The 56,784-nt window shown below is 68.6% G+C and carries 50 protein-coding genes; 29 read left to right on the top strand and 21 right to left on the bottom strand.

Annotation, left to right across the window (positions count from 1 at the left end; genetic code table 11):
- Window positions 1-36: 36 nt before the first annotated feature.
- Window positions 37-2,085: a thioredoxin domain-containing protein gene (locus tag QMK28_RS12765; protein WP_326437223.1), complete on the top strand. Its 2,049-nt coding sequence runs from the start codon at window positions 37-39 to the stop codon at window positions 2,083-2,085.
- A 139-nt stretch (window positions 2,086-2,224) separates the two neighbouring features.
- Here the strand turns inward: QMK28_RS12765 and QMK28_RS12760 are convergent, their stop codons facing one another.
- Window positions 2,225-2,851, bottom strand: coding sequence for a TetR/AcrR family transcriptional regulator (locus QMK28_RS12760; protein ID WP_326437222.1), 627 nt, complete (start codon window positions 2,849-2,851; stop codon window positions 2,225-2,227).
- Between the two features lie 149 nt (window positions 2,852-3,000).
- Entirely contained in the window at window positions 3,001-3,648 is a 648-nt protein-coding gene (gene trhA / locus QMK28_RS12755; RefSeq protein WP_326437239.1) for a PAQR family membrane homeostasis protein TrhA, read from the bottom strand.
- A 587-nt stretch (window positions 3,649-4,235) separates the two neighbouring features.
- On the opposite strand from trhA, the gene QMK28_RS12750 reads away from it, so the two are divergent.
- Window positions 4,236-6,089: a phosphoenolpyruvate carboxykinase (GTP) gene (locus tag QMK28_RS12750; RefSeq protein ID WP_326437221.1), complete on the top strand. Its 1,854-nt coding sequence runs from the start codon at window positions 4,236-4,238 to the stop codon at window positions 6,087-6,089.
- A gap of 192 nt (window positions 6,090-6,281) precedes the next feature.
- Here the strand turns inward: QMK28_RS12750 and QMK28_RS12745 are convergent, their stop codons facing one another.
- From QMK28_RS12745 to QMK28_RS12735, 3 genes are all read right to left on the bottom strand, one after another.
- Window positions 6,282-6,692, bottom strand: coding sequence for an SCO4983 family protein (locus QMK28_RS12745; RefSeq protein WP_326437220.1), 411 nt, complete (start codon window positions 6,690-6,692; stop codon window positions 6,282-6,284).
- Window positions 6,693-6,912: 220 nt separating this feature from the next.
- Window positions 6,913-8,124 carry a pyridoxal phosphate-dependent aminotransferase gene (locus QMK28_RS12740; protein ID WP_326437219.1) on the bottom strand — a complete coding sequence of 404 codons (1,212 nt, stop codon included), beginning with the start codon at window positions 8,122-8,124 and terminating at the stop codon, window positions 6,913-6,915.
- 10 nt (window positions 8,125-8,134) lie between these two features.
- Window positions 8,135-8,446 carry a hypothetical protein gene (locus tag QMK28_RS12735; protein WP_326437218.1) on the bottom strand — a complete coding sequence of 104 codons (312 nt, stop codon included), beginning with the start codon at window positions 8,444-8,446 and terminating at the stop codon, window positions 8,135-8,137.
- Window positions 8,447-8,516: 70 nt separating this feature from the next.
- On the opposite strand from QMK28_RS12735, the gene QMK28_RS12730 reads away from it, so the two are divergent.
- From QMK28_RS12730 to QMK28_RS12700, 5 genes are all read left to right on the top strand, one after another.
- The gene (locus QMK28_RS12730) at window positions 8,517-8,873 is read left to right on the top strand and encodes a hypothetical protein (RefSeq protein WP_326437217.1); all 357 of its coding nucleotides are present in this window, start codon (window positions 8,517-8,519) and stop codon (window positions 8,871-8,873) included.
- 22 nt (window positions 8,874-8,895) lie between these two features.
- On the top strand, window positions 8,896-9,087 hold the full coding sequence (locus QMK28_RS12725; RefSeq protein ID WP_326437216.1) for a hypothetical protein: 192 nt from the start codon (window positions 8,896-8,898) through the stop codon (window positions 9,085-9,087).
- A gap of 981 nt (window positions 9,088-10,068) precedes the next feature.
- Window positions 10,069-12,396, top strand: a complete 2,328-nt coding sequence (locus tag QMK28_RS12720; RefSeq protein ID WP_443050710.1) for a DUF6531 domain-containing protein — start codon at window positions 10,069-10,071, stop codon at window positions 12,394-12,396.
- 178 nt (window positions 12,397-12,574) lie between these two features.
- On the top strand, window positions 12,575-14,800 hold the full coding sequence (locus QMK28_RS12705) for an RHS repeat-associated core domain-containing protein (protein WP_443050712.1): 2,226 nt from the start codon (window positions 12,575-12,577) through the stop codon (window positions 14,798-14,800).
- 18 nt (window positions 14,801-14,818) lie between these two features.
- A complete protein-coding gene (locus QMK28_RS12700) occupies window positions 14,819-15,313 on the top strand; it encodes a hypothetical protein (RefSeq protein WP_326437215.1) in 495 nt (164 codons plus the stop codon).
- A 173-nt stretch (window positions 15,314-15,486) separates the two neighbouring features.
- On the opposite strand, the gene QMK28_RS12695 is transcribed toward QMK28_RS12700, so the two are convergent.
- Window positions 15,487-17,103 (bottom strand): N-acyl-D-amino-acid deacylase family protein, encoded by a 1,617-nt coding sequence (locus tag QMK28_RS12695; protein WP_326437214.1) that lies wholly within the window; start codon window positions 17,101-17,103, stop codon window positions 15,487-15,489.
- Between the two features lie 118 nt (window positions 17,104-17,221).
- Entirely contained in the window at window positions 17,222-18,580 is a 1,359-nt protein-coding gene (locus QMK28_RS12690; protein WP_326437213.1) for an amino acid deaminase, read from the bottom strand.
- Between the two features lie 267 nt (window positions 18,581-18,847).
- On the opposite strand from QMK28_RS12690, the gene QMK28_RS12685 reads away from it, so the two are divergent.
- The 4 genes from QMK28_RS12685 to QMK28_RS12670 all read left to right on the top strand — a co-directional run bounded on the left by QMK28_RS12685 (window position 18,848) and on the right by QMK28_RS12670 (window position 23,291).
- Window positions 18,848-20,212, top strand: coding sequence for a sugar kinase (locus QMK28_RS12685; RefSeq protein WP_326437212.1), 1,365 nt, complete (start codon window positions 18,848-18,850; stop codon window positions 20,210-20,212).
- A complete protein-coding gene (locus tag QMK28_RS12680) occupies window positions 20,209-20,973 on the top strand; it encodes an IclR family transcriptional regulator (RefSeq protein WP_326437211.1) in 765 nt (254 codons plus the stop codon). Before QMK28_RS12685 ends, QMK28_RS12680 begins: the two co-directional genes overlap by 4 nt.
- The gene (locus QMK28_RS12675) at window positions 20,970-21,383 is read left to right on the top strand and encodes a RidA family protein (RefSeq protein ID WP_326437210.1); all 414 of its coding nucleotides are present in this window, start codon (window positions 20,970-20,972) and stop codon (window positions 21,381-21,383) included. The genes QMK28_RS12680 and QMK28_RS12675 overlap by 4 nt, the downstream gene beginning before the upstream one ends.
- Window positions 21,384-21,809: 426 nt before the next feature.
- On the top strand, window positions 21,810-23,291 hold the full coding sequence (locus tag QMK28_RS12670) for a GntP family permease (RefSeq protein WP_326437209.1): 1,482 nt from the start codon (window positions 21,810-21,812) through the stop codon (window positions 23,289-23,291).
- Window positions 23,292-23,383: 92 nt separating this feature from the next.
- Here the strand turns inward: QMK28_RS12670 and mycP (QMK28_RS12665) are convergent, their stop codons facing one another.
- From mycP (QMK28_RS12665) to QMK28_RS12635, 7 genes are all read right to left on the bottom strand, one after another.
- A complete protein-coding gene (gene mycP / locus QMK28_RS12665; RefSeq protein ID WP_326437208.1) occupies window positions 23,384-24,724 on the bottom strand; it encodes a type VII secretion-associated serine protease mycosin in 1,341 nt (446 codons plus the stop codon).
- A 28-nt stretch (window positions 24,725-24,752) separates the two neighbouring features.
- Complete coding sequence (locus tag QMK28_RS12660) at window positions 24,753-26,363, bottom strand: hypothetical protein (RefSeq protein WP_326437207.1); 1,611 nt, start codon at window positions 26,361-26,363, stop codon at window positions 24,753-24,755.
- A gap of 120 nt (window positions 26,364-26,483) precedes the next feature.
- On the bottom strand, window positions 26,484-27,059 hold the full coding sequence (locus tag QMK28_RS12655) for a hypothetical protein (protein WP_326437206.1): 576 nt from the start codon (window positions 27,057-27,059) through the stop codon (window positions 26,484-26,486).
- Window positions 27,056-27,250 carry a hypothetical protein gene (locus QMK28_RS12650; protein WP_326437205.1) on the bottom strand — a complete coding sequence of 65 codons (195 nt, stop codon included), beginning with the start codon at window positions 27,248-27,250 and terminating at the stop codon, window positions 27,056-27,058. The genes QMK28_RS12655 and QMK28_RS12650 overlap by 4 nt, the downstream gene beginning before the upstream one ends.
- A 122-nt stretch (window positions 27,251-27,372) precedes the next feature.
- Window positions 27,373-28,728, bottom strand: coding sequence for a type VII secretion-associated serine protease mycosin (gene mycP / locus QMK28_RS12645; RefSeq protein WP_326437204.1), 1,356 nt, complete (start codon window positions 28,726-28,728; stop codon window positions 27,373-27,375).
- Between the two features lie 27 nt (window positions 28,729-28,755).
- Window positions 28,756-30,354, bottom strand: coding sequence for a WXG100 family type VII secretion target (locus QMK28_RS12640; protein WP_326437203.1), 1,599 nt, complete (start codon window positions 30,352-30,354; stop codon window positions 28,756-28,758).
- Between the two features lie 36 nt (window positions 30,355-30,390).
- The gene (locus QMK28_RS12635) at window positions 30,391-30,834 is read right to left on the bottom strand and encodes a hypothetical protein (RefSeq protein ID WP_326437202.1); all 444 of its coding nucleotides are present in this window, start codon (window positions 30,832-30,834) and stop codon (window positions 30,391-30,393) included.
- 362 nt (window positions 30,835-31,196) lie between these two features.
- Between QMK28_RS12635 and QMK28_RS12630 the strand changes: the two genes are divergently transcribed.
- From QMK28_RS12630 to QMK28_RS12620, 3 genes are all read left to right on the top strand, one after another.
- Entirely contained in the window at window positions 31,197-31,736 is a 540-nt protein-coding gene (locus QMK28_RS12630) for a hypothetical protein (protein ID WP_326437201.1), read from the top strand.
- A gap of 7 nt (window positions 31,737-31,743) precedes the next feature.
- On the top strand, window positions 31,744-33,543 hold the full coding sequence (locus tag QMK28_RS12625) for an alpha/beta hydrolase (protein ID WP_326437200.1): 1,800 nt from the start codon (window positions 31,744-31,746) through the stop codon (window positions 33,541-33,543).
- Window positions 33,544-33,631: 88 nt separating this feature from the next.
- Window positions 33,632-34,138: a hypothetical protein gene (locus QMK28_RS12620; RefSeq protein WP_326437199.1), complete on the top strand. Its 507-nt coding sequence runs from the start codon at window positions 33,632-33,634 to the stop codon at window positions 34,136-34,138.
- Window positions 34,139-34,414: 276 nt separating this feature from the next.
- Here QMK28_RS12620 and QMK28_RS12615 read toward each other — a convergent pair whose 3' ends face one another.
- On the bottom strand, window positions 34,415-35,542 hold the full coding sequence (locus QMK28_RS12615; protein ID WP_326437198.1) for an IS4 family transposase: 1,128 nt from the start codon (window positions 35,540-35,542) through the stop codon (window positions 34,415-34,417).
- A 117-nt stretch (window positions 35,543-35,659) separates the two neighbouring features.
- Between QMK28_RS12615 and QMK28_RS12610 the strand changes: the two genes are divergently transcribed.
- The 3 genes from QMK28_RS12610 (at window position 35,660) to QMK28_RS12600 (ending at window position 37,526) form a co-directional block, all read left to right on the top strand.
- On the top strand, window positions 35,660-36,172 hold the full coding sequence (locus tag QMK28_RS12610) for a hypothetical protein (RefSeq protein ID WP_326437197.1): 513 nt from the start codon (window positions 35,660-35,662) through the stop codon (window positions 36,170-36,172).
- Window positions 36,173-36,199: 27 nt separating this feature from the next.
- Window positions 36,200-36,781, top strand: coding sequence for a hypothetical protein (locus QMK28_RS12605; protein WP_326437196.1), 582 nt, complete (start codon window positions 36,200-36,202; stop codon window positions 36,779-36,781).
- Window positions 36,782-36,854: 73 nt separating this feature from the next.
- Window positions 36,855-37,526, top strand: coding sequence for a hypothetical protein (locus QMK28_RS12600; protein ID WP_326437195.1), 672 nt, complete (start codon window positions 36,855-36,857; stop codon window positions 37,524-37,526).
- A gap of 71 nt (window positions 37,527-37,597) precedes the next feature.
- Here the strand turns inward: QMK28_RS12600 and QMK28_RS12595 are convergent, their stop codons facing one another.
- Window positions 37,598-37,885, bottom strand: a complete 288-nt coding sequence (locus QMK28_RS12595; RefSeq protein ID WP_326437194.1) for a hypothetical protein — start codon at window positions 37,883-37,885, stop codon at window positions 37,598-37,600.
- A gap of 47 nt (window positions 37,886-37,932) precedes the next feature.
- The gene (locus tag QMK28_RS12590) at window positions 37,933-38,433 is read right to left on the bottom strand and encodes an ATP-binding protein (RefSeq protein ID WP_326437193.1); all 501 of its coding nucleotides are present in this window, start codon (window positions 38,431-38,433) and stop codon (window positions 37,933-37,935) included.
- A 188-nt stretch (window positions 38,434-38,621) separates the two neighbouring features.
- Between QMK28_RS12590 and QMK28_RS12585 the strand changes: the two genes are divergently transcribed.
- The 4 genes from QMK28_RS12585 to QMK28_RS12570 all read left to right on the top strand — a co-directional run bounded on the left by QMK28_RS12585 (window position 38,622) and on the right by QMK28_RS12570 (window position 42,705).
- The gene (locus tag QMK28_RS12585) at window positions 38,622-39,476 is read left to right on the top strand and encodes a helix-turn-helix domain-containing protein (protein WP_326437192.1); all 855 of its coding nucleotides are present in this window, start codon (window positions 38,622-38,624) and stop codon (window positions 39,474-39,476) included.
- A gap of 26 nt (window positions 39,477-39,502) precedes the next feature.
- Window positions 39,503-39,709, top strand: coding sequence for a DUF397 domain-containing protein (locus QMK28_RS12580; protein ID WP_326437191.1), 207 nt, complete (start codon window positions 39,503-39,505; stop codon window positions 39,707-39,709).
- A gap of 141 nt (window positions 39,710-39,850) precedes the next feature.
- Window positions 39,851-40,864 (top strand): S1 family peptidase, encoded by a 1,014-nt coding sequence (locus QMK28_RS12575; protein WP_326437190.1) that lies wholly within the window; start codon window positions 39,851-39,853, stop codon window positions 40,862-40,864.
- Between the two features lie 431 nt (window positions 40,865-41,295).
- Window positions 41,296-42,705 carry an Nramp family divalent metal transporter gene (locus QMK28_RS12570; RefSeq protein WP_326437189.1) on the top strand — a complete coding sequence of 470 codons (1,410 nt, stop codon included), beginning with the start codon at window positions 41,296-41,298 and terminating at the stop codon, window positions 42,703-42,705.
- A gap of 84 nt (window positions 42,706-42,789) precedes the next feature.
- On the opposite strand, the gene QMK28_RS12565 is transcribed toward QMK28_RS12570, so the two are convergent.
- The 4 genes from QMK28_RS12565 to QMK28_RS12550 all read right to left on the bottom strand — a co-directional run bounded on the left by QMK28_RS12565 (window position 42,790) and on the right by QMK28_RS12550 (window position 47,531).
- Window positions 42,790-44,499, bottom strand: coding sequence for a chitinase (locus tag QMK28_RS12565; RefSeq protein WP_443050703.1), 1,710 nt, complete (start codon window positions 44,497-44,499; stop codon window positions 42,790-42,792).
- A gap of 208 nt (window positions 44,500-44,707) precedes the next feature.
- On the bottom strand, window positions 44,708-45,154 hold the full coding sequence (locus QMK28_RS12560; protein WP_326437188.1) for a hypothetical protein: 447 nt from the start codon (window positions 45,152-45,154) through the stop codon (window positions 44,708-44,710).
- Between the two features lie 94 nt (window positions 45,155-45,248).
- Window positions 45,249-45,845, bottom strand: coding sequence for a hypothetical protein (locus tag QMK28_RS12555; protein WP_326437187.1), 597 nt, complete (start codon window positions 45,843-45,845; stop codon window positions 45,249-45,251).
- 93 nt (window positions 45,846-45,938) lie between these two features.
- Window positions 45,939-47,531 carry a hypothetical protein gene (locus QMK28_RS12550; RefSeq protein WP_326437186.1) on the bottom strand — a complete coding sequence of 531 codons (1,593 nt, stop codon included), beginning with the start codon at window positions 47,529-47,531 and terminating at the stop codon, window positions 45,939-45,941.
- A gap of 547 nt (window positions 47,532-48,078) precedes the next feature.
- On the opposite strand from QMK28_RS12550, the gene QMK28_RS12545 reads away from it, so the two are divergent.
- From QMK28_RS12545 to QMK28_RS12510, 8 genes are all read left to right on the top strand, one after another.
- Window positions 48,079-48,963 carry a hypothetical protein gene (locus QMK28_RS12545; protein WP_326437185.1) on the top strand — a complete coding sequence of 295 codons (885 nt, stop codon included), beginning with the start codon at window positions 48,079-48,081 and terminating at the stop codon, window positions 48,961-48,963.
- 252 nt (window positions 48,964-49,215) lie between these two features.
- Window positions 49,216-49,923 (top strand): Flp pilus assembly protein CpaB, encoded by a 708-nt coding sequence (gene cpaB / locus QMK28_RS12540; RefSeq protein WP_326437184.1) that lies wholly within the window; start codon window positions 49,216-49,218, stop codon window positions 49,921-49,923.
- Between the two features lie 8 nt (window positions 49,924-49,931).
- Window positions 49,932-51,548, top strand: coding sequence for an AAA family ATPase (locus tag QMK28_RS12535; protein ID WP_326437183.1), 1,617 nt, complete (start codon window positions 49,932-49,934; stop codon window positions 51,546-51,548).
- 3 nt (window positions 51,549-51,551) lie between these two features.
- Window positions 51,552-51,938: a TadE/TadG family type IV pilus assembly protein gene (locus tag QMK28_RS12530; protein ID WP_326437182.1), complete on the top strand. Its 387-nt coding sequence runs from the start codon at window positions 51,552-51,554 to the stop codon at window positions 51,936-51,938.
- A gap of 108 nt (window positions 51,939-52,046) precedes the next feature.
- On the top strand, window positions 52,047-53,384 hold the full coding sequence (locus QMK28_RS12525; protein ID WP_326437181.1) for a CpaF family protein: 1,338 nt from the start codon (window positions 52,047-52,049) through the stop codon (window positions 53,382-53,384).
- 10 nt (window positions 53,385-53,394) lie between these two features.
- Window positions 53,395-54,336: a type II secretion system F family protein gene (locus QMK28_RS12520; RefSeq protein WP_326437180.1), complete on the top strand. Its 942-nt coding sequence runs from the start codon at window positions 53,395-53,397 to the stop codon at window positions 54,334-54,336.
- Between the two features lie 99 nt (window positions 54,337-54,435).
- Window positions 54,436-55,323, top strand: a complete 888-nt coding sequence (locus QMK28_RS12515; RefSeq protein ID WP_326437179.1) for a DUF5936 domain-containing protein — start codon at window positions 54,436-54,438, stop codon at window positions 55,321-55,323.
- A 6-nt stretch (window positions 55,324-55,329) separates the two neighbouring features.
- Window positions 55,330-56,751: a sensor histidine kinase gene (locus QMK28_RS12510; RefSeq protein ID WP_326437178.1), complete on the top strand. Its 1,422-nt coding sequence runs from the start codon at window positions 55,330-55,332 to the stop codon at window positions 56,749-56,751.
- Window positions 56,752-56,784 lie beyond the last annotated feature (33 nt).

Raw genomic sequence — 56,784 nt, 5'->3', positions numbered from 1 at the left:
ACTCGCCGGGAGGCTCAGGTGCGAGAGGATGGGGCCATGTCGAACCGCCTGGCCCACGAGACCTCCCCGTATCTGCTCCAGCACGCCGACAACCCCGTCGACTGGCAGCCCTGGTCCGACGAGGCGTTCGCCGAGGCGCGCCGCCGGGGGGTGCCCGTGCTGCTGAGCGTCGGGTACAGCAGTTGTCACTGGTGCCACGTCATGGCTCACGAGAGCTTCGAGGACGAGGCGACGGCGGCGCTGCTCAACGAGCACTTCGTGTCGGTGAAGGTGGACCGCGAGGAGCGGCCGGACGTCGACGCCGTCTACATGGAAGCCGTGCAGGCGGCGACCGGCCAGGGCGGCTGGCCGATGACCGTCTTCCTGACGCCCGACGCCGAGCCCTTCTACTTCGGCACCTACTTCCCGCCCGAGCCCCGGCACGGCATGCCCGCCTTCCGCCAGGTGCTGGAAGGCGTCAGGACCGCCTGGACCGACCGGCGGGACGAGGTCGCCGAAGTCGCCGGGAAGATCGTCAAGGACCTCGCCTCGCGCTCGCTGGCGTTCGACGCGCCCGCCCCGCCCGACGAGCAGGACCTGCACGCGGCCCTGATGGGGCTGACCCGTGAATTCGACTCCGTGCGCGGCGGATTCGGCGGCGCGCCCAAGTTCCCGCAGTCCATGGCGCTGGAGTTCCTGCTGCGCCATCACGCCCGCACGGGCTCCGAGGCCGCGCTCCAGATGGCCGCCGCGACCTGCGAGGCGATGGCCCGCGGTGGGATGTACGACCAGCTCGGCGGCGGTTTCGCGCGCTACGCGGTGGATGCGGAGTGGGTTGTTCCGCACTTCGAGAAGATGCTCTACGACAACGCGCTGCTCTGCCGCACCTACGCGCACCTGTGGCGGTCCACGGGCTCGGACCTCGCCCGCCGGGTGGCGCTGGAGACCGCCGACTTCATGGTCCGTGAACTCCGCACCGAGCAGGGCGGCTTCGCCTCCGCGCTCGACGCGGACAGCGACGACGGCAGCGGCAAGCACGTCGAGGGCGCGTACTACGCCTGGACCCCGGAGCAGCTGCGCGAGGTGCTCGGCGAGGACGACGCGGCGCTGGCGGCCGACTGCTTCGGGGTGACCGAGGAGGGCACCTTCGAGGAGGGCGCCTCGGTGCTGCAACTCCCGGACCGGGGTGAGCCGGTGGACGCCGAGCGCATCGCGTCCGTACGCCGGCGGCTGCTGGCCGCGCGGGAGCAGCGTCCGCGCCCCGGCCGCGACGACAAGATCGTCGCCGCGTGGAACGGGCTGGCCATCGCCGCGCTCGCCGAGACGGGCGCCTACTTCGACCGTCCCGACCTCGTCGAAGCCGCCACCGAGGCCGCCGACCTGCTGGTGCGGCTGCATCTGACGGAGACCTCCACCGGCGCGCAGGGCCGGCTCACCCGCACCTCGCGGGACGGTCGCGCGGGCTCCAACGACGGAGTGCTGGAGGACTACGCCGACGTCGCGGAGGGCTTCCTCACGCTCTGCGCGGTGACCGGCGAGGGCGTGTGGGTGGAGTTCACCGGCCTGCTGCTCGACACCGTGCTGCGGCACTTCGCGGCGGACAACGGCGCGCTGTTCGACACCGCCGACGACGGCGAGACGCTCATCCGCCGCCCGCAGGACCCGACCGACAACGCGACCCCCTCGGGCTGGTCGGCGGCGGCCGGCGCGCTGCTGACGTACGCCGCCTACACGGGTTCGGTCCCGCACCGCGAGGCGGCGGAGCGCGCTCTGGGCGTGGTGAAGGCGCTCGGCGGCCGGGCGCCCCGGTTCATCGGGTGGGGGCTGTCCGTCGCGGAGGCGCTGCTCGACGGCCCGCGCGAGGTGGCCGTCGTCGGCCCGAACGCGGACCCGGCGACCCGCGAACTGCACCGCACGGCGCTGCTGGGCACCGCCCCCGGCGCGGCGGTCGCGGTCGGCGAGCCCGGCTCGGACGAGATCCCGCTGCTGCTCGACCGCCCGCTCCAGGACGGCCGCCCGGCCGCGTACGTCTGCCGCGACTTCACCTGCGCCGCGCCGACCAGCGACCCGAAGGTGCTGGAGGCCGCGCTCGGCGGGCAGGACTGAGCGGGATGGGAGCCGGAGCAGGACGGAGATCAGCGCGGCGGTGGGGCCGGGGCGCTGGGTACGGGGCGGTACGGGGTCGGAGGGTGCCGGGCCGGAGCGCCTCGGGGTCAGCGCGTGCCGGGGTCAGCGCGTGCCGGAGTCAGAGCGTGAGGCCCCGGGCGAGGAGGGCCAGGGTGCGGTCGACGACGCCCACGAGGTCGTCGGTGAGTTCCTGCTCGCCCCAGTGCAGCATCACTTCCTGGAGTGCGCCGAGCACGGCTCCGACGAAGACCCGCAGTTCCAGGTCGTCGGTGGGTCGGCCGGTGCGCTCGGAGAGGACGCCGATGACCATGCGGCCGGTCTCCGTCATGCTCTCGTTCATCCGGGCCCGGATCGCGGGCACCTCCCGGGTGAGCCGGATACGGGTGTCGATCTCTTCGCGCTCGCTCGCGTAGAACTGCCGCAGGGTGTCCATGATGGCGTTCCACAGTGCTTCGAGCGGGGGTTCCTCGGCCGGGCGGGCGCGGAAGGCTTCTTCCATGAGTTGGTCGTACTCGTCGGTGATGACGATGTCTTCCTTGGTGGGGAAGTACCGGAAGACGGTGCTGGAGGAGACGTCGGCGGCCTCGGCGATCCGGTCGACGGGCGTGGCGTCGTAGCCCTGCTCCGCGAAGAGCCGGTAGGCGGCCCGGCGGATCGCCTGCCGAGTCTGGGTCTTCTTGCGCTCACGCAGCCCGGGTTTGGGTGAGGCCGAGGGCGTGGTCTGTACAGGGGCCATGAACGTCATTGTCCGGCATCCGCGCTTTCCGGGGCTACGTCTGCGGCCCCACGGGGGACCGGCTGCCGGCCTCGTCGGGGCTATCGGGGTCAACGGGCCCCGCCCGGGGATCGCGCCGCCCGCGCCGCCCGCGTACTCCGCGTCCCCGCGAGCGACCGTTATGCGTGCCCGTAAGCCACGATCGAGATCCCCACGTAGTGGATGACGAACGCGGCCAGCGTCAGCGAGTGGAACACCTCGTGGAAGCCGAACCACCTCGGTGAGGGGTTGGGCTTCTTGAGGGCGTAGATCACGCCGCCCGCGCTGTAGAGCAGCCCGCCCACGATGACGCAGATGAGCACGGCGAGGCCACCGGCCCGCCAGAAGTCGGGCAGGAAGAAGACAGCGGCCCAGCCCATCGCGAGGTAGCAGGGCGTGTAGAGCCAGCGCGGCGCGCCGACCCACAGGACGCGGAAGGCGATGCCGGCCAGGGCCGCCGCCCAGATCGCCCAGAGCAGCGGGCGGGCGGTGCTCTGCGGGAGCAGCAGGATCGCGAGCGGGGTGTACGTGCCCGCGATGATCAGGAAGATGTTGGCGTGGTCGAGCCGGCGCAGGATCGCTTCGCCGCGCGGGCCCCAGGTGCCCCGGTGGTAGAGCGCGCTCACGCCGAAGAGCAGGCAGGCGGTGAGAGTGAAGACGGCGCACGAGAGGCGGCCCCGGCCGCTCTCGGCGAGTGCGGTCAGCACGACCCCGGCGAAGAGCACGGCCGGGAACATGCCGGCGTGCAGCCAGCCCCGCAGATGCGGTTTGACCGGCGGCGGGTCGATCGGGGCCGGCTGAGCGGCGGGCGATTCAGCGGCCGATTCAGTGGGCGGTTCGGGGTGCGATCCGGCAGGCGTTCCCTCCGGAGCGGAGCTGGTCCCGTCCTGAGCGGAGCCGGTCCCGCCCGTTCCGGGAGCGGCCGTTCCGGACGCGCCCGTCGCGGTCGCTACGGAGCCCGCCCCGCCGGGGGCGCTGTAGTCGCCGGGCTCGGCCGTGGCCGTCGCGGTCGCGCCGGATCCGGTCGCGGCCTGTCCGGGCGTGGCCTGGTCGTCGGGGGTCCGGTCGACCGGAACCGGACCGGTGGCGTCAGGTGCGGCGGAAGTCATGGAGCCATGCTACCTACGGCACCGTAGGTTACGACCCGGTATCAAGTGGTGATGGTCACGAGGCGGCCCTCTGGACAGATTGTCGATCGGGTCGGATGATCAAATGAGTGCGGTCGGCACCGGATGAGCGGTCACGAAGCATCCGGGTCGCAGCCCCCAAGGGGCAACTAGTCTGAAACCCGGACACATCCGGCAATTCGGAGCGGTGTTCGTTCAACCCTCAACATTGACGCCGGGCGTGCGGTTCCGGCGGGACGGAGCGACTCGTGGCGCGCAGTAATGCGGCTCCTACAACCCCCACCAAGCACCAGGAGCTGGTCTCCTGGGTCAATGAGATCGTGGCCCTCACCGAGCCGGAGCGGGTCGTGTGGTGTGACGGCTCCGAGGCCGAGTACGAGCGCCTCTGTGCGGAGCTCGTCGCCAAGGGCACGTTCACCAAGCTGGACCCGGCCAAGCGCCCCAACTCGTACTACGCCGCCTCCGACCCGAGCGATGTCGCGCGTGTCGAGGACCGCACCTTCATCTGCTCCGAGAAGGAGCAGGACGCGGGCCCGACCAACCACTGGAAGCACCCCGACGAGATGCGGGCCCTGTTCACCGGCGAGGGCGACGGCACCGGCGGCGTCTTCCGGGGCGCGATGCGCGGCCGCACCATGTACGTCGTGCCGTTCTGCATGGGCCCGGTCGGCTCACCGCTCTCGGCCATCGGCGTCGAGATCACCGACTCCGCCTACGTCGCCGTCTCGATGCGCACGATGACCCGGATGGGTCAGGCCGTACTCGACGAGCTCGGCACCGACGGCTTCTTCGTCAAGGCCGTGCACACCCTGGGCGCGCCCCTCGCCGAGGGCGAGGCCGACGTGCCGTGGCCCTGCAACACCACCAAGTACATCTCGCACTTCCCCGAGGCGCGCGAGATCTGGTCGTACGGCTCCGGCTACGGCGGCAACGCGCTGCTCGGCAAGAAGTGCTACGCGCTGCGCATCGCCTCCGTCATGGCCCGTGACGAGGGCTGGCTCGCCGAGCACATGCTCATCCTCAAGCTCACCCCGCCGACCGGCGGACCCGAGGCGGCCAAATACATCGCGGCGGCCTTCCCGTCCGCGTGCGGCAAGACCAACCTCGCGATGCTGGAGCCGACCGTCCCGGGCTGGACCGTCGAGACCATCGGCGACGACATCGCCTGGATGCGCTTCGGCGCGGACGGCCAGCTGTACGCGATCAACCCGGAGGCCGGTTTCTTCGGCGTCGCGCCCGGCACCGGCGAGCACACCAACGCCAACGCCATGAAGACCATGTGGGGCAACTCGGTCTTCACCAACGTCGCGCTCACCGACGACGGCGACGTGTGGTGGGAGGGCATGACCGAGGAGCCGCCCGCGCACCTCACGGACTGGAAGGGCAACGACTGGACCCCGGAGTCCGGCACCCCCGCCGCGCACCCCAACGCCCGGTTCACCGTCCCGGCCGGCCAGTGCCCGATCATCGCGCCCGAGTGGGAGGACCCCAAGGGCGTGCCGATCTCGGCCATCCTCTTCGGCGGTCGCCGCGCCTCGGCCGTACCGCTGGTCACCGAGTCCTTCGACTGGCAGCACGGCGTCTTCCTCGGCGCCAACGTCGCCAGCGAGAAGACCGCCGCCGCCGAGGGCAAGGTCGGCGAGCTGCGCCGCGACCCGTTCGCCATGCTGCCGTTCTGCGGCTACAACATGGGCGACTACATGGGCCACTGGCTCAACGTCGGCAAGACGGCCGTGGACAAGGGCGACGGCTCGAAGCTGCCGAAGATCTACTACGTCAACTGGTTCCGCAAGAACGCCGAGGGCAAGTTCGTGTGGCCCGGGTTCGGCGAGAACAGCCGCGTGCTCAAGTGGATCGTCGAGCGACTGAACGGCCAGGCCGAGGGCGTCGAGACGCCGATCGGCGTGCTGCCGACCAAGGCGTCCCTCGACACCGAGGGGCTGGGCCTCGCCGACGCCGACCTCGACTTCCTGCTCACCGTCGACAAGGACGTGTGGCGCCAGGAAGCGGCGCTGGTGCCCGAGCACCTCAACACCTTCGGCGACCACACCCCGACGGAGCTGTGGGACGAGTACCGCGCGCTGGTCAAGCGCCTCGGCTGAGCGCGGGAGGCGCCGAGAGGCGCCAAGCGCTACCGAACGACACGAAGGCCGGGACCCGCAGCTGATGCGGGTCCCGGCCTTCGGGCGTCGTACGCGTTCGTTCGGGACGGCTGCCCAGGATCAGATGTCCGGGGTCAGTCGCTCGGGATCAGATGCCCGGTCCCGGATGCCCGGGGTCAGCTGCCCCGGGACTCAGATACCGAGCGCGGCGGCGTGCGCGCCCAGACGTTCGGCGGCCAGCGTGGTTCCGTCCTCGTCGCCGCGCGAGGTGGCTACGACCAGCGCCTGGCCGGCGAGCATGTGGGCCCGCTGGTGCAGCGCGGCGGTACGGGCCGGGTCGGCGTACGCGGCGGGCTCGGCCCGCAGCGGGGCGCGGCCGCCGTTGAGCCGGGTGGCCTGCTCGGCTATCCGGGCGGCGGCGTCGTCGAGCGCCGGATCGGGGCTCAGCGCGCGCAGCTCGTCCGTCACGGTCAGCAGCGCGGTGAGGTGGCCGGCCAGCCGGATGTCCAGTTCCTTCTCGCGAGAGCGGTGCGGACCGCTGTTCTGGGCGTCGGCGGGCGCGGCCATGGAGTGGACCGATTTGGTGCGGATCGGCTCGTACATGGAAGGCCTCCTGGCAAGGGTGAGGAGACCATCCTAACTTAGACGGTGTCTAAAGTTGTCCCGCTTGCAGGCCTCACATCCGGGCGGCCGGGGATACGGGCCCTGGAACGGGCCGGGGCGGGCGCGGGGACCGTAGCCCCCGGCTGCCCGCCCCGCCCGCCCCGCCTGCCGCCCTGCCTGCCCGCCGCCGCAGCCCGCGTACGGCGCCGGCCCGTAGCCGTCAGTGCTGGCTGTACCCGTCCAGGAAGTTGCCGATCCGGGTCACCGCGTCCGTCAGGTCCTCCTTGTTGGGCAGGGTGACGATGCGGAAGTGGTCCGGCTCGGGCCAGTTGAAGCCCGTCCCGTGCACGATCATGATCTTCTCGGACCGCAGCAGGTCCAGCACCATCTGCCGGTCGTCCTTGATCTTGTAGACCTTGGGGTCGAGCTTCGGGAAGGCGTACAGCGCGCCCTTCGGCTTGACGCAGGTCACGCCCGGGATCTGAGTGAGCAGCTCGTACGCCGTATCGCGCTGCTCCAGCAACCGTCCGCCGGGCAGCACCAGCTCGTTGATCGACTGCCGGCCGCCGAGGGCGGTGGCCACCGCGTGCTGCGCGGGCATGTTCGCGCACAGCCGCATATTGGCCAGGATCGTCAGACCCTCGATGTAGCTGCTCGCGTGCGCCTTCGGGCCGCAGACCGCCAGCCAGCCGCTGCGGAAGCCCGCCACCCGGTAGGACTTGGACAGCCCGTTGAAGGTCAGGGTCAGCAGGTCGGGCGCGATGGCGGAGGTCGGGGTGTGGGTGACGCCGTCGTAGAGGATCTTGTCGTAGATCTCGTCGGAGCAGACGATCAGATTGTGCCGGCGGGCGATCTCTGTGATGCCGCGCAGCAGTTCGTCGTCGTAGACCGCGCCGGTCGGGTTGTTCGGGTTGATGACGACGATCGCCTTGGTGCGGTCGGTGACCTTGCGCTCGATGTCGGCGAGGTCGGGCATCCAGTCCGCCTGCTCATCGCAGCGGTAGTGCACCGCGGTGCCTCCCGCGAGCGATACGGAGGCCGTCCACAGCGGGTAGTCGGGCGACGGTACGAGGACTTCGTCGCCGTCGTCGAGCAGCGCCTGCATCGACATCTGGATCAGCTCGGAGACGCCGTTGCCGAGGTAGATGTCCTCGACGGACAGCTCGATGCCCTTGGTCTGGTAGTGCTGCATCACCGCACGGCGCGCGGACAACAGCCCCTTGGCGTCGCCGTAGCCGTGCGCGTCCCCGACATTGCGCAGCATGTCCTCAAGGATCTCCGGCGGGCACTCGAAGCCGAAGACCGCCGGGTTGCCCGTGTTGAGTTTGAGGATGCGGTGGCCCGCCGCCTCCAGCCGCATAGCCTCCTCAAGCACCGGGCCCCGGATCTCGTAGCAGACATTTGCGAGCTTGGTTGACTGGATCACCTGCATGACGGCCACCCTACGGGCGGGCGACGGGGGCCGCGCGGTGTTTTTCGCCACGTGGGGCGCGGTGCGGTCGGCCTCCGGCGAGCAGCGCGCTCCGAGCGTCGGCGAGCAGCGCTCCCCGGCCTCCGGCGAGCAGCGCGCTCCGAGCGTCGGCGAGCAGCGCTCCCCGGCCTCCGGCGAGCAGCGCTCCCCGGCCTCCGGCGAGCAGCGCTCCCCGGCCTCCGGCGAGCAGCGCTCCCCGGCCTCCGGCGAGCAGCGCGCTCCGAGCGTCGGCGAGCCGCGCTCCCCGGCCTCCGGCGAGCAGCGCGCTCCGGCCTCCGGCCAAGCCGCGCTCCCCGGCCTCGACGGCGAAATGCCCGTGCCCGCGCGAGATACCGCTACCCGCTACCCGCGCGATGAGCTACCGGGTGCCGCCGCCCGGCGGCTCCGACGTCGGCTCGTACATCCGCCGCTGCGCCGAGCAGTCCGGCATCTCCCGGCTGCTGGACGACCGGCTCACCGCGCTGCTCGGCGACCGCTCCGCGCGCAACCCGCGCCGCATCAAGCGGCTGATCAACGGCTTCCTGCTGGAGTGCCGGCTCAACCCGCTGTGGCAGGACTTCGGAGCCGAGGCCACGCTGCGGACGCTGCTGCTCCAGCTATCTTTACGCCGACTTCTACCGGACTTTGGTGGGCGGCGGCCAGGTGAGCGTGGGACGCGGTCAGCGAACTCCTCGCCTACCGGGCGGTGCGGCATGTGCTGCGGCCGGTAGGCGGGGCCGCCACCGCCGACGAATGGGCGAGCGCGACCCGGTTCTTCACCGACCACAAGGTGCCGCCGCCGGCCGTGAACGTCCCGACGGCTGGGACACCGCCCTGACCGAGCTGGATCAGGAACTCACGGACGGATTCCCCGCGTTGGTCCGGGACCAGAACTTCATCTCGCTGGTGGAGGAGCTGGTGCAGCTGCCGGAGCCAAGGACCTGATCCGGCGGCTACGGCAGCAGCCGCCGGCGGTCCGTGAGGTCTCCGAGCCGCAGCGGCAGGTGGTCGGCAGGCCCTACCACGGGCTGCGCATCCTGTGGATCGACAACCATCCGGAAGGCAACGAGACCGAGTTCAAGTGGCTGGTGGAGCACGGCGCACAAGTGCACAGGGCCCCGGAGCGGCGGCGCGCGGAGCATGTGCTCGGCGTCACCGAGATCGACCTCGTCATCTCCGACGTCGCGCGCGGCCCGGACCTCAACGCCGGCTTCAACGTGCTCGAACGCTGGCGGCAGGCCGGCACGTACACCGGCCCCGCCGTCTTCTTACACCCGCCGGGTCACCCCGTCGGACCAGGCGCGCGCCCGCGCACTCGACGCGGGCTGCACGGCGAGCCCGGCCGCGCTCTACCAGTACATCGACGACCGGATGCGGTCGGCGGCGTCACGGGGGCTGGGGCTGGGGGCGGGTACGGGTACGGGCGCGGGGCTGGGCCCCAGCCGGGGAGCCGAAACGCTCCCGCTCCCGCTCCCGCTCCCGCTCCCGCTCCCGCTCCCGCTCCCGCTCCCGCTCCCGCTCCCGCTCCCGCTCCCGCTCCCGCTCCCGGTCCCGGTCCCGGGGGACGAACCGTAACGCGGCGCGCGCCCACGGGGCACCCCTCCCGGATCTCCAGTGGTGTCACCCCCGATCAGCGGAGCTTGCGACTGCTGAACCGCACCTGAACTGTGCCCGCAGACCCACGCGAAGCCCCGCGGTCGTGCCCGACGAGACCGTCACTGACCGCTGCCGACAGCCGTGAATTGGACGGACAGGGCATGTACAGGGTGCGCGCAATGTGCGGCGGAGTTGCTGGTGTCGGCGGTGTCCGCTGTCGTGACCGCGGCGTCACTGGTGCCCTTTGTCTTGGGCGGAAGTGACTTCGTGTCAGACTCCGTTCGAACAAATATTCTGTAAACGTGTGTGCATGTACGGGGGATTGGGAACGTGGCTGTCACCGTGCCGGATTGGGCCGACACTCTGTTGGATCTGATCGGCGTCTCCTGGCCGAACGTCGATGAGGACGCCTACCGGGACATGGCGGACTCGTTGCGGGAGTTCGCGGAGGACTTGGCGGACGACGGGCATCTCGCCAACAATCATGTACAGCGTCTTCTCTCGTCCGGGCACGGCGAGGCCCTCGACGCCCTCAACGGCCACTGGGGCAAGGTCAGCAAGCACTTCAAGGACGTCGCGTCGGCCGCGCGCACCATCGCCGGGGCGCTGGACACGGCGGCCGGGGCGATCGAGGGCATGAAGGGCGCCGCAGTCGTCCAGCTCGGCTATCTGGCCGCCGAGGCAGGGATCGGGCTGGCACTGATCCCGGTCACCGGCGGCCTGTCCACGCTGCTCGGCGCTGCGGCGATGCGGGCGACCCAGGAGATCGTCAAGCGCCTGATCAAGGAGTGTGCGGAGGAGGCGATCGGCTACATCGTCTCGGCGATGACCGAACCGGCGGTCGCTGCCCTGGAAGGCCTAGCCGCCGACCTCGTGGTCCAACTCGGCGCCACGGCCATGGGCTTGCAGGGCGGGGTGGACCTCAACCAGGCCAAGCAGGCCGGCACGGACGGCTTCAAGGACGGCGTGCAGGGGTCCAAGGATGCCCTGCACCTGGCCTCAGCAGGCGGGGGAGGCGGAGGCGGCAAGGGGCTCCGCATCGAGCATGCCGAGCACGACCATGCCTCCACCCAGCTCAACGGCGTCAGCGTGACCATCCATGGCAAGACCACCGGCAAGCTCACCAAGGCCAAGTCCCACCACAGCCGCACCCGTGGCCGCGACAGCATCACCGATGCCATCGACCCGGTCGCGGACAAAGCCATGAACGCCCTGGAAAAGGCCGTCAAGACGATGGGCGACCACGTCGGCAAGACGCTGCCGAAGGCCGTCAAGCAGATCTCCACGGACCACAAGAAGACCGACGACGACATCAAGGACAGCTTCGCCAGGGACCACAAGAATGACGGCAGCGACACGAAGCGCACGTGGAGCGACGGTCCGGGCGGTAAGGGACGAGATTCGTCCGCCCGTACGCAGCCGAACTCGCTCCGCGGTGCCAAGGACGACCCGCGCGGCAACGGCGTCTCGCTCGAGAAGCGGCGTTGCGAAACCGACCCGGTGGACGTGGCCTCCGGCCAGATGGTGCTGGCGCAGACCGATCTGGCGCTCCCGGGCGTGCTGCCTCTCGTACTCCGCCGCACGCATGTCTCGGGATACCGCTACGGCCGCTGCTTCGGCCGGAGTTGGGCCTCTACGCTCGATGAGCGTGTGGAGCTCAACGTCGATGGTGCCGGGACGACGATCTGGGCTCGCGAAGACGGCTCCCTGCTGATCTATCCCAGGCTGCCGCGAGACGCGAACGAGCGGGTATGGCCGGTGGAGGGGGCTCGCCTGCCGCTGGAGTTCATCGAGCGCAGTGACCTGGGTGACGTCACCTATGCGGTGACCGACCCGCACTCGGGGCTCACGCGCCGATTCGTCGGCAACCCCTTCCACGGGACCGCGTTGTACTGGCTGCGGTCGATCGAGGACCGTAACGGCAACGGCGTCCAGATCCAGCGCGACGCGGATGGGCTGCCCACCTCGGTGGTCCACGACGGTGGTTATCTGGCTGCCCTGACGTCCGACCCCGGCACCGGACGTGTCACGGGTCTCTCGGTGCGCACCCCCGACGGAATGCGGCCGCTCACCTCGTTCGGGTACGACGAGGCGGGGAATCTGGAGTCCGTCACCAACTCCGCTGGCAGGCCTCTGCGGTTCACCTACGACGCACACGACCGCATCACCTCGTGGACGGACCGGAAAGGCTCCACGTACAACCTACGTCTACGACCTGGCGGGCCGGATCGTGGCGACCCGGGGTCCGGACGGCTTCCTCTCCTCCCACTTCTCCAACGACACGGAGAACCGCATCACCCGCTACACCGACTCCACCGGAGCGGTGACCGTCTTCCATCTGAACGAACTCGGCCAGGTGATCGCCGAGACCGATCCGCTCGGGAACACGGTGCTGCGGCAGTGGGACCGGTACGACAACCTCATATCGCGCACCGACCAGACGGGCAACACCGGGCACTTCACGTGGGACGAGCACTCCAACCTGACGTCGATGCGGCTCCCGGACGGCAGCGAGTCCTCGGCCGTGTACAACGCGATGAACCTGCCCGAGGAAGTCACCGGTCCCGACGGGACGAGCTGGCGTCAGAGCTACGACGACCGCGGGAACCGCATCAGCGTCACCGCGCCGGACGGCTCGGTGTCCTATTTCGGCTATGACGGGCTGGGAGCCCTGATATCGAGGACGGATCCGACCGGTGCGACTGAGCGGATCTCCCACAACGGCGTCGGCGTTCCGCTTTCGGTCTCCGACGCCCTGGGACACAGCTACGCGGTCATCCGCGACGCCTTCGGCCGGCCCGTGCAGGGCACAGACCCCAACGGGGCCACCACCTCCATGGAGTGGACCCCTGAGGGATGGCTCTCGCGCCGTGTCGGGCCTGACGGCACTGCGGAGTCCTGGACGTGGGACGACGAGGGAAACTGCGCCTCCCATACCGACCCGACCGGTGCCACGACCCGCTTCGAGTACACGCACTTCGACCGGCTCGCGGCCCGCGTCGGTGCGGACGGCGCCCGCTACGAGTTCTCGTACGACACCGAGCTCCGTCTCACCAGGGTGCTCAACCCGCAGGGGATGACCTGGGCCTACACCTACGATGCGGCGGGCAATCTGGTGTCGGAGAGCGACTTCGACGGTCGCACGGTCGCGTACACGCACGACCCGGCCGGCCGGGTCGTCTCCCGCACGACTCCGCTCGGCGAGCAGATCGCCACCAGTTATGACGCGTGTGGCCGCATCGTGTCGAAGGATGTAGCCGGGCGCGTCACCCGGTATACCCATGACGCGGCCGGGCGCTTGGTGGGCCTGGCCGCGCCGACGTCCACGCTGGTGCTCGAGCGGGACGCCCTGGGCCGCCCGCTGTCCGAGACAGTGGACGGGCGGACAACGAAGTACTCGTACGACGCGGCGGGCCGTGTAATCCGCCGTACCACTCCCACCGGGGCGGTGTCGGAGTTCTCCTACGACGCGGTGGGCATGCGCACCGGGTTGAGCAGTGGTGGCCACGCCCTGTCCTTCACCCGCGATGCGCGGGGCCGCGAGCTCACCCGCACCTTCGGCCAAGCCGAGCGGCCGATCACTCTCACCTCGGCCTGGAATGAATCCGGTCGCCTGGCCTCACAGGTTCTGGCCACCCCCGACCGCACCCTGCGTGCCCAGAGCTACGGCTACCGGGCCGACGGCTGTCTGGAACGGGTGACCGACGACCTTTCGGCCACGAGCAAGGTCTTCGAGCTCGATCCGGTCGGTAGGCCCCTTCAGGTCACCGCCGAGAACTGGACGGAGACGTACGCCTATGACGTCGCGGGAAACCAGACCCGGGCGGAGTGGCCCGACCGTGCCCAGCGCGGCGAAGGACGGGGGGCGCGCTCCTACGCGGGTACCCGCCTGCTCACCGCCGGGGCCATCCGGTGCGAGTACGACGCGGCGGGACGCACCGTCGTCCGGCAGAAGTCCCGGTTGTCGAGGAAGCCGGACACGTGGCGCTACGCCTGGGACGTGGAGAACCGGTTGGTCTCCTGCCGCACGCCCGACGGCGTGCTGTGGACGTACGCCTACGACCCGCTGGGACGTCGCACGGCCAAGCGCCGGATGGCGGACGACGGCCGTACGGTCCTGCATTCCATCCATTTCGTCTGGGACGGCACCCGCCTCGCCGAACAGACCGACACGGCGAATCACGCCACGACCACCTGGGACTACGAGGGCTATCGCCCGCTGACGCAGCTCGAACGCCGGGTCGGCCTCGACGCGGAGCCGCAGCACGATGTCGACTCCCGCTTCTTCGCGATCGTCACCGACCTCATCGGCGCCCCCAGCGAACTCGTCGACGAGGAGGGCGAGATCGCGTGGCGGACGCGGACCACCGTGTGGGGTACGACCGCCTGGAATCGGGACGCGGTGGCCTATACCCCGCTCCGGTTCCCGGGCCAGTACGACGACGGTGAGACGGGGCTCTACTACAACTGCTTCCGTCACTACGACCCCGAAACCGCCCGCTACGTCAGCCCGGACCCTCTGGGACTCGAAGCGTCACCGAACCCGGTCGCCTACGTCACCAATCCCCACGTCCGTATGGACCCCGAGGGCCTGATCGCCAAGGGGTGCACGGAGGATGGAGGCTGGTACAGCGGTATGAAGCCCTCGAATCTGCTGGACGAGAACAAGAAGCGCAGGACCACCACCGACATGGACATCAACCACATCCCGGCGAAGGCGTCCTATGCCCACTTGGGAGAGCCCGGGTTCAAAACGAGCAAGGACGGCGGCGGGGCGGGCATGGGCCCGGCGATCAGAATGGAGCACGACGACCACGTCGATGTGAAGACCACCGGGTCGGATGGTGCTGCGGTCGAGTGGCGGGCCGCGCAGCGCCAGCTGATCGACAGCGGGCGCTGGGACGAGGCGATGAAGATGGATATCGGCGATATCCGGGGCCTCTATGGTGACAAGTATGACGGCCACATCGCGGATATGGTGGAGAGCCTCAAGAGCAATAAGAAATTCCAGGCCATGCTGGAGAGCCGTGGCTGGACGATAAACTACGAAATCCTGAAATAAACGAAATGAGTGGTGGCGATGGACCTCGTGTTGGATCCGCCTCGCGGAGTGGCACCCGTACGGCTCGGGATGACGCTCGACGAGACCGTGGCGGCGCTATCCGTCTGGGGCAAACCCAGGGTGCTGTCCCGCCCGAACCAGACCTTGGTGAATATCGGCATCTCTCTGGACAGGGTGAGATTCCAGGTCCTCCTGGAGAAGGTGAACTGTGTCACGGCGATCCAGTTGTGGTGGCCCGGGGAGGGACGGGAATCGAGTACGCGGGTGCTCCTGGAGGGGGACGATGTCTTTTGCACCCCGGCCAGGAAGATCTTCAGGCGCGCGGTCGCGCGTGGCTGGACGGTTGACCAGTCGGAGTTTGACTATCCATTTATCCCCGGAGTTTCGATTGGGTTCACCCGGCAGACCGCGCAGGAAGTCCCTCGCTATTCCGACGGAAGCCTGATGTATCTCACCTCCGTCCTGGTCGGCGACGAAAAGTATTTCGACTTCCACTACAAGAACAACGACTGAAACGGGACGACCCGGACCGGCGCCGCCCGAGGTATCAGCAGTTCCTCCTAAACCAGTGTCCCGGCTTCGAGGTCCGCCGACGCATCCTGGGCCCTGCCCCGCACCAACGCTCTGGTTGACCGCTCGCACGTGGTCCACCACGTGATGCAGAAATCTCGAAGCCGGGACGCTGGTTAGCCCTTCGCCGGCTGCCGCCGAACCGCGCGTCCCGCCAGGACATCCGTACGCCGCCCGTCCTCGATGACGAACCGGCCGTCGATCAGCACATGCGGGATGCCGGTCGGGAGCGTCCGAGGGGCCTCGAAGCTGGAGCCCGCCGCGACCGACTCCGGGTCGAAGAGGACCAGGTCGGCGCGGTAGCCCTCGCGGACCAGGCCCCGGTCGGGCAGCCGCAGGCGGGCGGCGGGGCGTGAGGTGAGGTGTGCGACGCACTCCTCCAGGGAGAGAATGCCCAGCTCGCGGACGTACCGTCCGAGGTACTGCGGGAAGGTGCCGTACGCGCGTGGATGCGGCTTGTAGCCCTGGAGGATGCCGTCGCTGCCGCCGGTGTGGACGCGGTGCCGCATGATCGCCCGGACGTTCTCCTCGTGCCCGACGTGTTGCAGGATCGTCGAGCCGAGGCGGTCGTCGATGAGCAGCCGGCGGGCGGTGACGAAGGGCTCCTCGCCGCGCTCGCGCGCCGACTGGGCGACCGTCTTGCCGACGCAGCCGGCCAGTCCGGGGTCGCTCACGCCGGAGATCTCGATGGCGTCCCATTCGATGGGGACGCCGTGGCAGCCGTCCGCGCCGACGACCTCCATCACCTGCCGGATGCGGGCGGCGGTCTCGTCGTCCCGCAGCCGGTCGAGTGTCGGCTCGGGGCCGCCCTCGGTGGCCCAGCTCGGCAGCATCGCGACGAGCGTGGTGCAGCCGGGGGTGTACGGGTAGGTGTCGAGGGAGATGTCGGCGCCGTCGTCCAGCGCCTTGTCGAGCAGCGCGAGCAGCTCGGGGGCTTTCCCCTTGTTCACGTCGAAGTTCATGGTGGCGTGCGCCAGGTGCAGCGAGCAGCCCGCCTCGCGGGTGAGCGAGACCATCTCCTCGTACGCCTGGACGGCCCCGGCCCCGTACGAGCGGTGGTGCGGGCAGTAGTAGCCGTCGTACCGCCCGACCACCCGGCACAGCTCGGTGAGTTCGGCGTCCGAGGCGTACATGCCGGGCGTGTACGTCAGCCCGGAGGACATGCCGACCGCGCCCTGCTCAAGACCCTCCGCGACGAGCTGCTTCATCCGCTCGACCTCGGCCGGGGTGGCGGCGCGGTCGTCCCAGCCGGCGGCGAGCATCCGGACGCTGCCCTGCGGGACGAGGTACGCGGCGTTGACCGCGATGCCCTCGCCGTCGAAGCCGTGGTCGAGCCGGTCCAGGTACCCGCCGACGCTGCGCCAGCTGAAGTCGATGTCCGAGCCGTCGCCGTTCCAGCCGGTGATGGCCGCCCGGACCTCGCCGAGCGTCCGGTCGTCGACCGGCGCGTACGAAAGCCCGTCCTGCCCGATGACTTCGAGGGTCACGCCCTGCGCGGCCTTCGCGGAGTGGTCGGGGTCGCGGATCAGCGCGAGGTCGCTGTGCGCGTGCATGTCGATGAAGCCGGGGGCCAGGGCGAGGCCGTCCCCCTCGATCACCCGCCGCGCGCCGAGCCTGCTCTCGCCCTCGCGGGCGATGGCGGCGATCCTGCCGTCGGTCAGAGCGACGTCGGCGCGGTAGGAGGCACCGCCGGTGCCGTCGATCACGCGTACGTCGCGGAACACGGTGTCCATAGGGCTGGACTGCCTTTCTCGTCCCCGAGGGGTTCGGAGGCTGGGGAACCGGGGCCCCGGTGGGGAGCGGGCGGGGGCCTGGAAGCAGGCCTGGGCGCGGAGGCGCGGAACCTGGGTCCTAGAAGAACGTGCGGATGAAGTCCACGACCGTGCCGTCCGCCTCGACCAGTGGAATGAGCTGCCACTTGTCGAACACCGTGCACGGGTGGGACAGGCCCATCCCGACCCAGTCGCCGACCTCCAGGCCGGCCGCCGACTCCGCGCTCGCGTCGGTCTTCACCCACGCGTGCTGGTCGGAGAGCCCGCTGACCGTGATCCCGGTCGCGGGCCGCTCCGCGCCGGTGCGCGCGGACCGTACGACCTGGGCCATGGGCAGGTCGAGGTCGTACGCCGCGTCGCGCTTGCCCGCGTTGAGGAACGCCTGGCCCGGCGCGGGGCGCGAGACGACCTGCGCCCAGAGCCGGAAGGACGGTTGCAACGCGCCCTCCTCCGGCACCCGGTTGAAGGGGGTGAGGTGGCGGTAGCGGCCGTCGTCGTGCGAGACGTACGCGCCGGAGCGCAGCAGCTTCAGCACCGGCCGGGACAGCTCCGGGACCTCGGCGAAGACGTTCGCGACGGCGTCGAACCAGGCACTGCCGCCCGCGCTGAGCACGATTGCGTCGGAGGCGGAGGCGGCAGCGCCCGCCGGGTCGGCGGGATCGGACGGGTCGGCGGGGTCCGCCGGGCTCAGGTGGGCGAAGCGGCCCGCCTTGTCGAACTCGACGGTGAGCGCCACGAGTCGGCGCAGCCATGCCTCGACCCGCGCGCTGTCGGCCTCCGGCACCTCGCCCTCGTAACCGGCGACGCCGACCAGACGGAGCGTGGGGACGGCCTCGACCGCGTCGGCGATCGCTGCGCACTCGGCTTCGGTCCTGGCTCCGGTACGGGCTCCGTCGCCCGCGCCCAGTTCGATCACGACATCGACGGGGCGGGTGGCGCCGGCGGCGCTCAGCGCCTCGTCCATCAGCTCCACGCCGCGCGTCGAGTCGACGTAACAGATGAAGCGGAAGCCGGGGTCGGCGTTCAGCTCGCCCGCGAGCCAGCGCAGCGCGGCGGCGTCGACGACCTCGTTGGCGAGGAAGATCCGCTGGATGCCGAAGGCGCGGTAGACGCGCACCTGGGTGGGGACGGCGGCGGTGATGCCCCATGCGCCATGGGCGAGTTGGCGCTCGAAGAGCTGCGGCGACATGGAGGTCTTGCCGTGCGGGGCGAAGGCCAGCTGGTGCTGGGCGGAGTAGCGCTCCATCAGGGCGAGGTTGTGCTCGACGGACTCGGCGGAGAGCGCGAGCACGGGAGTGGTGAAGCCGCCGGTGAACAGCGAGCGGCGTTCGGCGGCGAGAGCGCCCACCGTCAGCCCCTCCGCGTCGGGCGGCAGAGCCTTGAAGCGGTGGTCCACCTGCTCGTGAGCCAAGCCTGCGACGGCGTTGTCGGCGGCCATGGAGCCTCCCGTGAAAGTTCTTGTTGCAAGATGTGCAACAGCCATTGCGTATGTCGCTTGCATCTGTCTAACATCCGAGCCAGTACCAGGTCAATGGTCGGTAGTGGGTACGTGAACAGGGCGTAAGCGGCCTGGAGCGCGGGCTTGGGGCACGGGTCCGGAGCGGGCCGGAAGCCGCAGTCGGCTCGGATCCGATCACACCCCGACATCAAGGAACACCCCGACATCAAGGAACACCCCGACATCGAGGAACAAGGAGCGAGAACGATGGTGACCGCAGCCATGAGCAGCCCGGACCTCGTCGACGTCGTGTGCGTCGGCGAGTCCATGGTCACCTTCGTGCCCTCGCAGCCCGGCAGCCTCGCCGACGTGCCGGCCTTCACTCGCGGGATCGGCGGCGCGGAGTCCAACGTCGCCTGCTGCCTCGCCCGCGCGGGACACCCGGCGCGCTGGCTCAGCCGGGTCGGCCACGACGGCTTCGGTGAGCACCTCGTCGATGCCATCGGGGCCACCGGCGTCGACGTCTCCGCAGTACAGCGCGACCGCACGCGCCCCACCGGCATCTACTTCCGTACGGCGGGGGAGCGGGCGACGGGGGAGCGGGCCGCGGGCGAGCGGGCCGCGGGCGAGCGGGCCGCAGGGGAGCAGGCGAACGGGCAGGCCGCCGGGCAGCCGAACGGGCGGGCCGTCACGCTGCTGTCCGAGCAGGCAGCGGGGCCGGGCGTGGGGCAGGCCGCCGACCGGCCGTCCGAGCAGTCCGCCGAAGCCGTCGCCGAACCCCTCGCCGAGGTCGTCTACTACCGGGCCGGCTCCGCCGCCGCCGCGATGTCCCCCGACCTCATGCCGCGCGCCGAGACATGGTCCGGCCGGGTGCTGCACCTGACCGGCATCACGGCGGCGCTGTCCGCCGACTGCCTCGCCCTGATGCGCGACCTCACCGCCCGCCGCCCCGGCCGTCCGCTCGTGTCCTTCGACGTCAACTACCGAGTGGCGCTGTGGCAGGGGACGGGGATGGGGACGAACAGCGAGGATGCGAGCGGGGAGAGCGCGGGCGCGGGCTCCGGCGCGCGAGCCGTGGGCCCGGCCGTGCTGGCCGAGCTGGCGCGCGGCTGCGACCTCGTGTTCGTCGGCGAGGACGAGGCCGAGGCGGCCTGGGGCCTGACCGGTGCGGCGGCCATCCGGGCCGCGCTGCCCGAGCCCGCGACGCTCGTCGTCAAGCAGGGCGGCGAGGGCGCGACCGTATTCGCCCGCCGCCCCGCCGACACGGGCACCGCCCCCGAAAGGGCCGGAGGCCGGCCGCATCTCCGGTCTGCCCCCGACCCCGACGAGGTCGTCTTCGCCCCCGCCCTACGGGTCGACGTCGTGGCCCCCGTCGGCGCGGGCGACGCGTTCGCCGCCGGGTTCCTCTCCGCGACCCTCCGCGAGCTGCCGATCTTCGAGCGCATCCGGCACGGCCACCTGATGGCCGCCGCCTCGCTCACCGTCCCCGGCGACCTCGGCACCCCGCCCGCCCGCGACCACGCCGACCGCCTTGTCGCCCTCGACGCCGCCGGGTGGGAGACACTGCGACTCGGCCCCGGCTGGACCACCGCCGAGGCCGAGACCGTACGGGTGGAGGCACGAAACCGATGAGCCAGACCGTCGACCGCGCGTTGAGCATTCTGCCGTTGCTGGCAGAGGGCCCCGCGAATCTGGAGCAGGTCGCCACGCGACTGGGCGTCCACAAGTCCACCGCACTGCGGCTGCTGCGCACGCTGCACGAGCACGGCATCGTCTACCGGCAGCAGGACCAGCGCTACCGGCTGGGCGCGCGGCTCTTCGCGCTCGCGCAGGAGGCGGTCGAGAACCTCGACGTGCGCGAGATCGCGCATCCGCACCTCGTCGCGCTCAACGAGAAGTGCGGGCACACCGTCCACCTCGCGGTGTACGAGGCGGACGAGGTCCTCTACATCGACAAGGTCGAGAGCCGCTACCCGGTACGGATGTATTCCAGGATCGGCAAGCCGGTGGCGATAACCGTGGCCGCCGTGGCGAAGCTGCTGCTCGCCGACCTGCCCGAGCCGGAGCGGCGCGCTGTCGCCGAACGGCTCGACTACCCCATGTACACGTCCCGTTCGACCCCCAACGCGGCTGCCTTCCAGGAAGAGTTGGCCAAGGTCCGAGAACAGGGCTGGGCCACCGACCTCGGTGGTCACGAGGAGTCCATCAACTGCATCGGGGCCCCGATCCGCGGTGCGGACGGCAGGGTCGTCGCGGCGTGTTCGGTCTCCGCACCGAACGTCGTCGTCACCGCCGATGAACTGCTCAAGCTGCTCCCGCTGTTGCGCCGCACCGTCGACGCGATCAGCCGCGAGTACTCAGGAAACACCCCGTCGAAAGAAGCGTCAGCATGAGTGACAACCTCCAGAAGACCGCCATCACCCCGAGCACCCACACCGCGCCGCCGGCCAAGTTCTCGCACGGCGTGAAGAAGGGCAACCTGCTCCAGGTCGCCGGCCAGGTCGGCTTCCTGCCGGCGGTCGCGGGCCAGCCGCCGACCCCGGCCGGCCCCACCCTGCGCGAGCAGACGCTGCAGACGTTCGCGAACGTCAAGGCGATCCTCGAAGAGGGCGGCGCGAGCTGGGAAGACGTCATGATGACACGCGTCTACCTCACCGACACCGCGCACTTCGCCGAGCTCAACGAGATCTACAACGAGTACTTCGCGGACCTCAAGGAGGCCCCGTCGGCTCGCACCACGGTCTACGTCGGGCTGCCGGCCGGTCTGCTCATCGAGATCGACGCGCTCGCCGTCCTCGGCTAGGACCGTATCCGGGCCGCACCGCGCGGCCCGTACGACCGAGCGCCGCTCGACTTCCTGAGCGCCGCTCGACCTCTGAACTCGCGCGTACGCAGCGATCGGACATGGATTCCGGCCCGTTCACCGGACCGGACACCGGCTTCCCGCCGTGCGCGCGCTTGATCCCGCGGTGGGCGCGGGCGGGGCGACTCCCCCGCGCCCTGCCCCGCCCACCGCGGTGCAGTACGACCCGTACGGCGACCCCGTACCACCGGTACGGCGCGCATCCCCCGCGCCGACACGATCCGTACGGCGGCAGCACCCCGTACCCCTCACCCCGCCCCCAATCAGCCAAGAAACACAGCCCCCTGAAGAAGCTCACGCTCTGCCCGGCGCGCGGACCCCCTGCCGTGCCGCGATACCCCCTGCCTGGAACCAACGGAGTACCCCATGCTCGCCACGCTCCAACTCGCCGCCCCGGCCCCGCCGCTCCCACCCCACACCGGCGGCCTGCTCGCGCTGATACCCGGCACCGGCGGTCTGCTGACCGTCGCGGCCCTCGGCATCGCGCTCCTGCTCTTCCTGATCATCAAGGTCAGGCTGCAGCCGTTCGTCGCGCTGCTCGCCGTCTCCATAGCCGTCGGCCTGGGCGCGGGACTGTCCGTCACCGAACTCTTCGGAACGGTGCAGAAGTCCGACGCCGTCTCGATCATCGAGTCCGGCATGGGCGGCATCCTCGGCCACGTCGCGATCATCATCGGCCTCGGTACGATGCTCGGCGCGATCCTTGAGGTCTCCGGCGGCGCGGAAGTGCTCAGCCGCCGCCTGCTGAACGTCTTCGGCGAGAAGCGCGCGCCGCTCGCGATGGGCCTCACCGGCCTGATCTTCGGCGTCCCGGTCTTCTTCGACGTCGGCATCTTCGTCCTCGCGCCGATCGTCTACGCGGCGGCGAAGCGCAGCGGCAAGTCGATCCTGCTGTACTGCATGCCGCTGCTCGCCGGTCTGTCCATGACCCACGCGTTCCTGCCGCCGCACCCGGGCCCGGTCGCCGCGGCCGGAATGTTCAAGGTGGACCTCGGCTGGGTCATCCTGATGGGCGTCATCGTCGGCATCCCGGCGGTCCTGGCCGCCTGGGCGTACGCCGCCTGGATCGGTAAGCGCATCTTCGTGCCCGTCCCGCAGGACATGGTCGAGGCAGCGGAAGAGGCCAAGGCCGCCGTCGCCGCCGAACAGTCCGCGGCCGGCACCGCCCCGCAGGAGAAGCCCGTATCGCTCGGCACAGTCCTCGCGATCATCGGCACCCCGCTGGTCCTGATCCTGCTCGCGACCTTCTCCTCGATCGCCCTGGACCCCAGCACGCTGCGCTCGGTCGTCGAGTTCTTCGGCAACCCGTTCGTCGCACTGACCCTCGCGCTGTTCATGGCCTACTACCTGCTCGGCATCCGCCGCGGCTGGTCCCGCAAGTCCCTGGAAACCGTCTCCACGGCCTCACTGAAGCCGGTCGGCAACATCCTGCTCGTCGTCGGCGCCGGCGGCATCTTCGGCGCGGTCCTCAAGGGCAGCGGCGTCGCCCAGGCCCTCGCCGACACCTTCCACGACGTCGGCCTGCCGGTCATCGTGCTGGCCTGGCTGATCTCCGTCGTCCTCCGCGTCGCCCAGGGCTCCGCGACGGTCGCGATCGTCACCACGGCCGGCATCGTCGTCCCCCTGGTCGAAAACGCGGACCTCTCGCAGCCCCACCTCGCCCTGATCATCATGGCGATCTCGGCCGGTTCCATCTTCGCCTCGCACGTCAACGACGGCGGGTTCTGGATGGTCGCGAAGTACTTCGGCATCTCCGAGCGCGACACGCTGAAGTCGTGGACGGTACTGGAGACGGTGCTTTCGGTGGCGGGGTTTGTGGTGGCGGCGTTGCTGAGCTTGGTGATCTAACGGGGCCCGCCGCGCGGCGCGCACCCAGGCACGCATGCTCAGCCCAGACCGCCCCGGTCCGTACGCGTCTTGTACGGGCCGGGGCGGTTCTGTCACCGCTGCCGGGGCGGGGCCACGGGGTGGTCGTACGGTGCTGGTGGTCCGAACGAGCCGCTGGGCGCGGGCGGTTGCGGTTGCGGGGGGAGATGAGGCGGATACGGGCCCGGCGGCGGCAGTTGCGCCGTCGCAGCGTCGCGGCGGCGCCGGGCTATGACGAGCGGGGTGGCGATCCCGGCTCCGAGCAGGGCGGTGGCGCCGAGGCCGAGGCCGATCCATAGGGGGGTGTTGTTGTCGCTCTTGTCGCTCGCGGCGGTGGAGGGCATGCCGCCGGTGGCTTTGGAGTGGGTGGGCTTGGGGGAGGGCGTAGCGGGAGGGGCTGTTGGGCCGGGGAGTGGGTTGACGTTTGCTGGGCCTGGGTTGCCGGGGTTTTTGAGGGCGATGCGGGGGCGGACGACGCCGTATCCGAGGAGGTCGCTGCGCTTTTCGCCGCTTTGCGGGCCGCCTGCGGTGTTGATGAGGACGCGGGTGACTTGGTTGGCGGTCCAGTTTGGGTGGACGGACCAGATGAGGGCGGCGGAGGCGGAGGCGAGGGCGGTGGCGTCGCTGGTGCCGTGGCTTTTGCAGATCTGGGTACCATCCGAACAGGCGGCCACCATCTCTTCACCGGGAGCCGCGAGGTCGACTTGTGGGCCGCTCTCGGATTCCTTCGTCGCGATGATCTTCCTGTTGACGGCGGCGACGCCGACGACGCCTGGGGTGGCTGCTGGGTACATCACGGGGTTGCGGTTCTGTCCGCTGTTGCCAACGCCCGCGAAGATCAACTTTCCTTTCGACAAGGCATACTCCACTGCCTTCGCGATCTGGGGACTCGCACCCGGCCCCGCCATCGAAATGTTCATGATCTTTGCGTCGCTGTCAGCCGCGTAGTGGATTGCCTGGCTCAGTGAGGTCGAGAACTGGCTGAAGGACACCGCCTCGTTGGGAGCCTTTTTGCCGCTTTCTGCCCGGAGAGGCAGGATCTTCGCTCCTGGTGCCAGGCCGAAAGAGCCGTTGGCATCACCCCTCTTCCCCGTACCAGCGATGAGAGCGGCCATACTTGTGCCGTGGTTCGCATAGTCGACGTGCTGGTCTCCAGGACGAGCCGAGAAGTCCTTGCCTTTCAGAACCTGACCCTGCAGGTCGGCGACTCGGGTATCCACGCCGGTGTCGATGACGGCTACTGTGACGCCTTTTCCGGTAGTGGTTTTCCACATTTCGTCGGCATGCATGACATCCAGGTGCCATTGATCGGAACGGACGGATTCTGCATGCGCCGGTGTGGCGACGATGCCGACGAGCAGTGCGGCGAGGCTGCCCGTCACCGTGGTCGCGAGCCTGCTGTTCTTGCTGCGCATGCGTTTCCTCTTGCCTGTGCGTATGGGCTCAGTCGATGACGGGTGGGACTACGCGGCGGTTTCCCTGTGCCCATGTTTCTTCGTCCTCAGCCAGGTAGTCCGGCCGTTCACCACGGCGGTCTCGCTGGGATCCAGCACCGTTGGCATTGGGCGGAGGTACGACACCGCTACGGGTGTTGCGTCCCGCATTCTGGCCTTCTGGGCCGGACGTGCCGCGGACCAGGCCCGTTCCTCCGGGTGTGAACGGTCGATTGCCCGCTCCCGGGCGCTGCTGTGGGCGGCCGCCGACGACGCCACCGGGCTCCGTGGCGAGTCGCCGGCCGGTGTTGTTGCCCTGTTGGCCGTGGCTTGGGGCTCCGCCGTTTCCGGTGCCGCCGTGGCCCATGGGGGGACGTCCCTGTGTGGGTTCCCCGCCGATGACTGTGCCGCGCGGGGCCTGACCTGTGGGCCGTGCCGAGCCGGGGGGTGCCGGGCGCCCGCCGTGGATTCCGTTCCCGTGATCACCTGGCAAGCGTGCGCCGGGGCGACCGCCGACGGTGCCCTGGCCTGACGCCAGCGGAGGCCGGATGCCGAGTGGCATCCGGTTGCCGGCGGTCGGACCGGCCGTCCGCGAGACCGCCCCCGTCAGAGGGGGGATGGGCGACCCAGGTAGGGAAGCGCCACCGTTCGCAGCGCCGCCGCTGACGAGTTGTCCTGGGTCGCCGCCTGGCGCTGCCGTCGGTGCCTGTGGGAGTACGGCCGTGCCATCGATCCTTGTGCCGACTTGTCGGTCGGGTTGGACCACTGGCGGGAGGGCACCGGCGTCATTGGAGTGACCGGTGTCTTTGAATTGAGAGGTCTGTGCACGAGCCTCGTCCGACGGGTCTGGCCCCGTGGCCCGGCCGTGTTGTTGAGGTGTTCTCTCAGCTCCGTTCGCAACCGTGCCACCAGTCGCAGCCTGTTGTTCAGCTGCGTGGATTCCACCACGAGTGTCCGTGGGCATGATCGTCCGCGGCATTGGCGGAAACGTAGGCCGATCCGCTGACTGGATGAACGTCGTCGACATGCTGTACGACTGGGCCAGCTTGGTCATCTGCCGTACGGCTTCCGCGTGATCGCCGTTCAGTTGCTTCTGTGCGGCCAGCGCGTCTTTGTGTGTCGGGCCGGCGAGGACGCCTTGCCCCGGTTCGCTCGCGCCGCTCTTGTGTTTTGGGGGGAGCATCAGCAGCCCGGCCGGGTTGTGGGAGAGGAAGCTGTCCAGGGTGGTTTTGGACGATGTCGAGGGATCGGGCATGCGGGATTTGACCTCGGCGAGGGTTGTCGAGGCTTCGTCCAGCCAGGCGCCGGAGCTTCTGCTGAAGTCGCCCAGGCGCAGGGTGGCGTTGGCCATGTTGGCGCCCCACTCGCGGAACGCGTCGCCGGCTTCGCCGTCCCAGGCGACGCCGCTCATGTGGGTCTTGAGGTCGTTGCCGATCTTGTCGATCGTGTCTGCTGCTTTGGTGAGGTGCTGACCGATGATTGAGGCCTTGGCCGGGTCTGTTTGCGCGATCATCGCGTGCATCTCTGCGTGGGAGAGGGACTCGAAGTCTGTTTCCCCGTACAGAGGGGCGACCGTGATCTGCTCGGGGAGCCGGAAGCCCCCGCCTACGGCGTCACCCATGGTCCTGCCCCTCTCGATGCGGCGCGCTGCTCTTGCTGCTGGCCCCGGTTCGTACGTGACGTATTGCGTACGGGTGGGGGCAGTTCGTGTCGGTTGCTACCCCAGGCGAAACGGTGCGTGCTACTGAGGGGATTGAGTCGCTCCCGGAGGCAGCAGGCAGGGAGAGTTGACACCGAAAGCCAGCATCTGGGGGTTCCCAGGGCTACCGGACGATTGCACGTCGATGGAGAAGTGATTCTTTGGATGCTGGGCCTCGACGATCATGCTTTGACGAGGCGCCTTGTAGGCTCGAAAGGTCGTGACGTCGTAGCCGTCCTTCTTCAGCATGTCGCGGATCTTCTCGCCAGCCGCGGTGTGTTGTTCGGGTGGGAGTTTGGCGAATGCCGCGTACATGAGCTGAAATCGATCATCCGTCGAGGTCTCGCCACCCTTGCCGAAGCAAGCGAGGCTCTCAACGGCCGGGCCTGGGCTCTTGGGGATGATCTCTAGTCCAAGAGTCTTGGCCATGTGCTCAGTGACGCGGCGTGACCAGTCCTCGGTCTCTGCCTTGCTCATCCTCGGGAGCGGTGCGGTCTTTCCCTCGTCGGACTCGGACATACAACCTCCGATCATGGTGAGAGTGAGCGCCAGCATGAGAGCGCCGAACGTGTGATGAAGATGGTGCCGCAGGCGGGCGTAAGCGCTGGGGACGCTCACTTGATTCCTTGTGGGATATCGGCGTAGAGGTCCGGCCAGGGGTTCTCCGAACTCCCGTGGAGCGGAGGCTTGAGATCGACGGTTGACGGGGAGAACCTTGCAATGACCCGGCCCTGATTGTTGACGATGCGTCCTGCCGAGCCGCCGCTTGCCCGCAACTGTTGTGCTGGGACCGCCAGTTTGTCGCCCATCGCCAACTCTCCTTCGCCTCGTGGAAACGGTAGTGCGTCGAGGAGCGGTCGATCATGAGTACGAGAGCTCATCTTCAGACGCCGTGCGTGCCGTACACGTGCGCAGCGGCCTGTACGGGTGACTACTGATGACGTGAACTGGGGTGCTGGCTGGGTGGGGTGGCCGGATACCCGGAAGGCTCCGGTGGGCCGAAAGTCCCGGTGGGGATGGGCGGTTGCTGGGGCTGGTGCGGGCCCGGTGGGAGCGGAGGGTGCGGCGGGACCCGACCTTCGGCGTCGCGGCGGCGTCGGCGCGCGAGGACGAGCGGGGTGGCGATCCCGGCTCCGAGGAGAGCTGTGGCGCCGAGGCCGAGGCCGATCCATAGGGGGGTGTTGTTGTCGCTCTTGTCGCTCGCGGCGGTGGAGGGCATGCCGCCGGTGGCTTTGGAGTGGGTGGGCTTGGGGGAGGGCGTAGCGGGAGGGGCTGTTGGGCCGGGGAGTGGGTTGACGTTTGCTGGGCCTGGGTTGCCGGGGTTTTTGAGGGCGATGCGGGGGCGGACGACGCCGTATCCGAGGAGGTCGCTGCGCTTTTCGCCGCTTTGCGGGCCGCCTGCGGTGTTGATGAGGACGCGGGTGACTTGGTTGGCGGTCCAGTTCGGGTGGACGGACCAGATGAGGGCGGCGGAGGCGGAGGCGAGGGCGGTGGCGTCGCTGGTGCCGTTGGTTTTGCAGATTTCCGTGCCGCCCGCGCAGGCATGCACCATCTCGTCACCGGGGGCGGCGAGGTCGACTTGTGGCCCGCTCTCGGACCACTTTGTCGCGCGGATCTCCCTGTCGACTGCGGCGACACCGACGACTCCGGGTGTCGCCGCCGGATACATGACGGGGTTGCCTTTCTCCCCCTCGTTACCTACGCCAGCAAAGATCAACTTCCCTTTCGTGCTGGCGTACTCCACGGCCTTGGTCATCTGATCACTGGGCGCGGAGTTTGCCATCGAGATGTTGATGACCTTCGCTTCCGAGTCCGCCGCATAGCGGATCGCCGCACTCATAGTGCGAGAGAATTCCTTTGAGCCATCCTCCGCGTTGGTGGCATCTCCGCTCGATGCCCGCAAAGGCAGGATCTTGGCCCCGGGAGCGAGACCGAATGAACCATTTCCGTCGGCCCTCTGCCCGGTCGCAGCGATCATTGCGGCGATGCCGGTGCCGTGGTTGGAGAAGTCGACGTGTGCGCCCCCTGGCTGTCTGGTGAAGTCCTTGCCCGCCAGGATTTGGCCCCGTAGATCGGGCAAGGTCGCCTCAACGCCGGAGTCGATGATGGCGACGGTTACGCCCTTGCCGGTGCTGGTTTTCCACATGCCCGCAACCTGCATGGTGTCCAGATACCATTGCTGGGAGCGGACGGTCTCCGCATGCGCAGGGGTGGATGTGCTGCCGACGAGGAGCACCCCAAGGGCAACTGTCGTCGCTGTTGCGAATCTACTGCCGCCGCTGCGCATGCGTCTTCCTTACCTGTCTGTCCGGGGTCAGTCGATGACCGGCGGGACCACGCGCCGGCTGTTCTGCGACCAGGTCTCTTCGTCCTCGACCAGGTAGTCAGGTCGTTCTGTGCGGCGATCTCGCTGGGGTGAGCCACCGTGTGTACCTGCTGACGGCCCCATGCTGCCGCGCGTGCCCCGCGCTGCGGACTCGCCTTCTGCTCCCGGCGTGCCCCGAACCAAGCCCGACCCACCGGGGGTGAACGGCCGATTGCCGGTCGCGCCGGGCCGTTGCTGGGGGCGCCCTCCGACTACGCCGCCGGTCTCGGAGGCCAGGCGCCGGGCACCGCCGACGCCCGCTTGGCGGTTGTCCGCAGACCCGCCCATTCCAGCGCCAGAACCATGGCCCATAGGCGGGCGTCCCTGCGCCGATTCGCCGCCGATCACCGTGCCGCGCGGGTTCTGCGCCGTACCTTGTGCTGAAGAGGGGGGAACGGGACGCCCGCCGAAGACGCCATTGCCGCGATCAGCGGGCAAGCGCGCGCCAAGTCGCCCGCCGGCGCTCCCTCGGCCAGGGGCCAACGGAGTTCGTGCGACGGACGGCACGCGGTTGCTCGTGGCCTTACCAGCGAACCCTGACCCCATGGCGGTCGTGGCTGCTGGAAGAGCGCCGTTCGGCGCGGCCGAGCCGTTCGGCGACCCATTGCCGCTCCCGGTCGGTCCCGGTGAACTTCCGGTGGACGCTGCAGTAGCCGTGGGCGTTGTGGCCACCCCGTCGACCTCAGTGCTCACCTGCTGTTCGTACCTGGACCCTGCGGCTGTAGAGCCGGTGTCGACTGTTCGGTGCTGCTGGCCCTGGGCGGGGTTCTCCAGGGTCGGCAGCTGGCGACCACTGGCGCCCTGAGCGGTATTAGCGGTCGTACCAGCGGAATGGCCGCCTTGGACGTACTCCGACTTGCGGCCGATGGTGTCCGGAGATCGAGTGGGCATGATCGTCTGTGGCATTGGCGGAAATGTAGGTCGATCCGCCGATTGAATGAACGTCGTCGACATGCTGTACGACTGGGCCAGCTTGGTCATCTGCCGTACGGCTTCCGCGTGATCGCCGTTCAGTTGCTTCTGTGCGGCCAGCGCGTCTTTGTGTGTCGGGCCGGCGAGGACGCCTTGCCCCGGTTCGCTCGCGCCGCTCTTGTGTTTTGGGGGGAGCATCAGCAGCCCGGCCGGGTTGTGGGAGAGGAAGCTGTCCAGGGTGGTTTTGGACGATGTCGAGGGATCGGGCATGCGGGACTTGACCTCGGCGAGGGTGGTCGAGGCTTCGTCCAGCCAGGCGCCGGAGTTTCTGCTGAAGTCGCCCAGGCGCAGGGTCGCGTTGGCCATGTTGGCGCCCCACTCGCGGAACGCGTCGCCGGCTTCGCCGTCCCAGGCGACGCCGCTCATGTGGGTCTTGAGGTCGTTGCCGATCTTGTCGATCGTGTCTGCTGCTTTGGTGAGGTGCTGACCGATGATTGAGGCCTTGGCCGGGTCTGTTTGCGCGATCATCGCGTGCATCTCTGCGTGGGAGAGGGACTCGAAGTCTGTTTCCCCGTACAGAGGGGCGACCGTGATCTGCTCGGGGAGCCGGAAGCCCCCGCCTACGGCGTCACCCATGGTCCTGCCCCTCTCGATCGATCAGTGTGCCGCGCATCAGGCGTTGCCCTCGCCGCTGCTGGGTTTGGCTTCCTTCGCCGGAGCGGACTGGTTGCTGGCTCCGTGGGTGCCGCCCTTGGGCGCGTGCGGATCGTGCTTGGGGTCGTAGTGCTTCTCCGCGGCCGTCTGGATCGCCCACATCCGGTCGCGGTGTTCGTAGTCGACGTTCTCGTAGCCGACCCTGGCGCCATGAACGGCAGTGCCCATGGCCTCGATCTGGTCGGACAAGAGCCGGGAGAAGGTCTCCAGCTCACCGTGTACGTGCTCGTACGTGCTGTGCAGAGTCGTGGCCTCGCCGAACCCCGTTCCCAGGTGGGCGGCGGTCAGCCGTTCCTCCGCGATCCTTGTCGGCGCGGCGTGCGAGCCGTCGAGTTTGGTCAGCAGGCCGTCGACACGGCCCTTGAACTTCTTCAGCGTCTCCAGCTCAACAGTCAGCGCCATGGTGTCCGACGCACCGAATGTCACCGCTCCCAGAGCGCTGCCCTGCGATTCTTTCGCCATCCCCGTCGTGCCCCCCGTCGTCCCCGTCGCCCCGTGGTGAGCCGTCGACTCAACCGACGGCTCTTGATGATGTTCGCATCCCGGGTCTCGGGGTTTTCAACGCCGTCTGGTCATGGTGGCATCCGCCGCCGTAGCCAGGTACACAACTGCCGCGCCATAGGCGCTCAAACAGGGCATTTGATCACTTGTATCGACGCTCCCCCGAGGGACGGAAATCACCTCCGCCACACCCGTTTGCTAGGTTCCCAGCAGCAACTCAGACACGTGTACCGGGGTTGCGCACCACGGGGAGGACGCACTTCATGACCGAGACTGGAATGTCGGAACGCTGGGAGACGCTCTTCCACCCGGATGGACCTCCGTCCGGCGGGGCGGGTGGAACCGGTGGGACGGATGCCCGGATGAGCCTCGCGTCCAGCAGCGATGAACAGGGGGGCGGGGGCGGGAGTAAGGGGCGGCTCAAGGCAAGCAGTGGGCCGTGGACGACCGCTTCCGGTGTCGCGAAGGCGCTGGCTGCGAGCACCCAGGGCGGCATCGCGAAGCTCGACACCGCCCACGAAAGCGTGGCGGCGGGTGCCGAGGGCTTTGCGAGTGCACCGGCGATGAAGACCCTGCACTCGCAGTGGAAGGGCCGCCTGGAGGCGGTGCGCAAGGAGTGCGAGCGGCTGGATCCGGCGTTGAGGCGGGTCGGCGTGGCACTGCACGAGACGGATCTTGAGGCGAAGAGTTCGTTCGCGTCGAAGAGCGGTGCGGACGCGAAGGCCCACCAGGAGCCGCAGTCCAAGATCTCGGACTACTCCCAGCCCCCGGCCTGGGCCGGCGACGCGAAGTCGGGCGGGTGACGCGCGCATGGTCACGCTGAAGCAGTTGAGAGACCTCAAACGGTCCGAGTTCGAGGACGCCGCCGACGGCTGGGGTGACACCAGCAATCGGGCCAGTTCCGCGCGCGACCGGGTAGACAACGAGATGCTCCTCAAGATCCGGAAAACGCAGAAGGGCGAGGCTGCCGACACAGCGGCAGCAGCCCTCAAACAGCTGAGCAGCAACTACCAGTACATCCACGCCGAGTGCGGCCTGATCCGCACCGCGTTGAACGGCCTGGCCTCGGAACTGGGCTCCCCGCAACGTAAGTTGAAGGACGCTCTCGCCGACGCCGAGAACCTCAAGTTCACGGTCAATGACGACGGCTCGGTCCACTACGAGACCAAGGTCCCCCTTGCGCCGGACGCAGGCAGTGCCCGCGCCGGGAGCGACAACGCACCCAGGCTCCTCAAGCCGACAGACGCCAACCAGGCCAAGGCCGAAGGCATCGCCGACGCCATCGCGGACGCGCTGGACGAGGCCAACCGGATCGACGCCTCATACGCGAGGACGCTCGGACGGCTGGGGACGAACAGCGACCTGAAGGTCACCGAGGCGATGTGGGCGGACGCCGGCCGGGACTTGAAGGCCGTCCGCAAGACAGCGGGTGACTTCCTCCCCGAGGGGGACATCCCCAACGGCAAGTCGCCGGCCGAGAACAAAGCGTGGTGGGAAAACCTTCCGAAGGAAGACCAGGACCAGTACGCGGCGATGTATCCGGCGAGCGTGGGGGCACTTGACGGCATTCCTTCCAGCGTCCGCGACGATGCTAATCGCGTGGTCCTGGCGGAGACGCATGGGAAAACAGAGCAACAGTTGAACCAATGGAAACAGAAGGAGCCAACCAAGTACGGGCAGTACTACGATCCATATACCGGTAGGCCTCTAAAGAACGCGATGGTCGAAACGGAAGCTTGGAAAGCGTGGAATGAAGAGGAGAGGCGGCTGAAAGGCAGCCTCAAGGGGATGGATGCAATTAATGCTCGCTTCAACCAAACTGGAAAGAATGAATTGCCTGAAGCGTATTTGCTGAATTTTGACACCAAAGGAAACGGCCATGCCGTCGTCGCTAACGGAAACCCGGATACCGCCAGTGACACGGCGGTTTTTGTCCCGGGAACAGACTCCAAGTTGGAGGGCGCAAAGGATCAGATCACTCGTATGACCAGGCTATGGCAGGAGGCGGAGGGCATGCCAGGCGGTGGAGATGTCTCGACGGTAACGTGGATCGGTTACGACGCCCCTCAGGGTGTTATCCCAGAGGCTATGTCGAAATCTTTTGCACACGAGGGGGCGCCTCGGCTCAATCAATTTCTTGATGGCGTTCAGACCGCTCAAGGAGGGCCGGATGCAAGTCACACCACGGTAATCGGCCATAGTTATGGCAGTACGGTTGTGGGAGATGCCTCCATTAAAGGTGACCTCGCTGCAGACGACATCGTTGTGGCAGGTAGTCCTGGCATGCTCGTCGGGCACGCGCGTGACCTTGATGTTGGTGCCGAACACACCTGGTCCGAAGCCGCCAGTACCATCAAGGATGGGGTTCCGGCGGGTGGCAAAGTCGCGATGCTCGGTGGCAGCGGTGTGTACACGACGGAAGAATGGCACGGAGTCCCTAGCGAGATTACTGTGACTATGGATGTTGTTCCATCGGACAGAGGGTTTGGTGCAAACATTATGCAGACGGACTCGAATGACCATGGCGGGTACTGGGACACAGAATCCGTTAGTCTAAAGAATCAGGCGGCTGTGGTGACGGAAAACTATGACAAGGTGGAGCGTGGCTAGTCGAATTGGTGCCTTTAAATTCCCAATTTCCCGACCGCTCGCCCTCTTGTTCGTCGGCGTGATCTCCACTTTGACGGGATGTTCCGATATGGACAGCTCCAAAGGTCTCGACTACACTCCCGAAGTCCGCGACGTGGAAAGTGTGCGAACTGACACCAAGAAGGCTTCAAGCGAGATCTTCGACATCATTGACCTTAAGGGGGCCGTCACTAAAACCGGTGTAGCACTTTCTTCATGCGGGGAGTTGGATTCCGAGCACTACTTCAAGATTAGCCACCCGTGGTCCGTCTATGACGTTCCTGTCGGAGATATGAAGAAGGCAATGGAGCGGTTGAAGCGGGAACTTCCGAAAAACGGCTGGAAGATTGCCAGATATGCACCTGACAGCAGTCCGTCACGGAGCCTGGAACTCGTCGCGGATTCTACCAAGAAGAAATTCTCAGTAAGCGTCACACTTTACGACGCAGCCAAGGCCAGTGAAAGTACGGCGGAGCCGAGGACTCCCAGTGCGAAAAAAATCTCTGGGATCATGGTCAGAGTTGTATCTGCTTGCTATAAGGTCCCCAAGGGGAAGACTACTAACGACGAGTTCTGACGACGACGCTGGATTGATTTAATGTGGTGGCGGCCGCGTTACGTCACGAGAGTGGCTCGGCGTAGGCCAATGGCCATGACTTAAGTGCTCTGGGGTTCGACTAGGTGGAGGGTGATGGTGCAGGTGGCGAGTCGGGTGCCGGGGTCCTGTGGGCTGCGGGTCTGGTAGCGCAGGCTGGGGTGTTTGGTCTTGATGGGGGCTTTGCGGTCCGGGCGGTCGCGGATGGTCCAGCCGGGGATGTCGGTGATGAAGAACGTGAGGGCGCGGGCGAGGCCGTCAGGGGGAAAAAGCCGTCCGGACGGAGTCTTTGACGGCGTCCAGGACGGGCGGGAAGCTGATGCGGGTGGGGTCGACGCCCGCGATGACGGCGGCTCTGGTGACCAGAGACCGCAGGGCTTGGTAGACGCAGAGCAGAGCCCAGAGTTCTTGGCGGACTCCCTCGGCGCTGCGCGAGCGCAGGACTCCGCCGGATGTACGCAGGTCCACTTTGACCAGGCGGAAGAGGATCTCCACGTGCCAGCGGTCGGCGTAGATCTGTGCCAGCTCGATCGCGGGTGCCTGCTCCGGGTCGAGCAGGGTGGTGATCAGTGCGAAGACCTCGGAGACGCCGTCGTCGTCGGCGACGCTGTACTCGATCACCCGCACGCTCACGCGCTCGCCGCGGCGCTTGCCTTTCAGCTCGGACAGGTAGGTACCGTCCTCCAGCCGCTGCTTGACGGGCAGGGTGAAGGAGTCGGAGACCCGCCACAGCAGGTGGGCGCCGGTCCTGGCGGCGGCGGTGAACAGCGTGTAGGAGGGGAAGCCTCGGTCGGCCAGCACCAGCATGTCCGACGTGAGCTTGTCCAACAGCCGTTCCAGCAAGGCGCGTTCGCCGACCTCGATGGAATCGAAGGCGGCGCCGATCAGGGCCATGCTGCCGCACTCGGCCAGAGCGACCAGGCAGACCTGAGGCAGCACACCACCGGACGGGGTATCGAAGGCGGCCCGGTTGTCCTCGCACGCCGGTACGTCGAAGACTGTGCCGTCCACCGCGACCTTCCGCAGCCCCCGCCAGAACACCCCGTCATGGCCGTCCGCGACCGTGGGTTTGGCCGTCGCCTCGAACAGCGCCCGCATCGGCGCACTGCCCAGTCGGTCCCGCGCCCGGGAAATCGCACCGTCCGACGGCACGGTGTACCCCTCCCAACCGCCACGAGCCCACCGCAGCCCGCTCAGCAAGCTCCGCAGCACCCGCACATACCCCATACCGAAGTTCAGCCACAGGGCCATCGTCAGATACACCATCAACCGCGCCGGCAAAGCCCGGTTACGTTGCTCACGCTTACCCGTTGCCTCGATCGCCGCCCGCACCATGACATCCGGGAAGGTCGTCGCCAGCAGCCCGACCCCCACATCATCCGTCAACCGCCCGACCCGCACCCCTTGATCCACCACAAGGCAATCATCCCACACGCCAAGACAGCTAAGTCATTGCCATTGCGGCCTGGGCCGGCGACGCGAAGTCGGGCGGGTGACGCGCGCATGGTCACGCTGAAGCAGTTGAGAGACCTCAAACGGTCCGAGTTCGAGGACGCCGCCGACGGCTGGGGTGACACCAGCAATCGGGCCAGTTCCGCGCGCGACCGGGTCGACAACGAGATGCTCCTCAAGATCCGGAAAACGCAGAAGGGTGAGGCTGCCGACACAGCGGCAGCAGCCCTCAAACAGCTGAGCAGCAACTACCAGTACATCCACGCCGAGTGCGGCCTGATCCGCACCGCGTTGAACGGCCTGGCCTCGGAACTGGGCTCCCCGCAACGTAAGTTGAAGGACGCTCTCGCCGACGCCGAAAGCCTCAAGTTCACGGTCAATGACGACGGCTCGGTCCACTACGAGACCAAGGTCCCCCTCGCGCCGGACGCAGGCAGTGCCCGCGCCGGGAGCGACAACGCACCCAGGCTCCTCAAGCCGACAGACGCCAACCAGGCCAAGGCCGAAGGCATCGCCGACGCCATCGCGGACGAACGGATAGTCTCCAAAATCAAGCAGCTGTAACTGTGGGGCAATACGAGAAAGTCAAGCATGAAGACTAGCGGTGTCCAATATGCAGTAAGCCGACTGAAACCATCTATTGCCTTGTTGCTCCTCGCTGCAACAGTCGTCGTGACGGGATGTTCGACTATGGCCGAATCTGATAATGGCTTGGGCTATACGCCAGAAACCCGAGAAATATCTGACGCGAAAAAAGCAGCGGAAGGTTTTTCCAGCGAGCTCATCGACATCATTGCCCTGCGCGGCAAGCTGAGCGAGCCTGGCCCAGGAGTTTCTCAGTGTGGAGAGGAGGATCCGGAAAAATTCTACGCCATCCTGCATACCTGGTCCCTGATAAATGTTCCTGTTGACGACATGGAAAAAGCTATGGTCAGGCTTAATGAGGACCTGCCGAAGCGTGGTTGGAAAGTCTCTAAATATGGCCCGGACGCCAGCCCGTCCAAGAGCCTTGAGTTGGTTGCCAACTCCAAGAAGAAGAAATTTTCGGTCAGCGTTCGGCTCTTTGATGAGACCGGTAGAGCTAAGCCTGACGGACCAAAATCTAAGATCTGGGTGAACTTGTCATCAGCTTGCTTCCAGGTCCCCAAGGGCAAGACCGTGGACGAGTACTGACCCGAGGCGCGCAGGCGGGGCGTGTGCTGCTCTGGTGGGAGACGGTCGGATCAGAGGCCGCCAACCGACAGTCGTGGCTGAGCAGAAACAGATCCTGGAGGTCCAAGCGGCCGGATGGCGAGTGAACTTGACCAGTACTGTCAGCACATTTCGGCGCAGCTTTGCCCCGCTCACGACCGTCCTCGTACTGGCGGTGGGTGGAGTGGGTTGCTCAGGAATGGATGAACCCGACTCGGTTCCCGCCACACTCAGGCCCGCCACAGACGGGCCCAAGCTTGACTACACGCCTGCCACGCGCAAGGTAGAAAAAGCCAGAGGGACAGCAGAGGGCATCTCCAGTAAGATTCTAGATATGGCTGGAATCAAGGGAGCGAAAGCGACCGAGTCGGGCGCGGTTGCCTCGTCCTGTGAGATGGATGAAGAGGACCTCTACGTAATGCGTCATCCTTGGGCCATTTCCGGGGTGCCATTCGAAGAGCTGAGCGCTGGTTTTCAGCGCATAAGAGATAACCTCTCGAAGGGTGGCTGGCGGATCAATAAGTATGGCCCTGATCGCAGCCCTTCGAAGAGTTTGCGAATTCTGGCGGATTCCGAAAAAGAACAGTACTCAGTTATGGTCGTTTTGCGTGATAGGCGCAAGCCGAATGAGATGAACTCCTCCAATGCCAGCCGCGTTTCCATCATCGAAGTGGATGTAGTGTCTGCCTGTTTCCGGTCCCCCGACGGGCCCGTCCACGAGTACTGACCCCCGCCGGGGCGTGCGCCTCGCCGGCCCGCGAGGCGGGCGAGGGCGGACCCTCGCCCGCGACCTCGTTCTCACAGTCGTGCCACGCAGGCCGGTTGCAGGGGCAGGAAGAGTGCTGGCCGGACAGACCATTCGATGTGGGTAGTGCCGCAGTGGATGGAAAACGCGAACGGGCGGTTCTCGCGGAGGGCGTCGAGCGCGGTCCAGTGGCCGTCGGTGAAGAAGACTGCCGCTGCGGCGGTTTGGGGCGGGTCGAGACTCCCCACGACGCCGCGTAGCGCTGTCTTGATCCAGCGGACGGCCTGGAGCGGATGGGTGGCTTCGAGCGTGGCGACCAGGCCGGAGCCGCCAATGGTCATGGGCGTACGGACCCAGCACTCGCACCGGTAGCCGGGGTGCAGGGGGCTCAGCTGCATGGGTCGGCCCCAGGAATGGTTGGCGTGGCAGAGGCCTGAGCAGTTGAAGTAGCAGCAGCGGATGCGCATTTGAGTTCGACCCAGACCGTTTTGCCGATTCCGTGCGGTCGCGCTTCCACTCCCCAGTCGTCGGCCAGGGCCGTGATGAGGAACAGCCCGCGGCCGGTCTCGGCGGCGGGGCCGGCCGTGCGCTGCCGGGGGCGGTCGGTGCAGGCGTCGGAGACCTTCAGCCTTAAGAGGGCGTCCTTCAGGGCGAATCGCATGCGGATGTCCCGGCCGGGCGGGTTTCCGGCGTGGCATACGGCGTTGGTGACGAGTTCGGAGATCAGCAGCTCGGCCGTTTCGATGGTTTCCGCTGGTGCGCGCCAGGCGGTGAGCTGCTCGCGTACCGCGGCGCGGGCCTGGCCGGGACTGCCGTAGGTGGGCGGCAGACGGAGAAGAGTTTCGTCGGCTGGAGTGGTGGCTGGTGAACCCGGGGTCTTCTTGGGCACAGCGTCCCCCTTGCGGTGAGCATCCCGATGAGGCGCTGCCGATAGTGACGGAGTCGTCACGATGGGCAACTGGAACGTAGGATGCACTCCTACGCGTCCGATACGCAAGTGAATCGGACAGAACATGTTCCAACATCCGTTGTGCGGAGTAATCTTGCCCGCACTTCATGGGGTGAAAGGGGTCTCGCATGTCAGAATCGCGCCCTACCGTGCGCCAACGGCGCCTTGCAGCAACGCTGGTCAGGCTCCGGGAGTTGGCCGGCCGGACGCCGGATGAGGCGGCGGATCGGATCGGCTGCCACCGAACGAAGATCAGCCGCATCGAGAACGCCCGGCTCGGGATCTCTCTCGGTGAGCTGCGGGACCTCCTCACGTTCTACGGTGTCGACGACGAGGCCCACGCAGAAGACCTCGTCAGCCTGGCCCGGCGGAAGCGTGACGCGGGTTGGGCTCAGCGCGTGGCGATGGCGTTGCCGTCCTATGCGGACTACATCGACTACGAGGAGACCGCTGACTACGTCCGTTCGTTCCAACCCCTGCTGATCGCAGGGCTCTTGCAGACCCCGGACTACGCGCGAGCGGTTTTTCGCGGTAGCAACGCCATGCTCAGCCATGAGCGTGTGGATGAGCTGGTCGACATCCGTATCCAGCGCCAGGCGGTTCTGAACAAGGCGAACCCGCCTCGTGTGTGCGTCATCGAAGGGGAGGCCGCGCTACTCGCACAGGTGGGCGGAGCGAAGGTGATGCGGGCCCAACTGGCTCACCTGGCCGACTTGGCGGAGCGGCCGAACGTCGAACTCCAGGTCATCCCGCACAGCATGGGGGCCCACGCCGGTCTCATGGGTGCCTTTGTCCTCTTCAGTTTCCCGACCAGCGCGTTCTCGGACGTGATCTGTGTGGAGCACAAGACCGGAACCCTCTACATGGAGACCCCCGAAGAAACTGACACGTATACGCTCACGTTCGACTCACTGCGTTCGGCTGCGCTGAGCCCGTTGGAGAGTCTGGGCCTGATCGCCCAAGTCAAGACGATGGTCGACTAGTTACGAGGACGAAAAAGGTGCCCAAGGTGAACCTCTCGCAGATCAGCAACATCCCGTGGCGCAAGTCCAGCTACAGCGGCGAGTCAGGCGACTGCGTCGAGATAGCCCTACTCGGCGGGACGCCCGCTGTGCGCGACTCCAAGGACCCGCGCGGCCACGTCGTCTCGTTCGCGCCAGACGCCTGGGCGGCCTTCGTCGGGGAGTTGAAGGGCGACGGTTTTCCGGCGTTCTGATCCGACTTCGACGCGCGCGCCCCGCGTGTTTCACGTCGGGCCCCCGAGGCCCCCTTCTCTTCCGTCGCTTCAGATCCGACAATGCGCATGTCAAAACCGAAGGAACAAGGAACTTCGGTATGGATCTGGAGAGGACCCCACATGCGCAAACCTCTCGTCGCCGCGCTCACGACCGCGCTGCTCAGCGGCGCGTTGGTCGCGAGCGTCGGTGCGGCGCCCGCCTCGGCCGCGAGCCATCGGGCGGTTGCCACCTCGGCTGCGTCGGCCGCTTCGTTTACCTCGGTGGCGGCGCCGGCGTTGACCGCACCGGCCCGCGCCGGTGCCGGTGCCGGCACCGGCACCCCAGGCGAAGCCAACGCCAAAGCCGTCGACTTCGCCGGCACCGTCGCGCTCAGCAACTGCTCCGGCTCGCTCGTGCGGATGCCCAGTTCGGAGCCGAACGACCCGGCTCTCGTGATGTCCAACGGGCACTGTCTGGAGGGCGGGATGCCGGGCCCCGGTGAGGTCATCACCGATGAGCCGTCCAGCCGTACCTTCAAGCTGCTCAACGCCACGGCCGGTACGGTCGCCACGCTCAGGGCCACCAAAGTCTCGTACGCGACGATGACGGACACCGACGTCTCGCTGTACGAACTCGGCACGACCTACAGCGCGATAGAGACCAAGTACCGCATCAAGGCCCTGGAGCTGTCGGCCGCGCGGCCGGCTCAGGGGTCCGCGATCAGTGTGGTGTCCGGGTACTGGAAGAAGATCTACCCCTGCAACATCGACGGCTTCGTGCATCAGCTGCGTGAGGCGGACTGGACCTGGAAGGACTCGGTCCGCTACACCGCCGCGTGCAAGACCATCGGCGGCACCTCCGGGTCGCCGGTCGTGGACAACGCCAGCGGCAAGGTGGTGGCGATCAACAACACCGGCAACGAGTCCGGTGGGCGCTGCACGATGAACAACCCGTGCGAGGTCGACGCGAACGGCCGGATCACGGTGCGCAAGGGCATCAACTACGCCCAGCAGACGTACGGCATCACCAAGTGCGTCGGCGTCGGCAACAAGATCGACCTCGGCCTGCCGGGGTGCAGCCTGCCCAAGCCCACCGGCGAAAGCCCGAAAGCGGGCGTCAGCGTGAAGGAGATCCTGGCCTCGGTCCGGCCGTGAGCCGCTCGTGGTGACGGGCCGCCCCCTGGCCTCGCTTACGGTCGGGGGGCGGCCCGCGATGGGGGGCGGCGGTCGCCGCTATGGGAGGTCGTGGACGTGCGCGCCGACCTGGCCGGCGAACGCGTCGCTGTTCGAGGCGTCCCAGTTGGTGGACCAGGTCATCGCGCCGCGGAAGACGTGCGGGTTCCACGACTGCCTCCAGGGTGGGGGGAGTTGGGGGAGCTGGAGTCGTTCCTGGTGCGGGTGCGCGGGGGCCCCTGTGCTTGGCGTACAACGTGGTCCAGACCAATGTGGTTGTCAAGCCTTAGGGCGGATGTGGTGAATGGGCCGGTCGCGCCCTTGTGCGCTCCGCCGGTGGCCCGATTCAATCGCAGCCACTCCCTCTGGCCGTCGGCGCGGGGGGTTCAGGGGGCGAGCGCGGAGGAAGACGTATGACGCAGACGAGTGACACCGACACAGGGAAGTTCGCCGAGCGTCCACGGAAGTCGAGTTGGCGCTATATCGGGCCCGGAATCGTCGTAGCGGCGACCGGCGTCGGCGCGGGCGACCTCGTCGCGACGCTCATCGCGGGCAGCAAGTTCGGCTACACCCTGATGTGGGCCGCGGTCATCGGCTGCCTCGTGAAGATCTCGCTCGCCGAGGCCGCCGGCCGCTGGCACCTCGCCACCGGCCGCACCCTCTTCGACGGCTGGCGCGACCTCGGCCGCTGGACGACCGGCTACTTCGCCGTCTACGTGCTGGTGTGGGGCTTCGTCTACGGGGCGACCGCGATGTCCTCCAGCGCGCTGCCGATCGTCGCGCTCTTCCCGGACGGTCCCGGCCTCAAGACCTGGGCCGTGATAACCGGTCTGGTCGGGCTGGTCTTCGTCTGGTTCAACCAGTACGCCGTCTTCGAGAAGGTCATGACGGTGCTGATCGGCGTCATGTTCGTGGTCGTCGTCTATGTGGCCGCGCGCGTCGGACCGGACGTCGGCGCGTCCTTCGCGGGCCTGGCCCCCGTCCTCCCGGACGGCTCGCTGCTCTACACCCTCGGCCTGATCGGCGGCGTCGGCGGCACGATCACGATGGCCGCGTACGGCTACTGGGTCAACGCCAAGGGCTGGACGAACAGCAGCTGGATGAAGGTGATGCGGCTCGACAACCGGGTCGCCTACGTCACCACCGGCGTCTTCGTCGTCGCCATGCTGATCGTCGGCGCCGAGCTGCTGCACTCGACGGACATCGCGCTGACCTCGGGCGACCAGGGTCTGGTGGACCTCGGCAAGGTGCTGGAGGACCGCTTCGGCGCGACCACGGCCAAGCTGTTCCTGGTCGGCTTCTTCGCCACCTCGTTCTCGTCGCTGATCGGCGTCTGGCACGGCGTGAGCCTGATGTTCGCGGACTTCGTCGCGCACTTCCAGTCGTCGCGCGATGCGGTACGGGCGGAGCGGGCTGCGGCTGCGGCCGGTACGGGTGTGGCCGGCGCTGAGGGCGGTGCGGACGCGGCGGACGGTGCCCCCGCCGGCCCCGCTGCCCCTGCCGCCGACGACACCGTCGTCGAGCTCGCGACCGGCGCGCGCGGGCGGTCGACGCCTTTCCGCGTCTACCTGCTGTGGCTGACGTTCCCGCCGATCAGCCTGCTCTTCCTCGACGAGCCGTTCGGGCTGGTGGTCGTCTACGGCGTTCTCGGCGCGTTCTTCATGCCGTTCCTGGCGCTCACGCTGATCTGGCTGCTCAACTCCGACCGCACGCCGAGGGAATGGCGCAACGGACACCTCAGCAACGGGATGCTGGCCGCCGCCGGGCTGCTGTTCGTCGTGCTGTGCGTGCAGCAGCTCCGCGAGATCCCCTGGCCCTGGTAGCCGTACGCCGCCCCTGCCCAGCCGACGGGCCCGGACGCAGGACGCGTCCGGGGCCCGCACCCGGGGGGCGGAGAGTCTCAGGGATTACGGCAGCCCGTGCACATGCGGGCCGACCGCGTTCGACCACGCGTTGCCGTTGGAGGCGTCCCAGTTGGTGGACCAGGTCATCGCGCCGCGCAGCGCGGGGTAGGTCCTGGAGGGCTTGAACGAGCCGCAGTCAGTGCCCTTGGCGAGGCAGTCCAGCGCGTTGTTGACGATGGTCGGGGAGACATAGCCGCCGCCCGCGCCACGGGTCGAGGCGGGCAGTCCCAGGCCGACCTGGGAGGGTGCGAGGCCGCCTTCGAGCTGGATGCAGGCGAGCGCCGTGAGGAAGTCGACGGTGCCCTGCGAGTAGACCTTGCCGTCGCAGCCGAGCATCGAACCGCTGTTGTAGTACTGCATGTTGACGACGGTGAGGATGTCCTTGACGTTCAGCGCGGTCTTGAAGTAGCCGCCCGAGGTGGACTGCATGTCGATGGTCTGCGGCGCCATGGTGATGACCAGCTTCGAGCCCGCCTTCGCCGACAGCGAGCGCAGCGCCTGCGTCATATAGGTGGGATTGAGGCCGTTCTCCAGGTCGATGTCGACGCCGTCGAAGCCGAACTCCTGCATCTGCGCGTAGAGGCTGTTGGCGAAGTTGTTCGCGGAGGCCGAGTCGTTGACCGAGACCGTGCCCTTCTCACCGCCGACCGAGAGGATGACGGACTTGCCCGCCGCCTGCTTGGCCTTGATGTCGGCCTTGAAGTCCGCGTCGGAGTAGTTCAGCGCCGGGTCGAGGTTGAAGTCGACGGTGCCGGGGACGCCGGTCGCGTCGGCGAAGGCGACGGCGATGATGTCGTACTGGCTCTGCACATCGCGGATCCTCTGCACGGTCGCGCCGTTGTCGAAGTTCTGCCAGTAGCCGGTGACCGCGTGCTTGGGCACGTTCCCGCCCCCGCCGCCACCGGTGCCGGAGGTCGTCGCGGTGATCGCGGGCGACTTGGCGGACTCGCCGGTCGCGTTGGTCGCGGTGACCTGGAACTGGTACGAGGTGGAGGCCGCCAGTCCGGTCACGGTGGCCGAAGTCCCGCTCACCGCCTGCACCTTGGAGCCGTCGCGGTAGACGTTGTAGCCACTCGCCCCGCTGACCGTGTTCCAGGAGAGGGCGACGGAGGAGGCCGTGGTCGTGCCGGACGCGAGCCCGCCCGGGGCGCTCGGCACTCCGGGACCGGGGTCGCCGCCGCCGTCACCGGGGCCGACGAGGGTCACGTCATCCGCGTAGTAGGCGCTCTGGCCGTACCAGCCGTGCGTGTAGATGGTGACGGAGGCGGTGTTGGCGCCGGTCTTGAAGCTGGTGTTGAGCTGCTGCCAGCTCGCTGAGCCGGGCGTCCAGGTCGACACGTCGGTCGTCCCGGTGCCGCTCGCGCCGAGGTAGGCGTACGAGCCCTGCACCCAGCCGCTCAGCTGGTACGTCGAGTTCGGCTTCACCGCGACGATCTGCGAACACTTGGCGTTGTCCTGTCCGGCGGGCGTCGCCCGGAGCGCGGCCGAGCCGCCGTGCGTGGGGGTGCCGACCGTACTGCCGCTGCCGGCCGAACAGGTCCAGTCGGACAGGCCGGACTCGAAGCCGGAGTTCTTCGCCTGGTTGGAGTCGGCGGCCTGCGCGCTCGTGGTGAGGCCGGCGGTCGCGAGGGCCGCGGCGGCGAGGGCCGCGATGGTTCCGGTGAGCCAACGTCTGGGGCGTCTGCCGTGTCTGCTGCGGATCGCAGGGTCCACTACTGCCTCCGTGGGTGCGGAAGTCGGGGGAGGAGCTGCTGGAACGGTGGCCACCGCTTGGTCGTACAAACTGGTCCAGACCAATGCGGTTGTCAAGGTTTCCGGCAGGACGTTTCCGGGAGGACGTGCCGGTGGGTCCTCACCCCGCACACGCGACGCCGCACACGCGCACGGCCGCACCCGCGACCCCGCACCCGCGACCCCGCGCTCAGTCCTCGTGCAGCAGCCGGTCCGCCGCCAGGCCCACCGCGCAGCCGGTGACGAGCACGGCGTTGGACATCAGGAGTCCCTCCGTGGCCAGCTCCGACCACTGCGCGGACATGTTGAGCAGCTGAGCGGCGACCGGCACCGTCAGTGCGGCGACCAGGTGCCGGGCGGCCGAGTCCCGGTACGGCTCGCGGTGCGTCCGGGCGGCGGCCCAGGTGGCGAGGGCGATGCACAGGGCGTTCGGCAGGTGGATGGCGAGCATGCGCCCGCCGAACGTGGACAGCCGGTCCGCGTCGTCCAGGTGCTCGAAGACCAGTGTCATCTGTAGGTACTGGCTGACGAACAGGACGATGATGCCGGCCGCCCAGGCGGTCATCAGCGCGAACAGCGGGGCGGAGCGCCGCTCGTCGCGCCGGGTGGGGCGCTCCGGGTAGTCGTATCGCGTCACGCCGACTCCTCCTCGTGCTGTGGGGCGGCTGTGGCCTGCCGCTCCGTCGTTTGCTGTTGCCGGCGGCTCAGCCCCTTGCTCGCTGATCCCGCCGCTACCCCACCCGGATGCTCTCGATGATCTTCTTGACCTCGGCGGAGTCGAGCTTGTCCTTCCGCACGTCGATGCGGACCGCGAACGTGACGTCCTTGGAGTCCAGCCCGGTCACGATCACCCCGGTCACCCGGGCGCCCTTGGGGGGCGTGTCCTTCTCGCCGGTCGAGCTGAACTCGAAGTCGACGCGCTTGGCCTCGTCGGTGCCCTCGACCTCGACGTCCTTGGTCTTCTTGAGCGTCGAGCCGAGCTGGATGCCCGCCTCCGCGCCGATCGCCGCCTCCTCTGCCGAGTCGGCGTTGGTGAAGTCGCGCTGCACGGTGATCATGCCGACCCGCTTCCCGCCCTCGGTACGGGTCGCGGCGGCGGCGTTGAACTCGCTGCGCTCGGCGTCGCTCTGCCGCTGGAAGCTCTTGGGGACGGCGAGCGAGACGCCCTTGGCGTCCAGGGTCCGCCAGTCGTCGGGCGCGGCGGCCGTGGAGTCCTCGCTGCCGCAGCCGGTGAGCAGGGCGCCGCCGAGCAGCGTGCCGGCGAGCGCGAGGGTGACGGCTGCCAGGGCCGCGGGTCCGCGGCGTCCGGTGGCGGTGGTGGTCTTCATGGGGTGCTCACTCCTCTGGCCCGGATGGGGGTGCCCGGCTGAGTCTGCCCGGGTGCGCGGCCCGGCCGCACGCGCCGGGGGCCTGCGCCTGGATCAGTTCGCACAGTAGCTATACGGGACATACCCGCGCCGGTCGCCCTTGGGAGCGCCGAGGAACTGGGCGTGGTCGAGGGTCTCGGCCTTGTTCTCGGTGTTGACCGAGAAGCCGAGACTGAGCCCGAGGTTCAGCTCGAAGCCGTACTCCGCGGCCTGGGTCTTGCCGGTGTAGTCCGTCTTGCTGGACATGCCCTTGTCGAACAGCAGCTGCCCGAAGGGGTCGTCGGCGCCGGGGCGGGCGGTCGGGGCGTGGTCGTCGAACATGTAGCTGAAGGGGGCTGCGTTGTCGCCGTGCCCGTCGAGCCATTCCTGCGCGGTCTTACGGTCCGCCGCACCCTCGGCGCCGGGTTTCATGACGACCGAGTTGGTGACGACCTCGATGCCGGTCTCCTGATCGCCGCCCTTGACGCCTCCGCTGCCGCCCTTCTTGTCGTCACCGCTCTTGCCGTTGTCGCCGCCGACCTTCGCGCCGTCCTTGGTCGCGCCCTTCTCGACGGTGCGGGTCATGTCGACGCGCAGCAGCTCGCCGGTCTTCTTGTCGTGGGTGACGGTGATGGTCCCGGTCTGGGTGGTGGTGGCCGAGGCCTCGCCGCTGACCGGTCCGCCCTCGTAGCCGGCCTTGGTGCCGTACTCGATGGCGGAGGAGTACGTGTACGCCTTGGTGCCCTTGAAGTTGTTGTCCGTCCAGGTCGCCTCGGGCGAGAACTTGAAGTTGCCGCCCAGTGTCGCCGACAGCTTCTTCTCGTCGCCCGCGGAGAGCTTGAGCCCGCCCGCGGCGCTCGCCTCCAGGCCGACCTTGCCGTAACTGATGTGCCGGTCGCCGAGCTTCTCGTCGATCCGCTCGCGCAGCCGCTCCTCCTCGGCGATGGGGCCCTTGCCGAAGATCGCCATGATGCCGGTGCCGAGGCTGCCGCCCTGCGCCGCGGTGTGCCGGTTGGTGAGCTCATAGGTCTTGAGCTTCTCGATGTCGTCGCGGAAGCTCTTGGCCTCCGCCTCGCTCTTGAAGACCCAGGTGTCGCCGTTGGTCACCTTGATGCCGGCGCCCAGCTCGACCTTGTCCGAGCCGAACTTGCCGATCTTCGCGCCCGGCTTCCAGTCCTTCTTCGCGGCGATGGAGGCCGCGTCGGTGAACGTCATGTTGACCAGCTCGTCGTTGTCGTCGACCTTGCCGTCGCCGTTCACGTCCGTGCGGGCCTTGAAGGTCTGCTGCTGGAAGCCGTACTCCTCGCCCCACTCGATGAAGAGCACCTTGGCCTTCGCGCCGGCCTTGTCGCTGACGTTCGCGGTGTTGCAGAGCGGAGGTTCGTAGTCGGCGTCGGTCTTGGGGGCGCCCGCCCGGGGCTTGCCCGCGCCGCAGTCGCCGTCGCCGACGACCTTGCAGATCTGGGCCTTGATCTCGTCCGCGATCTGCTGGCCGACGCTGGTCCCGCTGACCGCGGTGATGATCGCGCTGACGACCACGATCATCCCGAGGTACTCGGTGGCCGTCGCCCCCCGGTCGTGCGTCGCCCCCCGCGCGTCCGTCGCCCCCCGGGCGTCCGGTCGGCCGTGCCGTCCGAGGAACGGCGGTATGCCGCCTCCCTGAGCCATGCGACGCTCCTCTGCGCTTGCGCGACGGTGACCGCGGCCGCACTCCCACCGCGCGAAGACGACCGTCCGGTTGTCCGTCCGGTTGTCCACCGGACCCGGATCGTATGCAGGTGGGAGGGGGTGTGGCGTGGGCCCCTGGGCCCTACCGGGGCCCTAATCCGGGCCCACCCGGAGGATCTTGTCCGTGAAGGTGAACGCGGACCGGAACCGCTGGTACCGCTTTCCCTTGCTTGATTCGGCAACTATCCAACCGGTGAAAGGTGTTGGCGGAAAAGTCAATACCAACGGCGGCGGGCCAGGAGTACGCCCGGTGTGAATCATCTGTGGAGGCGGTAGGTCTCCGGCGAAGTGCTGTGTTCGAATGCGTCAGCCCTCCGCGGCGCCCGTCGAAAAAAGGGCGGCACGGCCTTCAAGATCATTAAAACCGGTGGTCAATAGCTGCTGTGCACACAGAAAGAGATGGCTAAGCTGCCGGGCAAGCAGTGCATTGCAGTGTCGATCTGCGGTCGCCGAGTCTCTCTGGGGCCGGAGTGAACGGGGAACCACAGTGCCGACGGCGATCGCAGTCACCAGCCCGGAGCTGGTCCTTCCACCACCTGACCAGCAGACGCCTACCGCCGCGGTGATCCGCTCACCCGACGCGCAGCCGCTGGAGACCGCGCTCGCCGAGACGTCCCTGCTCCTGGAGCAGCACGGCTATCTGATCGTGCTCTACCCCTCGTCGGTCCCGGCGTCCTTCGTCCGGCGGCTGCACACCGTCCGCTCGGTGCTGGAGAGCGACCGGATAGCCCTGCTGCCGCTCGACCTGCCGCCGCTCGCGGTGGCCGTGCTCGCCCGGCAGCTACGGCAGCTCTCGGTCTGCGACTTCAGCCCCGGCGTGCTGGCCTCGGCCGCCCGGCTGCTCTCGCACTACATCTACGCGGGCGCCCTGCTCAACAGCGTCGCCAGGCTCGACCGGGTCGCGGTGAGCCTCAAGTCGCACATGAAGTCCTGGGTGCCCGGAACCCAGTTCGGGGTGCTCGCGGGGCCCGTCCCGCAGCTGATCAGGATCGGTACGGAAGAGACCCTCGGCGGACCGGAGTTCGGCACCCGGATGACCGTGGCCAAGGGGCAGTCGCAGAGCGACTGGGTCACCGGCACCCTCGCCCCCGCGTGGCGGGTGCGGGGGATTTCCGAGGCGCGGCTGCCCAGCGACTCCACCCGCTGGTGGGGCACCTCGAAACTGATCGAATTCGCCGCCGCCATTCCGGACGTGTCCGTGCTGTACCAACTCGTCGCATCGGTCCGCCGGGAGGTGTGTCACTGGTGCGGTCTCGAACTCATCGGTGACCGCTGCGCGTTCTGCTGCGCCCCGGTGGCCCCTCCCGAGAACCAAATTCACCCGGGTGTCGTCATGAAGCAGGGAATCCCGGCGAACGGTGCGGCCCGCTGACGAACGTGAGGCCGGCCGGCGCGGGCGACGCGGGTCCAGCCGGACCCGCCGACCGGCGCACGACCGGGCACGAGACCGCCCGGACAACTCGACGAAGCACTCCGTACGACCGACGAAGCGCCCCGCACGACTCGACCAAGCGCCCCGCCCGGCACCGCCCCGCTCGACACGACACCGCGCCCCGCCGACCAGCTCGACTCGACACCGCTCACTGTCCGGTAAGCCAACGTCCCTGAACGAGGTTGTTCGTCCATGAACTCACGCCAGCGCCGTGGCATCATCCTGCTGCTCCTCTCGGTCCTCTGCGCCTTCGGCGCGTTCGCCGGAGTGCTCTCGGTGATCAGCGACGTGAACTCGAAGGTCGGCTCGGAGACCACGGCGTACCGCCTCAAGTCAGATATACCCGCCTATCAGGGCCTGGACGCGGGCCAGTTCCAGAAGATCAAGGTCCCCAAGCGCTGGCTGTCCAGGACGGCCGTCACCGATCTCGGCAGCCTCAACGGGAAGATCGCGATCACCCCGCTGCGCAAGGGCTCGCTGTTGCAGAGCGACATGGTCGTCGACCGCCCCGCGCTGGAGGAGGGCGACCAGGAGATCGCCATCATGATCGACGCGGCGACCGGCGTCGCGGGCAAGATCCGCCCCGGCTTCCGGGTCAACATCTACGCGACCTTCGAGGGACGCGACCAGAACGACGCACCCCAATCCAAGATCATCGTGAGCAACGCCCGGGTCATCGACGTCGGCCGGCTCACCGCGCTGGAGCCCAAGAAGGACGACCGGTCCCGGCAGGCCACCGAAGCCGTGCCGATCACCTTCGGACTCAAGACCAAGGACGCCCAGCGGGTCGCGTACGCCGAGTCCTTCGCCTCCCACGTCCGCCTCGCCCTCATCGCCCAGGGGTCCGACACGACGGTCAGCCCGCGCGATCGCACGTACACCCTCGAAGGGGACAAGTGAGGTAACGGATGACCACCAGAATCCTCCCGGCCGTCGGCGACGCCGACGCCGCCCGTTCCATCACCACCCTGCTCAGCCAGCTCCCCGACGCGGAGCCGGCGCTGCCGGTGGGCGACTCGACCTCGCTGCTCGACACCCTCGCGCGGCTCGCGGGCGAGGGCGTCGAGGAACTGCCCGAGGTCGTCCTGGTGCACGAGCGGATCGGGCCGGTGCCGGCTCTGGAGCTGATCCGGGAGGTGGCCCTGCGCTTCCCCGCGGTCGGGGTCGTGCTGATCACCGTCGACGCCACCCCCGGCCTCTTCGCGGCGGCCATGGACTCCGGAGCCCGCGGCCTCATCGGGCTGCCGCTCTCGTACGAGGAACTGGCCGTCCGGGTCCAGGCGGCGGCCTCCTGGTCGATCGGGGTACGCCGGCACCTGGGCAGCGGCCCGGAGCTCGCCTCAGGGCCCGGCGGCACCGTCGTCACCGTCACCGGCGCCAAGGGCGGCGTCGGCGCCACGGTCACCGCGGTGCAGCTCGCGCTCGCGGCGCGGGCCTCGGGCCGGAGCGTCGCGCTGGTCGACATGGACCTCCAGTCGGGCGACATCGCCTCGTACCTGGACGTCCAGTTCCGCCGCTCGATCGCCGACCTGTCCGGGATCCAGGACATCTCGCCGCGGGTGCTCCAGGACGCCGTCTTCACCCACGCCACCGGCCTCGGCCTGCTGCTCGCGCCCAGCGAGGGGGAGCGCGGCGAAGAGGTCAACGACCGGGCCTCGCGGCAGATCGTCAGCGCGCTGCGCAACCGCTACGAAGTCGTCGTCGTCGACTGCGGCACCCAGATGAACGGGGCCAACGCGGCGGCCATCGAGATGGCGGACATAGCCCTGCTGGTGACGACCCCCGACGTGGTCTCGGTACGGGCCGCCAAGCGCGTCGTACGGCTCTGGGACCGGCTCCAGATCCGCAAGGCCGAGGAGACCACCACCCTGGTGAACCGCCACACGCGCAACACCGAGATCCAGCCGCCGCTGATCGAGCGGATCACCGGCACCCGGGTCGCGCGGTCCTCCGTACCGGCGAACTTCAAGGAACTCCAGGCGGTGGTGGACGCCGGCCGGATGCAGGACCTGGACAGCAAGAGCACGGTCAAGCAGGCACTCTGGAGCCTCGCCGGCGAGCTGGGGCTGGTGAAGCCGGCGGAAGGCGCGCCGAAGGGCAAGGGCGGCAAGCTCGTGAGCGACCGCGGCTCGATGGGGGTCCGCCGCCGCGGCCCCTTCGGCGACAGCGGCCAGATCACCATGGAGTTCATCGGCCTGCTGCCGCTGATCTTCGTGGTGCTGGTCCTGCTGTGGCAGTGCGTGCTCGTCGGCTACACCTACACGCTGGCGGGCAACGCGGCGGACGAGGCAGCGCGGGCGGCCGCCGTCTCCGACGGCTTCAACCGGCACGGCGACGCCGAGCGGGCCGCGCTGGAGGACCTGCCCGAGTCCTGGAAGGACGGCGTGGGCGTCAGCCGGCCGAAATCCGAGGACGGCCTGTGGAAGGTCGAGGTCAAGCTGAAGGTCCCGGTGCTGTTCCCCGGGAGCTTCGATCTCCCGTGGGGCGACGTCACGGGCGACGCCGGCGCAGCCAAGGAGGGATGACCCATGACCGGAGAACGCGGGCGGGCGAAACGGCGCGGCGAGCGGGGTCAGGTCTCGCTCGAACTCATCGGCTTCCTGCCGATCCTGATGCTCATCGCGCTCGTCGGAGTGCAGCTCGGCCTCGGGGCGTACACGGCCCAGCAGGCGGGCACCGCCGCGCGGGCCGCGGCCAGGACCGAGTCACGGCAGCGCGCCGAGGCGAGCGCGGAGACCGCGGGCAAGGCATCGGTGAGCGAGTGGCTGCGCGGCGGCACCGACATCCGGGCCGGCGCCGCGGCCTATGACGAGGCGACCTGGACCGCCGAGATCGACATCCCGTCGATCATCCCCGGCTTCGACGACGGCGACTTCGGGACGGTGCGCAAGACCGCCACCATGCCCCGCGACTGACCCACCGGAAGCAAGGCATCCGCCGGAAGCGAGAGCCTCCACCGGAAGCCGAGCCTCCCCGGGAGCGAGCGCCCCCACCGGAAGCAAGAGCCTGAGGAGCACGGATCCATGAGCCTGAGGGCACGCATCACCGCCCCCGAGGAGCACAACGGGGCACGGGAGGACGGCCATCTGGTCGCCGCCTACCGCTCCAAGCTGCTGGAGGAGATCGACCTCGCGGAGATGTCCTCGCTCGCCGCCGGCGAGCGGCGGGCCCGGCTGGAGCGCGTGCTCGGGCACATCATCAGCCGTGAGGGCCCGGTCCTCTCCACCGTCGAGCGCTCCCAGCTGATCCGCCGGGTCGTGGACGAAGCCCTCGGCCTCGGCGTCCTGGAACCGCTGCTGGAGGACGCGTCCATCACCGAGATCATGGTGAACGGACCCGACCAGATCTTCGTCGAACGGGCCGGCCGGGTCGAGCTGCTGCCCATGCGCTTCGCCTCCAACGAGCAGCTGATGCAGACCATCGAGCGCATCGTGTCCACCGTCAACCGGCGGGTGGACGAGTCGAATCCGATGGTCGACGCGCGACTGCCGTCCGGCGAGCGCGTCAACGTGATCATCCCGCCGCTGTCGCTGTCCGGCGCGACGCTCACCATCCGCCGCTTCCCCCGCTCCTACACGCTGCGCGAGATGATCGGCCTCGGCTCGCTCGACGAACAGATGCTGCTGCTGCTCTCCGGCCTCGTGCAGGCCAAGTTCAACGTCATCGTCTCCGGCGCCACCGGCTCCGGCAAGACGACCCTGCTCAACGCGCTCTCCGGACTGATCCCCGAGGGCGAGCGCATCATCACCGTCGAGGACGCGGCCGAACTCCAGCTCCAGCAGGCGCACGTCATCCGGCTGGAGACCCGCCCCCCGAACGTCGAGGGCAAGGGCCAGATCACCATCCGCGACCTGGTCCGCAACTCACTGCGGATGCGCCCCGACCGCATCATCGTCGGTGAGGTCCGCGGCGGCGAGACCCTCGACATGCTCCAGGCGATGTCCACAGGCCACGACGGCTCGCTGGCGACCGTGCACGCCAACAACGCCGAGGACGCGCTGATGCGCCTGCAGACCCTCGCCTCCATGTCGGAGGTGAAGATCCCCTTCGAAGCGCTCAGGGACCAGATCAACAGCGCGCTGGACGTCATCGTCCAGCTCACCCGCAACGCCGACGGCTCCCGCAAGATCGGCGAGATCGCCATCCTCGACTCGCACGGCCGCGAGGACTTCCGGCTCGCCACCGTCTGCCGCTTCAACGCCCGGCCGATGACCGCGGACGGCGTGGTGCACGGCGAGTTCGCGTACCACCCGCTCCCGCGCCGCGTCGCCGACCGCCTCTACATGGCAGGCCAGCCGATCCCGCAGGCCTACGGCGTCGCGACGTCCGAAGACCAGCTCGCCACCCGAGAGGCCAAGTAGGTAGCCCGCTATGGACAATCTCGCACTGCTGACGATCGGCGTCACGCTCCTGTGCTGCGTGCTGGGGGTCTGCGGCGTCCATGTCTACTCCTCGGGCAAGGCGCAGCGCGCCGCGCTGGTCGACCGGCTGTCGTCGACCGGCCACATCACCATGGCCGGCGGCCGGCGCAGGCGCTTCGCCGGATTCGACCGGCGGCTGCGCGGGACCGGCCTCGGCAAGAAGATCGAAGTGCGGCTGTCGGCCACCGGACTGGACCTGACCCCTGGTGAGTTCTTCGTCTACATGGTGGCGCTGATCGCCGGACTGTGGCTGATCGCGCAGTCCCTGCTCGCCGCGTTCTTCGGACCGATCTTCGGCCTCGTCGGCCTCTGGACGGCCTTCTCGTTCCTCAGCTGGCAGCGGCAGAAGCGCATCGAGAAGTTCATCAACCAACTCCCCGAACTGTCCCGGATCCTCGCCAACGCGACCCAGGCCGGACTGGCGCTGCGCACCGCGCTGAGCATGGCGGCCGAGGAACTGGAGGCCCCGGCCGGCGAGGAGCTCTCCAAGGTCGCAGACGCCCTCGCCGTGGGCCACTCCATCGACGAGGCGCTGGGCGAGCTCCAGGACCGGCTGCCCTCCCGCGAACTGATCGTCCTGGTCACCACCCTGGTGCTGTCCAGCCGGGCGGGCGGCGCCGTGGTCGGCTCGCTGCGCAACCTCACCGAGACGCTGGAGGAACGCAAGGAGACCCGGCGCGAGGTACGCACCCAGCTGTCCCAGGTCAACATGACCGCCTACGCGGTCCCCGTGATGGGCGTCGGCGCGATGCTGCTGACCGACAAGGTCCTGCCGGGCGCCATCGACCGGATGACCTCGACGTTCATGGGGCAGGCCGCGGTGGTCGTGTCGCTGGGGCTGTACGCGCTCGGCCTCATCATCATCCGCCGCATGTCCAAGATCGACGTCTGACCGCCGCCCGACCCCGACCCCGCCGCCGAGCCCGATCCCGTACCCCACATCACCCGTACCCACAGAACCCGTACCCCCAGAAAAGAGAGAGGAGCGCACATGGGACTGCTGCTGGCAGCCGTGATCGGACTGTGCACCGCGGGCGTGTTCTACGGCATCCGGATGTACCGCGCCGACGCGAAACTCCCCGGCGACCTCAGCGTCGCCCTCGAAGTCGGCGCCAGCCGTACGAACGCCATGGGATCGGCCGTCGACCGGATAGGCATCCGCTACGCCCCCATGGTGCTGCGGATGATGGGCCCCAAACAGGTCAACAAGACCCGCCGCAGGATCGACATGGCCGGGAACCCGGGCGGCCTGACCATCGACCGCTACGCCGCCCGCCGCGCGGTCTACGGCTTCATCGGCTTCTTCGGCGCCTTCACCATGCTGGTGCGCGAACAGATCCTGCTCGCGCTGGTCCTCGCGGCCTTCGGCTTCTTCTGGGTGGAGGTCGGCATCTGGTCCGCGGTCCGGCAGCGCAAGGAGGTCATCGAGCGGACCCTCCCGGACTTCCTCGACGTCCTCGCCGTCGTCGTGGGCGCGGGGCTCGGCTTCCGCGAGGCGCTGGACCGGGTGGCGTCCAAGTACGAGGGCCCGTGGGCCGACGAACTGCGCATCACCCTGCGCCAGATGGACATGGGCGTCGCTCGCCGCCAGGCGTTCGAGCAACTGCGCAGGCGCAATGACTCGGAGCAGGTCGCGCAGTTCGTCACCGCGCTCCAGCAGGGCGAGGACCTCGGCGCCCCGATCGTCGACACCCTCATCCAGATCGCCAACGACATGCGCCGGATGGACGCCCAGAACGCCCGCCGCCGCGCCGCGAAGGCGGTGCCGAAGGCGACCAGCGTCATCACCACGCTGATGGTCCCGGCCACCATGATCCTGCTGATCGCCAGCATCTTCCTCGGCTCCGGCTCCGACTTCGGCTCCATCGGGGGGGAATGAGGCCGCATGCCCACATCCAAGCTCCGCTGGGCGGTCCGCCGGGCAGCCGTCGGCCCGGCAGGATTCCCGTCCGGCGTCCCCTCCGGACCCACCCGGGCGCCCCGCCGCCGGCCGCGGCCGGCCGGCATCGGCTCCGGCGACGGGTCCGGCCCGCTGTCCGCCCTGGACTGGGTCCCCACACTGAACATCCAGGTCAGCGCGCTCCAAGCGATGTGCCGCCAGGTGTTCGGCTTCCGGCTGGCGATGATCGCGCTGTCCGCCCCGCTCGCGCTCACCCGCGCCGCCGACGGCCTCGCGGCCCAGTTGGTCGGAGCGGCCGTGCTGGTCACCTTCATGGGGTCGTACCTGCTCTTCCGGGACTGGGAACGCTTCGGCCCGCTGCTGCTGCGGCACCCCGTACTGCTGGCCGTCGACAGCCTCTTCGGAGCGCTGCTGCTGTTCGCCGCCGGACCGGAGAACACCCTCGGCTACGTCACCGTCTGCACCCCGCTGCTGGCCGGACTCGTCTACAGCTGGCGCGGCGCCGCCTTCTTCGCCTGCCTGGAATCCGTCGTGCTGCTGATGGCGTACGGAGCCGACTCCGACCTGGAGGCGACCTTCGCCAACGCCTCCCTGCTGCCGGGGCTGTGCATCGTCGCCGGAGCCGTCGGCGTGACGCTGCGCAATCTGATGCTCGGCTTCGGCACCGCCACCCAGGCGCTCACCGAGACCCGCGCCCGGCTCGCCGTCACCGAGGCCGTCGGCGGCGAGCGCGCGCGGCTCGCCCGCGAGATGCACGACTCGGTGGCCAAGACCCTGCACGGCCTGGCGATGGCCGCGGACGGCCTCGCGACCTCGGCCGGCCGGATGGACCCGGTCACGGTCAGGGACCAGGCCGAGCTGGTCGCCCGCTCCGCCCGCCGGGCCGCCGCCGAATCCCGCGAACTCCTCTCCGACCTGCGGCGCGAGGGCGACCTGGACACCACCGGGGTCCAGGTCGTCGACGAACTCTCGGCCCGGGTGGCCGACTTCTCCCGTACGACGGGAATCCCGGCCGCCGTGAAGTTCGTGGGCAGCTCCGCCGTCCCGCCCGTGCCGCATGCCGTCGCCCGCCATCTGCTGACCGTCGCGACCGAGGCGCTGGAGAACGCGCACCGGCACGGACGCGCCACCGAGGTGAGCGTCGAAGCCGGGATCGTGGACGGATCGCTGCGGATCGGCGTCCTCGACAACGGCCGCGGCCTGCCGCCCGGCACCACCCTCGACGCACTCCGCAAGGCCGGCCACTTCGGCCTGGTCGGCATGGTCGAGCGGGCGGCCGGCATCGGCGCGCGCATCCGGATCGGCAAGGGCCGCACCGCGTCCGGCACCGAAGTCCGGCTCGACCTGCCGGTGGTGGCGCTGCTACCGCCCGACCCGACCGCCCTCCCGCCCCCGTCCCGCCACTGACCCAACCCGCCCTCGCCCACCGCTCCCCCGACC

The sequence above is a fragment of the Streptomyces sp. H27-D2 genome (assembly GCF_035828615.1).
GTDB lineage: Bacteria > Actinomycetota > Actinomycetes > Streptomycetales > Streptomycetaceae > Streptomyces.
The sequence above is the reverse complement of the archived record's forward strand: the minus strand, read 5'-3'. Positions and strand labels throughout refer to the sequence as shown.

Bases quoted from the DNA above. Each gene is read 5' to 3' on its own strand.
- QMK28_RS12575 (WP_326437190.1), top strand. From the start codon at position 39,851: ATGCGCAAACCTCTCGTCGCCGCGCTCACGACCGCGCTGCTCAGCGGC.
- QMK28_RS12585 (WP_326437192.1), top strand. From the start codon at position 38,622: ATGTCAGAATCGCGCCCTACCGTGCGCCAACGGCGCCTTGCAGCAACG.
- QMK28_RS12630 (WP_326437201.1), top strand. From the start codon at position 31,197: ATGACCGAGACTGGAATGTCGGAACGCTGGGAGACGCTCTTCCACCCG.
- QMK28_RS12670 (WP_326437209.1), top strand. From the start codon at position 21,810: ATGCTCGCCACGCTCCAACTCGCCGCCCCGGCCCCGCCGCTCCCACCC.
- QMK28_RS12620 (WP_326437199.1), top strand. From the start codon at position 33,632: ATGGACAGCTCCAAAGGTCTCGACTACACTCCCGAAGTCCGCGACGTG.
- QMK28_RS12610 (WP_326437197.1), top strand. From the start codon at position 35,660: ATGGTCACGCTGAAGCAGTTGAGAGACCTCAAACGGTCCGAGTTCGAG.
- QMK28_RS12765 (WP_326437223.1), top strand. From the start codon at position 37: ATGTCGAACCGCCTGGCCCACGAGACCTCCCCGTATCTGCTCCAGCAC.
- QMK28_RS12705 (WP_443050712.1), top strand. From the start codon at position 12,575: ATGGAGTGGACCCCTGAGGGATGGCTCTCGCGCCGTGTCGGGCCTGAC.
- QMK28_RS12525 (WP_326437181.1), top strand. From the start codon at position 52,047: ATGAGCCTGAGGGCACGCATCACCGCCCCCGAGGAGCACAACGGGGCA.
- QMK28_RS12650 (WP_326437205.1), bottom strand. From the start codon at position 27,250: ATGGGCGACAAACTGGCGGTCCCAGCACAACAGTTGCGGGCAAGCGGC.
- QMK28_RS12730 (WP_326437217.1), top strand. From the start codon at position 8,517: ATGAGCTACCGGGTGCCGCCGCCCGGCGGCTCCGACGTCGGCTCGTAC.
- QMK28_RS12685 (WP_326437212.1), top strand. From the start codon at position 18,848: ATGGTGACCGCAGCCATGAGCAGCCCGGACCTCGTCGACGTCGTGTGC.
- cpaB (WP_326437184.1), top strand. From the start codon at position 49,216: ATGAACTCACGCCAGCGCCGTGGCATCATCCTGCTGCTCCTCTCGGTC.
- QMK28_RS12660 (WP_326437207.1), bottom strand. From the start codon at position 26,363: ATGGGTGACGCCGTAGGCGGGGGCTTCCGGCTCCCCGAGCAGATCACG.
- QMK28_RS12740 (WP_326437219.1), bottom strand. From the start codon at position 8,124: ATGCAGGTGATCCAGTCAACCAAGCTCGCAAATGTCTGCTACGAGATC.
- QMK28_RS12550 (WP_326437186.1), bottom strand. From the start codon at position 47,531: ATGGCTCAGGGAGGCGGCATACCGCCGTTCCTCGGACGGCACGGCCGA.
- QMK28_RS12725 (WP_326437216.1), top strand. From the start codon at position 8,896: ATGGGCGAGCGCGACCCGGTTCTTCACCGACCACAAGGTGCCGCCGCC.
- QMK28_RS12675 (WP_326437210.1), top strand. From the start codon at position 20,970: ATGAGTGACAACCTCCAGAAGACCGCCATCACCCCGAGCACCCACACC.
- QMK28_RS12680 (WP_326437211.1), top strand. From the start codon at position 20,209: ATGAGCCAGACCGTCGACCGCGCGTTGAGCATTCTGCCGTTGCTGGCA.
- QMK28_RS12555 (WP_326437187.1), bottom strand. From the start codon at position 45,845: ATGAAGACCACCACCGCCACCGGACGCCGCGGACCCGCGGCCCTGGCA.
- QMK28_RS12690 (WP_326437213.1), bottom strand. From the start codon at position 18,580: ATGGCCGCCGACAACGCCGTCGCAGGCTTGGCTCACGAGCAGGTGGAC.
- QMK28_RS12700 (WP_326437215.1), top strand. From the start codon at position 14,819: ATGGACCTCGTGTTGGATCCGCCTCGCGGAGTGGCACCCGTACGGCTC.
- QMK28_RS12760 (WP_326437222.1), bottom strand. From the start codon at position 2,851: ATGACGTTCATGGCCCCTGTACAGACCACGCCCTCGGCCTCACCCAAA.
- QMK28_RS12570 (WP_326437189.1), top strand. From the start codon at position 41,296: ATGACGCAGACGAGTGACACCGACACAGGGAAGTTCGCCGAGCGTCCA.
- QMK28_RS12535 (WP_326437183.1), top strand. From the start codon at position 49,932: ATGACCACCAGAATCCTCCCGGCCGTCGGCGACGCCGACGCCGCCCGT.
- QMK28_RS12625 (WP_326437200.1), top strand. From the start codon at position 31,744: ATGGTCACGCTGAAGCAGTTGAGAGACCTCAAACGGTCCGAGTTCGAG.
- QMK28_RS12595 (WP_326437194.1), bottom strand. From the start codon at position 37,885: ATGACCATTGGCGGCTCCGGCCTGGTCGCCACGCTCGAAGCCACCCAT.
- QMK28_RS12695 (WP_326437214.1), bottom strand. From the start codon at position 17,103: ATGGACACCGTGTTCCGCGACGTACGCGTGATCGACGGCACCGGCGGT.
- mycP (WP_326437204.1), bottom strand. From the start codon at position 28,728: ATGCGCAGCGGCGGCAGTAGATTCGCAACAGCGACGACAGTTGCCCTT.
- QMK28_RS12635 (WP_326437202.1), bottom strand. From the start codon at position 30,834: ATGGCGCTGACTGTTGAGCTGGAGACGCTGAAGAAGTTCAAGGGCCGT.
- QMK28_RS12530 (WP_326437182.1), top strand. From the start codon at position 51,552: ATGACCGGAGAACGCGGGCGGGCGAAACGGCGCGGCGAGCGGGGTCAG.
- QMK28_RS12510 (WP_326437178.1), top strand. From the start codon at position 55,330: ATGCCCACATCCAAGCTCCGCTGGGCGGTCCGCCGGGCAGCCGTCGGC.
- mycP (WP_326437208.1), bottom strand. From the start codon at position 24,724: ATGCGCAGCAAGAACAGCAGGCTCGCGACCACGGTGACGGGCAGCCTC.
- QMK28_RS12605 (WP_326437196.1), top strand. From the start codon at position 36,200: ATGAAGACTAGCGGTGTCCAATATGCAGTAAGCCGACTGAAACCATCT.
- QMK28_RS12745 (WP_326437220.1), bottom strand. From the start codon at position 6,692: ATGTACGAGCCGATCCGCACCAAATCGGTCCACTCCATGGCCGCGCCC.
- QMK28_RS12520 (WP_326437180.1), top strand. From the start codon at position 53,395: ATGGACAATCTCGCACTGCTGACGATCGGCGTCACGCTCCTGTGCTGC.
- QMK28_RS12515 (WP_326437179.1), top strand. From the start codon at position 54,436: ATGGGACTGCTGCTGGCAGCCGTGATCGGACTGTGCACCGCGGGCGTG.
- QMK28_RS12640 (WP_326437203.1), bottom strand. From the start codon at position 30,354: ATGGGTGACGCCGTAGGCGGGGGCTTCCGGCTCCCCGAGCAGATCACG.